The 57,671-nt window shown below is 43.8% G+C and carries 37 protein-coding genes; 16 read left to right on the top strand and 21 right to left on the bottom strand.

The genetic code is table 11. The features are described 5' to 3' along the window. Positions 1 to 279: 279 nt before the first annotated feature. Positions 280 to 645 carry a winged helix-turn-helix transcriptional regulator gene (locus QM629_RS21035; protein WP_415161882.1) on the bottom strand — a complete coding sequence of 122 codons (366 nt, stop codon included), beginning with the start codon at positions 643 to 645 and terminating at the stop codon, positions 280 to 282. A gap of 96 nt (positions 646 to 741) precedes the next feature. On the opposite strand from QM629_RS21035, the gene QM629_RS21030 reads away from it, so the two are divergent. Together QM629_RS21030 and QM629_RS21025 are read left to right on the top strand one after the other, a co-directional pair. Then, positions 742 to 1,491, top strand: a complete 750-nt coding sequence (locus QM629_RS21030) for an SDR family oxidoreductase (RefSeq protein WP_415161881.1) — start codon at positions 742 to 744, stop codon at positions 1,489 to 1,491. A 23-nt stretch (positions 1,492 to 1,514) separates the two neighbouring features. Beyond that, positions 1,515 to 2,051, top strand: coding sequence for a dihydrofolate reductase family protein (locus QM629_RS21025; protein ID WP_415161880.1), 537 nt, complete (start codon positions 1,515 to 1,517; stop codon positions 2,049 to 2,051). A gap of 672 nt (positions 2,052 to 2,723) precedes the next feature. Here the strand turns inward: QM629_RS21025 and QM629_RS21020 are convergent. Then, the gene (locus tag QM629_RS21020; protein WP_415161879.1) at positions 2,724 to 3,956 is read right to left on the bottom strand and encodes an ROK family protein; all 1,233 of its coding nucleotides are present in this window, start codon (positions 3,954 to 3,956) and stop codon (positions 2,724 to 2,726) included. Between the two features lie 547 nt (positions 3,957 to 4,503). On the opposite strand from QM629_RS21020, the gene QM629_RS21015 reads away from it, so the two are divergent. Genes QM629_RS21015 through QM629_RS20990 form a run of 6 tightly spaced genes read left to right on the top strand, consistent with a single transcriptional unit; the run spans position 4,504 to position 18,697 of the window. After that, positions 4,504 to 7,686: a SusC/RagA family TonB-linked outer membrane protein gene (locus QM629_RS21015; protein WP_415161878.1), complete on the top strand. Its 3,183-nt coding sequence runs from the start codon at positions 4,504 to 4,506 to the stop codon at positions 7,684 to 7,686. 10 nt (positions 7,687 to 7,696) lie between these two features. Beyond that, a complete protein-coding gene (locus QM629_RS21010) occupies positions 7,697 to 9,187 on the top strand; it encodes a RagB/SusD family nutrient uptake outer membrane protein (RefSeq protein WP_415161877.1) in 1,491 nt (496 codons plus the stop codon). A 58-nt stretch (positions 9,188 to 9,245) separates the two neighbouring features. After that, the gene (locus tag QM629_RS21005) at positions 9,246 to 11,441 is read left to right on the top strand and encodes an alpha-N-acetylglucosaminidase (protein WP_415161876.1); all 2,196 of its coding nucleotides are present in this window, start codon (positions 9,246 to 9,248) and stop codon (positions 11,439 to 11,441) included. Positions 11,442 to 11,445: 4 nt separating this feature from the next. Beyond that, a complete protein-coding gene (locus QM629_RS21000; RefSeq protein WP_415161875.1) occupies positions 11,446 to 14,355 on the top strand; it encodes a beta-galactosidase in 2,910 nt (969 codons plus the stop codon). Positions 14,356 to 14,375: 20 nt separating this feature from the next. Continuing rightward, the gene (locus QM629_RS20995; RefSeq protein ID WP_415161874.1) at positions 14,376 to 15,506 is read left to right on the top strand and encodes an acyltransferase family protein; all 1,131 of its coding nucleotides are present in this window, start codon (positions 14,376 to 14,378) and stop codon (positions 15,504 to 15,506) included. Between the two features lie 8 nt (positions 15,507 to 15,514). Continuing rightward, entirely contained in the window at positions 15,515 to 18,697 is a 3,183-nt protein-coding gene (locus QM629_RS20990) for a GH92 family glycosyl hydrolase (protein ID WP_415161873.1), read from the top strand. Between the two features lie 382 nt (positions 18,698 to 19,079). Here the strand turns inward: QM629_RS20990 and QM629_RS20985 are convergent, their stop codons facing one another. The 6 genes from QM629_RS20985 to QM629_RS20960 all read right to left on the bottom strand — a co-directional run bounded on the left by QM629_RS20985 (position 19,080) and on the right by QM629_RS20960 (position 27,806). Further along, positions 19,080 to 19,721 (bottom strand): gluconate 2-dehydrogenase subunit 3 family protein, encoded by a 642-nt coding sequence (locus QM629_RS20985; RefSeq protein ID WP_415161872.1) that lies wholly within the window; start codon positions 19,719 to 19,721, stop codon positions 19,080 to 19,082. Positions 19,722 to 19,853: 132 nt separating this feature from the next. After that, positions 19,854 to 21,305, bottom strand: coding sequence for a GMC family oxidoreductase (locus QM629_RS20980; protein ID WP_415161871.1), 1,452 nt, complete (start codon positions 21,303 to 21,305; stop codon positions 19,854 to 19,856). A gap of 383 nt (positions 21,306 to 21,688) precedes the next feature. Further along, the gene (locus QM629_RS20975) at positions 21,689 to 23,422 is read right to left on the bottom strand and encodes a GMC oxidoreductase (RefSeq protein WP_415161870.1); all 1,734 of its coding nucleotides are present in this window, start codon (positions 23,420 to 23,422) and stop codon (positions 21,689 to 21,691) included. A gap of 181 nt (positions 23,423 to 23,603) precedes the next feature. Further along, on the bottom strand, positions 23,604 to 25,280 hold the full coding sequence (locus QM629_RS20970) for a GMC oxidoreductase (RefSeq protein WP_415161869.1): 1,677 nt from the start codon (positions 25,278 to 25,280) through the stop codon (positions 23,604 to 23,606). 319 nt (positions 25,281 to 25,599) lie between these two features. Next, complete coding sequence (locus tag QM629_RS20965) at positions 25,600 to 26,481, bottom strand: hydroxypyruvate isomerase family protein (protein WP_415161868.1); 882 nt, start codon at positions 26,479 to 26,481, stop codon at positions 25,600 to 25,602. Then, positions 26,481 to 27,806, bottom strand: a complete 1,326-nt coding sequence (locus QM629_RS20960; protein ID WP_415161867.1) for an MFS transporter — start codon at positions 27,804 to 27,806, stop codon at positions 26,481 to 26,483. The genes QM629_RS20965 and QM629_RS20960 overlap by 1 nt, the downstream gene beginning before the upstream one ends. Before the next feature lie 397 nt (positions 27,807 to 28,203). Here QM629_RS20960 and QM629_RS20955 point away from each other — a divergent pair, with 397 nt between their 5' ends. Both QM629_RS20955 and QM629_RS20950 read left to right on the top strand, forming a co-directional pair. After that, entirely contained in the window at positions 28,204 to 29,364 is a 1,161-nt protein-coding gene (locus QM629_RS20955; protein WP_415161866.1) for a Gfo/Idh/MocA family protein, read from the top strand. 213 nt (positions 29,365 to 29,577) lie between these two features. Beyond that, entirely contained in the window at positions 29,578 to 29,859 is a 282-nt protein-coding gene (locus tag QM629_RS20950) for a hypothetical protein (protein WP_415161865.1), read from the top strand. A 76-nt stretch (positions 29,860 to 29,935) separates the two neighbouring features. Here the strand turns inward: QM629_RS20950 and QM629_RS20945 are convergent, their stop codons facing one another. Next, positions 29,936 to 30,535 (bottom strand): DUF1080 domain-containing protein, encoded by a 600-nt coding sequence (locus tag QM629_RS20945; protein ID WP_415161864.1) that lies wholly within the window; start codon positions 30,533 to 30,535, stop codon positions 29,936 to 29,938. An 84-nt stretch (positions 30,536 to 30,619) separates the two neighbouring features. After that, complete coding sequence (locus tag QM629_RS20940; protein ID WP_415161863.1) at positions 30,620 to 31,441, bottom strand: universal stress protein; 822 nt, start codon at positions 31,439 to 31,441, stop codon at positions 30,620 to 30,622. A 453-nt stretch (positions 31,442 to 31,894) separates the two neighbouring features. Here QM629_RS20940 and QM629_RS20935 point away from each other — a divergent pair, with 453 nt between their 5' ends. After that, entirely contained in the window at positions 31,895 to 34,462 is a 2,568-nt protein-coding gene (locus tag QM629_RS20935; RefSeq protein ID WP_415161862.1) for a phosphocholine-specific phospholipase C, read from the top strand. Between the two features lie 241 nt (positions 34,463 to 34,703). Here QM629_RS20935 and QM629_RS20930 read toward each other — a convergent pair whose 3' ends face one another. The 7 genes from QM629_RS20930 to QM629_RS20900 all read right to left on the bottom strand — a co-directional run bounded on the left by QM629_RS20930 (position 34,704) and on the right by QM629_RS20900 (position 46,766). Further along, complete coding sequence (locus QM629_RS20930) at positions 34,704 to 36,353, bottom strand: FAD-dependent oxidoreductase (RefSeq protein ID WP_415161861.1); 1,650 nt, start codon at positions 36,351 to 36,353, stop codon at positions 34,704 to 34,706. A gap of 108 nt (positions 36,354 to 36,461) precedes the next feature. Continuing rightward, positions 36,462 to 38,339, bottom strand: coding sequence for a beta-L-arabinofuranosidase domain-containing protein (locus tag QM629_RS20925; protein ID WP_415161860.1), 1,878 nt, complete (start codon positions 38,337 to 38,339; stop codon positions 36,462 to 36,464). A gap of 11 nt (positions 38,340 to 38,350) precedes the next feature. Next, positions 38,351 to 40,012, bottom strand: a complete 1,662-nt coding sequence (locus QM629_RS20920; RefSeq protein WP_415161859.1) for an FAD-dependent oxidoreductase — start codon at positions 40,010 to 40,012, stop codon at positions 38,351 to 38,353. A gap of 1 nt (position 40,013) precedes the next feature. Further along, positions 40,014 to 41,495, bottom strand: coding sequence for a RagB/SusD family nutrient uptake outer membrane protein (locus tag QM629_RS20915; RefSeq protein ID WP_415161858.1), 1,482 nt, complete (start codon positions 41,493 to 41,495; stop codon positions 40,014 to 40,016). Between the two features lie 18 nt (positions 41,496 to 41,513). After that, the gene (locus QM629_RS20910) at positions 41,514 to 44,822 is read right to left on the bottom strand and encodes a TonB-dependent receptor (protein ID WP_415161857.1); all 3,309 of its coding nucleotides are present in this window, start codon (positions 44,820 to 44,822) and stop codon (positions 41,514 to 41,516) included. A gap of 287 nt (positions 44,823 to 45,109) precedes the next feature. Continuing rightward, on the bottom strand, positions 45,110 to 46,096 hold the full coding sequence (locus QM629_RS20905; protein WP_415161856.1) for a FecR family protein: 987 nt from the start codon (positions 46,094 to 46,096) through the stop codon (positions 45,110 to 45,112). An 88-nt stretch (positions 46,097 to 46,184) separates the two neighbouring features. After that, positions 46,185 to 46,766, bottom strand: a complete 582-nt coding sequence (locus QM629_RS20900) for an RNA polymerase sigma factor (protein WP_415161855.1) — start codon at positions 46,764 to 46,766, stop codon at positions 46,185 to 46,187. Positions 46,767 to 47,020: 254 nt separating this feature from the next. Here QM629_RS20900 and QM629_RS20895 point away from each other — a divergent pair, with 254 nt between their 5' ends. The 4 genes from QM629_RS20895 (at position 47,021) to QM629_RS20880 (ending at position 49,847) form a co-directional block, all read left to right on the top strand. Continuing rightward, positions 47,021 to 48,073 carry a sugar phosphate isomerase/epimerase family protein gene (locus tag QM629_RS20895; RefSeq protein ID WP_415161854.1) on the top strand — a complete coding sequence of 351 codons (1,053 nt, stop codon included), beginning with the start codon at positions 47,021 to 47,023 and terminating at the stop codon, positions 48,071 to 48,073. A gap of 27 nt (positions 48,074 to 48,100) precedes the next feature. Then, entirely contained in the window at positions 48,101 to 48,520 is a 420-nt protein-coding gene (locus QM629_RS20890; RefSeq protein ID WP_415161853.1) for a c-type cytochrome, read from the top strand. 178 nt (positions 48,521 to 48,698) lie between these two features. Next, positions 48,699 to 49,097, top strand: a complete 399-nt coding sequence (locus tag QM629_RS20885) for a c-type cytochrome (RefSeq protein WP_415161852.1) — start codon at positions 48,699 to 48,701, stop codon at positions 49,095 to 49,097. A 6-nt stretch (positions 49,098 to 49,103) separates the two neighbouring features. Then, positions 49,104 to 49,847, top strand: coding sequence for a DUF1080 domain-containing protein (locus tag QM629_RS20880; protein WP_415161851.1), 744 nt, complete (start codon positions 49,104 to 49,106; stop codon positions 49,845 to 49,847). Between the two features lie 98 nt (positions 49,848 to 49,945). Here QM629_RS20880 and QM629_RS20875 read toward each other — a convergent pair whose 3' ends face one another. The 3 genes from QM629_RS20875 to QM629_RS20865 all read right to left on the bottom strand — a co-directional run bounded on the left by QM629_RS20875 (position 49,946) and on the right by QM629_RS20865 (position 53,582). Further along, positions 49,946 to 50,656 carry a hypothetical protein gene (locus QM629_RS20875; RefSeq protein WP_415161850.1) on the bottom strand — a complete coding sequence of 237 codons (711 nt, stop codon included), beginning with the start codon at positions 50,654 to 50,656 and terminating at the stop codon, positions 49,946 to 49,948. 15 nt (positions 50,657 to 50,671) lie between these two features. Then, on the bottom strand, positions 50,672 to 51,415 hold the full coding sequence (locus QM629_RS20870; protein WP_415161849.1) for an intradiol ring-cleavage dioxygenase: 744 nt from the start codon (positions 51,413 to 51,415) through the stop codon (positions 50,672 to 50,674). Positions 51,416 to 51,734: 319 nt separating this feature from the next. Further along, positions 51,735 to 53,582 carry a 2-oxoacid:acceptor oxidoreductase subunit alpha gene (locus QM629_RS20865; RefSeq protein WP_415161848.1) on the bottom strand — a complete coding sequence of 616 codons (1,848 nt, stop codon included), beginning with the start codon at positions 53,580 to 53,582 and terminating at the stop codon, positions 51,735 to 51,737. Between the two features lie 317 nt (positions 53,583 to 53,899). On the opposite strand from QM629_RS20865, the gene QM629_RS20860 reads away from it, so the two are divergent. After that, on the top strand, positions 53,900 to 55,117 hold the full coding sequence (locus QM629_RS20860) for a glycoside hydrolase family 27 protein (RefSeq protein ID WP_415161847.1): 1,218 nt from the start codon (positions 53,900 to 53,902) through the stop codon (positions 55,115 to 55,117). A 57-nt stretch (positions 55,118 to 55,174) separates the two neighbouring features. On the opposite strand, the gene QM629_RS20855 is transcribed toward QM629_RS20860, so the two are convergent. Next, entirely contained in the window at positions 55,175 to 57,457 is a 2,283-nt protein-coding gene (locus QM629_RS20855) for a cation:proton antiporter (RefSeq protein WP_415161846.1), read from the bottom strand. Positions 57,458 to 57,671 lie beyond the last annotated feature (214 nt).

Here is a 57,671-nt window from a genome sequence, read left to right as displayed (position 1 = left end):
TGCCTGTAAGCTGATGTTTATGGATAAGGGGCTTTTTTGTGCTATAAATAACCTTATACCTTTATAACCGTTATAACAACAGCCTGCATGCAGCAGTTATAATGTAACCATCCTTACCTGTTTTAAAATCTTCTATAGTATAACAACAACCCCATAAGGCAAGACCGGCAACCGCAGGTTTTCCCAATTTTTTCGGGACAAGCTGTTCAACAACGCTTTCATTGCCCGTACTTCGTACGCATCGAAAGCTTAGTTATTACCAGCCGTTTTTCTGTCGCTCTATTTTTGCTTTATCAGTTTTCTGTGGTTAAGTCCCCAATTTTGCAGTTCTCTTGCTATCGGAATAAGTGTCTGTCCGTATTTTGTCAAAGCATAAGTTACGGTAATTGGTCGTGTGTTTTGGATTGTCCGTGTTACGATTTTGTTTTCTTCAAGTGTTTTCAACTCTTTGGAAAGCATTTTTGCAGAAATACCTGTAATTGCTTTTTCTATCTTTTTGAAGTGTTGTAGTTCGTCAGTATTTTTACCAATATACAACACTATCAAAAGTTTCCATTTTCCACCCAATAATTCAAGGCTGTCCCGCAATGCTAATAGATTGTTTGTGCATTCTTGACTTGTCGTTTCTTGTTTTTTTGTTGCCATAGTTACTTTGATGTAATTGGTTACCTTCGGTAAACTGATAACAAAAGTAAACTATCTTATACAAAGCTTTGCTGCTCACAGTAAAAAATTAGAAAAATGAGATTTGAGAACAAACAAGTTTTGATTACAGGCGGTAGCACAGGTATGGGATTTGCTACCGCAAAAGCATTCATACATGAAGGTGCAGGTGTGATAATAACAGGAAAAAATCCCGACAATTTAAGAAAGGCAACAGAGGAAATAAATAGCCCGAAACTAAAAGCGGTCGTTTCTGATATTGCCGATTTGTCGGACATAGCAAACTTGGAAAAAGTCGTAGTTCAATCGGGAAGAAAACTTGATGTTGTTTTTCTTAACGCAGGTATTTCAATATTTACGCCAATTGCCGCTACTACTGTTGAAGATTTTGATGCAATGTTCAATGTGAACGTAAGAGGATTGTTTTTTACGTTGCAAAAACTCATTCCTCACTTGGCAGAAAACGCTTCCATTTTGGTTACTTCATCAGGTTCGGCTACCACTTCCAGAGCCGGCACAAGCGTTTATTCCGCAACAAAAGCCGCAGTAAATGTAATTGCCCGCATTGCAGCCAATGAATTGTCAGACAAAAAAATCAGAGTGAATATTATCAGTCCGGGGCTAATTGACACGCCAATTTTAGCAAAGTCAATGCCTGTCGAAGCTGTTCAGGCACTTAAAGCCAATATTTCTACTCAAAATGCCGTCAAAAGAATTGGAAAACCCGAAGATATTGCCAACACGGCTCTTTTCTTAGCCTCCGATGAAGCGTCTTTTATCTCAGGTGTTGAATTGTTAATTGATGGTGGCTTCAGGATATTAAAGTAAATCAATAAAAGTATTTAAAAACAATGAGAGTAGTGTTATATGCAAATGTGTCAGCCAACGGAAAAATATTGTTGTCTGAAAACTTAAATCATCAGGCGCCGCAAGAAATAATCAATTTTTCTGTGCAGGATATTAAACAAGCGAAAAACCTTGTAATGGGAAGAAAGTCGTTTGAAGTTTTTGAAAAGGCTTTTGGTGGTGCAGCCGCAATCAAAGCCGCCTTTCCCGATGTGGAATTTGTTTGGCTTTCTACAACGGCACAAACAAACGATGAACGCAAGGTTGCAAAAACGCCCGAAGAAGCCGTGAAATACTTGTCAGGAAAAGGAATTGATAAAATTATTGTAGGTGGTGGAACAGAAACCTACAATGCGTTTTTGGAAACGGATTTGATAACCGATGTCCTTTTTAATGTTGTCCCGATTATTACAAACGGTGGCGATTTGGGAAACAGCGATAAACTGAATATCAAATTCAAGTTGGCTGGTCAAAAACTTTTGACTGATGATGTTATTCAACTTCGTTACAGCAGAATTGAAAGGAGGAAGTCTCAAAAGTAAATTGAAGGCTTTGAGAATCGCTTAAACGAAAACTTTCTCCATCAGGTATCCGAATAAAAAAGAGGTTGACTCGACTTTTGACAGCCTCTTTACTGGTGCGAATGTTGGTTATAATGGTTCCGGTTGGGGACATGGGCCAAGAACATTTTTATTAAATCAGTTTAGACTTGGACAAAATGCAAACAATTCATGGGAGCTAGGCTTACAGTCTATGCTTCAAAACAACCAGGTTAATTTAACAGGCAGCTTGTTGAATGGACGGCGTCACTATACACGTATGTGATTGTAAGTTTTCCGAAATTTCAGGTCAGGCTATTTTTTAGCTCCAAGGCTTAAGCAGCAGAAAAGGTTCTGTTTAGACTTTGCTCAACGGCATTTGCACATAATAGCTTGACATAAATTGAGCTGTTAATCTGAATTGGCAAAATTTATTTTGAAGAATTTTTTTGCGGTAATAATTTGATAGCATTGAGCATTATTGCCAGACGGTATTATATCTACTTCAGCCACGGAATAGCCTCTTTTTTATAGCTTCCTGCAACGATGCTATGCTATTTTCTATTAGGAATAGAATCAATCTCGCCACGGTAAAAGGCGGTAATTATTAAAGCAAAGCATTTTGGGTTACTGCAATGAAGATACCGGAATGTATATTAACAACCCTGTCTTCCTTTAGCACTCAGGCAGGAGTTTATTTATTCCTTCAATGGCGCACCCGATCAGGCTGGCGCTTTCGCCCAATTCGGATACGGCTATCTGGGTTTGTTCCCTTATTTGAGCCATACAATAAGTATTTATGGATTGCAGTACGGGTAAAGTAATATACTGCCCGGCCCCTGCAATTCTTCCCTCCAGGATAATCAGTTCCGGGTTAAATATTTGTATAAGGGTTGAAATTCCTTTGCCGAGAGCGCTTCCAACCTGTGACAATAATTGTATAGCAAAAAGGTCACCTTTTTTTGCTGCATCAATAATTATTGCAGGGTCTATATTATCCAGGTTCTGATTGCTTAGTTCGTATAAAATGGAGCTTTGGCCTGATTTAATTCCTTCTTTTGCCATTTTAACAAGTGCAATGCCCGATGCAATCGTTTCCAGGCAGCCTTGTTTACCACAATAACACAATTTACCGTTATAATCAAAAGGTATATGCCCTATTTCGCCAGAGAATCCCAATGCGCCTTTTCTTACGTCTCCATCCATTATAATTCCAAGCCCTATGCCCCAATCCATTAAAAGAACCAAAGCGTCTTTTTTCCCTTGCGCCTTGCCATATTTCAGTTCCCCAAGCGCCGCGGCATTTACATCATTTTGAAGAATGACAGGCAAACCAAATAATGCCTCAAAGTATTCAGACAGTGTAATCCTGTTTGCAGGTTCTGTAAGATAGAAGAAAGTTTCACCATTAACCGTATTTATTAAACCCGGAAGGCATATACTCACACCAATCAGCTGTTTTTTATCTATCTGGGCCTCAGTCAGCAGCTTTTCTGCTTCTGCCACAATCGTGCTGATGTCTTCCCTTGATTTAGATAAGATAAAAGGAAAAGTAATTTTTTTAAAACACAGAACCGTATTGTCAAATATGGCTATTTTAACTGCAAATAATTCAATATCAATGCATAATATATAAAATAGATTAGGAGCCAGGCTGATAATTGAAGGGCGCCTTCCATTTTTTGAAATACCATTGCCTTTTCTTTCAATCCAATTTGCACCAAACAACCCTGAAAGTATTTTATTAACACTGGGAATGCTTAAGTTCATATTATCACAAAGGTTGGCAATAGAGGCTTCCTTTAATTCAAAAAGGGATTTTAATATTTTTATTTTCAGATGCCCTTCTTTGCCTTCATTTTCAGCAATGCTTTCCAAGACATCCCTGATACTTGTGTTATTGTTCATATTTAAAATAAGAAATGACGCAATAATAATATTATTAAACTATTAAATTCACCGCAATGATTCTGTAACATTTTTTTAACAAAAAAATGTTACATACTATATTTATTTAAATATTTTTTTTAATTAATAAAAAAAATAGATGTTTTTTTTATGTTTATTAATTATATTTAAGAATATTTGTATTAATTTATTGCTTTATATAATATAGAATAAGAGAAAGAAGTTTTTCGATTTTGTGTGTATAGAGATTTATAAAGTTAAATCAAATAGAATTGCTTATTTATAAGCGATATCCTGCATGAGATCGAATTGAGTTTTTATTCTATATAAGCTGGTAAAAAACGAGTAAGGATTCAATCAAGCCAAAGCAAATTAAAATCGCTTAAAACCAATTACTTATTAAAATTCCTCTGATAGACTTGATTGGCTGGGCGATGTTTTAATTGGGAGAATATTGGGTTAATATCAAGAACAAGGGATGGTTTTATAGCCGGCCCCCATCTGCTGTAGTTACTATATAAAATAGTTAATAAGAAAATCAATTGTTATGAAATTAAAAGTAAAGGCTTTGTTTTCAATGGCTTGTTTTGCGCATTCCGGCTGCGGAAAAGCATGCCTTTTCCTGTTCTCTTTTGGATTGTTAAGCAATGGCTTGCAGGCAAAAGATATAAAAAATCCATTCCGGAACAGAAGTGAATATGCCGCTGTCCCACCTTCGGTAAAATACACCGGCAAGCAAACTTTTGCAGTTGATATAACCGGAAAGGTTGTGGACAACAATGGCAACGCAGTGGCTGGCGCGACAATAAAGGTAAAGGGAAAAAACATTGGCACACAGGCAGATGAAAATGGAACGTTTAAACTAAATATTGCTGAAGAAAATGCAGTGCTTATAGTTTCCTCCATAGGTTATGAAACCAAAGAATTTACTGTTAGCGGCACATCTCCTTTAACAATAGTTCTAACTTCTAAAGATACTTCATTGAATGATGTGGTGGTTATTGGTTATGGAACGCAGAAAAAAGCTGATTTAACAGGCGCCGTTTCTACCGTATCGGCAACTGACTTAAATGAAGGTATTAACCAGTCTGTTTCGCATGCATTACAGGGCAGGGCGTCGGGCGTTACTGTAATTCAAAATTCCGGTGAGCCCGGGGGCAGTGTAGAAATAAGAATTCGCGGCGCCGGTACGCTCAACGATAATACCCCCCTGTACGTTGTTGATGGCATTATTACTTCAGGTATTTCCGATATTAATCCGGCGGATATAGAAAGCATGTCTATATTAAAAGATGCTGCTTCGGCCGCCATTTATGGATCAAGAGGCGCCAATGGCGTTGTGATCGTAACAACTAAAAAAGGCAGCAAGGGCCAAAAAACAACGTTTTCGTTAAATACAAGCCAGGGCCTGCAGCAGGTATGGCGCATGCCTACTTCCTTAACTGCAGCAGAAAGGAATACAATTCATACCGAAGCCCTTACAAATGATGGTACAGATACAAGCTCAACCTCATGGGATTATTATACCGATGCCGACAATGCTATAACCCGTACCGACTGGTTTAAGGAAATACTCCGTACGGCTTATACTTCAACGCAGGACCTTGCAATCAGGGGAGGCTCAGATAAGTCGAACTATTCTTTAAGTTTTGGGTTCCTCGATAACAATGGTACTTTGCTGAATACTTATTTCAAGCGGTATAACCTCAGGTTTAACAGCCAGCACCAAATTACCAAAAACCTGGAGTTTGGTGAAAATGCCTATCTGGTGTCTTCTGATACAAGGCAGGGTGACACCAGAAGCGACTATAGCGGCATACTTTCCGATGCTTTGTTCATGTTCAGGAATATACCGGTTTGGGAAGATAAGGCCAACGGGGTATATGGCGCTCCTGTGGCAGACATAAATAATCCTGTGGCAGCTATTCAGCTTATTAATAATCGCACTTATGGTACCACAGCAGGCGGAAATGCGTATCTGCAGTACAAGCTATGGGATATTTTTACAATTAAATCTGATTTTGCCTATTGGTGGAGTCATTCCAAATACAAATCGTTTACTGACTCGTCTTCCAGCGGCGGCAGGAGCTTTGGGCAAAATGAATTATATGAGAATTACGCTACAGGGCGAAACTGGATATGGAATAATACCATAACGGCTGATAAAACTTTGGGCAAGCACCATATCTCCGGTTTGATAGGCATGTCTTCGGAATCTGATTACAGCGAGGGTATTTCCGCAACCGCTACAGACTTCACGAACCAGGATGAATCGCTCTGGTATTTCAGCAATGCAAGTACTTTTTCAGACCATATAACCGGTTCGGCCAGCGATTATACCTTGATAGGTTACTTTGCCCGCGCTGCTTATGAGTATGATAATAAATATCTTATAGCCGCAAACGTGCGCCGGGACGGGTCTTCAAAATTTGGCCCCAACCACCGTTGGGGAACCTTTCCCTCGGTTTCCGGCGGCTGGAGAATTTCAAAAGAAAATTTTTTCAAAAGGCTTACGCCTGTCGTTTCTGATTTAAAAATACGCGCCAGCTGGGGCCAGCTTGGAAACGATAAAATCAGCAACTATCAATACTATAGCACATTAAGCTCGGTAGAATCTCCAACGCTGGGAGGCGCTGCATATACTGCCCTTGCATCCACCAGCATTGCCAACGAAGATATTAAGTGGGAAGTGACCACTCAAACGGATGTAGGTATTGATTTGGGCTTATTGAAAAACAGCCTGATAATTACCGCCGACTATTACAATAAAAAAACAACTGATATTCTTGTGCAGGTTCCATTGGTTTCATCATTCGGTATAAATACTGCTCCCTACAAAAATGCAGGTTCGGTTTCCAATAAAGGGTTTGAAATAGGAGCGTCTTACAGGGGCAATGCGGGAAATTTTAATTATGAAATAGGTGGCAATATAGCGCATGTAACAAATAAGCTCTTAACATTTGGCATATCAGGCTCAGAAGACATTTATGTGTCTGATTATAAAAACACGTATGTAGGCCGTATATCAGAAGGCTTGCCGTTAGGCCATTTTTATGTGTTGAGGGCTTTAGGCTTATTCCAGTCACAGGAAGAAATTAATAATTATGTAAATGCAGATGGCGATCTGATCCAGCCCGATGCAGAGCCTGGGGACGTAAAATTTGAGGATGTAGACGGCGATGGCACAATAAGCTCTAGTGATAAGATAAACGGAGGCAACAGTTTTCCCAATTTTACCTATAGTTTTAATTTTTCAGCCAGCTATAAAGGCTTCGACTTTTCTATGATGTGGCTGGGTAGTTCAGGGAACAAAATATTCAATGGCCTGAAGCTTGGAGGCATATTTATGGAGGGCACTACCTATAATAACAGCAAAGAAATACTTAACCGGTGGACGCCCGAAAATACCAATACCATGGTGCCCAGAGTAACCATAACTGACCCCAATAATAACAGGGCATACAGTACACTGTATCTTGAAGACGGCAGTTTTGCACGCATGAAATACCTTACCCTGGGATACACTTTTGATAAAAAGCTTCTCGGCGACAGGATTTCAAAGCTGAGGTTATACCTCACTGCACAAAACCTGATAACCATTACCAACTATTCAGGTTTTGACCCGGAAGTAGGGGCGGATGTTAACAGCAGCAGTAACATATACGGGATAGACAGAGGATTCTATCCGCAATCCAAATCTTTCATTTTCGGTATAAACTTTAATTTTTAATAATCAGGCTATGAAAAAATTATTGTATCTTATAAGCACAATAGCAATTTTATTAAGCTCCTGCTCGAAAGACTTTTTAAAAACGGATCCGCATACCTATACCGAAGCTGTTTATTGGAAATCTGCCACCGATGCAGAAGAAGGCCTGGCTGGCGCCTATTCGCCCCTGCAGGGGGAAGAAGCCCTGGGCGGGGAAGAATGGTGCGGCATGGAAGCTTTCAGTGATATTGGTTACCTGAATGACAATAGCTACACAGATTTTTTATCTATGGCCGAGTTCAGGGCTACACAGAATAATGAAGGAGACCTCAGCCTGAATGCATACAAGGAATATTACCAGACTATAAAAAGGGCAAACGATGTTTTGGTGAACGTGCCAGACATAAGCATGGATGAAGATGAAAAGCAAAGGATATTGGGAGAAGCCAATTTTCTGATCGGGTATTGTTATTTTACCCTTGTAAGGCGTTATGGCGGCGTGCCGCTTTACGACCCTGAAAATGTGGATGCATCCGTATCCGTGCGCGCCACCGAAGATGAAACCTGGGCTGCTATAGAAACGGCACTTACGGCTGCAACGGAACAGCTTTCTTATACGCACGACCAGGGCCGTCCCGGTTTAGGCGCTGCGTATGGCCTGCTGGCTAAAGTTTATGCCTACGAAGAAAAGTGGGACGAAGCTAAAACCGCCGCTGAAGTGGTTATAAATTCAGGAGAACATGACCTGTATGCGGTTTATTCAGATTTGTTTTCGCTTGACCACGAAAATACCACAGAGCACCTGTGGTCATTGGGAGCCCGGTACGGAACCTATCCCATTACTCCCATACTGTACCTGCCTAATAATGTATGGAATGGCAATCATTCAGAAAGCCTGGGCGCCGGGTGGAGGCTTGTTAGCGCTACAAATTTGTTTTATGATAGCTATGAGGATGGTGATGTGCGTAAAAAAGCAACTGTTGCAAAAAGAGACGTAGATACGGTTACTTATAATGGATATACAGATATTCTGCAGGCGCCAAACAATTTATCTGATGTGGTTTGCGTAAAGTTCATGCAACCGTATGAAGACGGTTATACGGATTGGACTGCCGGTCTGGATGTTCCGGCACTGCGGTATGCTGATGTATTGCTGATAGACGCAGAGGCCATCATGAACCTGAATGGCGGCGGCCCGGACAACCGTACCGTAGGAGTGCCTGCAGCAGCAGAATCTTTCAATAAAGTGAGGGAACGTGCAGGGCTGTCTGCCATTGCTTCTCCTACATTTAATGACCTGATGTATGAACGTGAAATGGAACTGGCTTTTGAAGGAGGCGACAGGCATTTTGACCTGGTGCGCTGGGGCCTGGCTGCAGAAATATACAATAGCATATCTGCTGAAGGCACTTATAAACCCGCACGCACGTTTGTATCTCCTAAAAATGACCTGCTTCCTTATCCTCAAAATGAAATTGATGTAAGCGGTGGTACCATAACCCAAAACCCGGGGTATAATTAAGGGGTTCCTGCACAATTATTTTTTAAAATAAGACGAGGCATTAGCCGGCATTTAGTAAATGAAACAATTCCCGCTTTTTCTTTTTGTATGCATCATTCTGTGCAATCAGGTTCTTTCGCAGGTCAGCCAAACCGCTATCCGGGGCCTGCTCCAGCGTACCGTTCCGTCAAAAGCTGCTTTTTTTTCTGTGGAAGAAATAGCGCCGGAAAATGGAAAAGATGTTTTTGAACTGGAGAGCCGGGGCAACAAAATTATATTGCGCGGCAGTAATGGTGTAAGTGTTGCTTCGGCGCTTAATTATTATCTGCGCAATTATTGCAACTGCCTCATAACATGGAATGGCAGCAACCTTAAATTACCGGAGAAACTGCCGGTTGTTGCAACCAAAGTGCATAAGGTAACACCTTACATGTACAGGTATTATTTAAACTATTGCACGTTCAACTATACCATGTCCTGGTGGGATTGGGAACGCTGGCAAAAAGAAATAGACTGGATGGCATTGAACGGCATCAATACGCCATTGTCAATTACAGGCGAAGAAGCTATATGGCGGGAAGTATATACCGCCATGGGTTTTACCCGGGCAGATATTGACAGGTTTTTTACGGGCCCCGCTTATTTCGCCTGGGGCTGGATGGGAAATATAGATGGATGGGGTGGGCCGCTGCCCCGGCACTGGATTGACACGCATAAGGAACTTCAGAAAAAAATAGTGAAGGCAGAAAGGGAATTGGGCATGAAACCTGTTTTGCCGGCATTTACAGGCCATGTGCCACCGGCATTTACAGAAAAGTTTCCACAGGCCCATGTAAAGAAAACAAACTGGGGCGCGGGCTTTGATGATGTATATATCCTTGATGCAAATGACAGTTTATTCGAAGAGATCGGAGCTGCCTTTCTTAAGGCACAAACCAAAGAATATGGAACAGACCATTTGTATTCAGCAGACACGTTTAATGAAAACCTGCCGCCCAGCAACGATTCCGCCTATTTGAACGATATCAGCAAAAAAGTTTTTGCATCTATGGCTGCTTACGATCCCAAAGCGGTTTGGGTAATGCAGGGATGGATGTTTCATTATCAGTCAACATTCTGGCAGCCCACGCAAATAAAGGCACTCCTGAATGCCATACCCAACGATCATATGATTATGCTGGATTTGTATAGTGAAGCCCATCCTTTATGGCAACAAACGGCAGCCTATTACGGCAAGCCCTGGATATGGAACCAACTGCACAATTTTGGCGGCAATATTTCTTTGTGGGGAAGAATGAGCCATGTTGCCAACGATCCTTCCGCTGCACTTAATGATAATGGTTCCGGGAAGATGGCTGGCATCGGCCTCGCTCCGGAAGGCATTGAACAAAACCCGGCTTTATACCAGCTTATGATTGATAATGTGTGGCGCAGCGATGCTATAGATATTAATACATGGCTGCAGCAATATGTTCAGCAACGCTATGGAACAATGGATGAAACGCTGTACACCGCCTGGCAAATACTGGAAAAAACAGTATATAATGGAGGTTTGGGCGAAGGTGGCCCGGAATCAATACTGGTTGCAAGGCCTACGCTCGAAAAACAAGGGCACCGGGTATTAACGAAGCTTGACTATGATCCGATGGAGCTGGTTAAAGCCTGGGAGTTATTTGTAAAATCTGCTGATAATTATGCCGGCAATGATGGCTTCCATTACGATCTTACTGATATTACCCGTCAGGTACTTGCCAATTATGCCAATGTATTGCAGCAAAAATTTGCAGATGCCTATAACGCACATAACCGCAAGGATTTTGAGCTGTACAGTAATTCTTTTTTAACGCTGCTCGATGACCTCGACAATCTTTTAAATACAAGAACAGATTTCCTGCTTGGCAGGTGGATACGGGCTGCAAGGTCAAATGGAATAACAACGGAAGAGCAAAACCTGTATGAAAAAAATGCCCGCGACCAGGTTACGCTTTGGGGCGATAAAGAAAGTGAACTGCATGAATATGCCAATAAACAGTGGGCCGGGCTTGTAAAAGATTTTTATAAACCGCGCTGGCAATTGTTTTTTAAATATATGGGACAGGGTTTGTCCGGCAAGGATACCTTGAATACAAAAGCATTTGAAGAAGAAGTAAAGAATCGGGAGTGGAAATGGGTGAACAGTACAAATGAAAAATATGCATACAAAGCATCCGGGAACAGCATACAGGTTGTAAAAGATTTATATAGCAAATACATAAGTCTCGTTAAGCAACCATAGAAGCATGCGCATACTATTTTATCTATCCATCTTAACTGGTATATGTATGCAGGCATATAGCCAGTCAAACGATCATATTTTTCCGGCTGCCGAAACAGCAAAAAAATATATTGATTTTGATCAAAAAGGCTTTATTATTTATGGCAGGCGAACTTTTATAGTATCGGCTGGTCTGGAATATGCACGGGTGCCGCGTGGTTTATGGAAAGACAGGTTGCTGCGTCTAAAAATGGCTGGTTTCAATTGTGTCGAGATTTATACTTTCTGGAATTATCACGAACCCCGGGAAGGTAAATTCGATTTTTCCGGCGATCATGATTTGAATGCATTCCTGCAGCTTGTGCATAGCCTGGGCATGTACTGTATTGCCCGTATTGGCCCGTATTATTGTGCCGAATGGAATTTTGGTGGCTATCCCATCTGGCTGCGGTTCAAAGAGAACCTTAAAGTACGTGAGCCCAATGCGGTTTTTGAAAAATGTGTTGACCATTTTTTTGATACGCTTATGCACATTGTTTTTCGTAACCAGGTTAACCATGGCGGCCCGGTTATTATGGTGCAGTTGGAAAATGAACATCCTCTCGGCTGGGGAACGGCTATACCGAATGTTTATTTTGAGCACCTGAAATTCTATGCGCTGGATAAAGGCCTTGAGGTACCTTATTTTTTCAGTGGCTTGCATCACGATTCAGATCCCGCGGGGGAAAATTACAAGCTGGATGATGCGGCACGCCCCAATCCCTGGTTTTCAACAGAGTTCTGGAGCGGATGGTTTAACCGTTATGGCAGTAACGAAGATGATGCAAAACTGTATGCAAGAAGAACCTGGAAAATAATAGCTGGCGGTGGCGGCGGTTACAATTATTATATGGCTTATGGCGGCAGTAATTTTGAATATGATAACAACGATGAAGATGCTGCCAGTTATGATAACGCCACTGGCATAGGGCAGGCCGGCGATTTGCGGCCTATGTATTTCGCCATGAAAAGAGCGGCTTTGTTTGCCCGCAGTTTCGAACAGGTATTAGCTGATGCTGTTGACGCCACGGGCCAATATGCTGCCCTGTTGAATGACACATCTGTTGTTATAAAAGCCCGCTCATCTGCGAAAGGCGATATTGTTTTTCTGGATAACAGGGCAGCAGCCGGCAGGCAGGTAAACATATCAGGCAAGACAATCTGGCTGGAGGGAAATGAAATTTATCCGCTGATACACCGGTTTGCACTTTCAAAAAATGTAATGATTGACTGGGCTTTTTCAAGAGTTTATGCGGTATATAATCAGGGCAATACGACCAACATTATCCTTAGTGGCAAGGGTGGAGAAGAAGCTGCAATCAATTTTTCTGTCAATAAAAAAATTGAATCAATTCCTAAAGAAAAATCCATCAAGGTTATTGATGGTAAAGTCTGTTTCTCAGGTCTGTTTCCATTAGGCGAAGTGCCGGTTTCTTACAGCTTTAATTGTGATGGACAAACAATCCGTATCATTTGTATTTCCGGGAAGCTGGCAGACCACACATGGTTTTTAAATAATGAACAGGGCAATCATATAGTTATTGGCCCTTCTTATGCTTCAGGCATAAAAGCTGATAAAGACAGCTCAATCATTTTTACTGAACAACCCTGGGATAGCAAAAGGTCAACAGCCTGGTTGCTTACAGAAAAAAATATAACCAGGATGCAGCCCCGCTATATCATGAGGCCCCATCCGGCTGCTACTGCATTATCATGGCAATACAAGCCGGCATTCCAGGCTTCGGAAAAAGATTTTATGGATGGCAATTGGCTGAAAGCAGATAACCCATTGCAAATGGGTGCAGATGGCGATATTACGGCCAGCGCCTGGTACAGGGCAAATATTGTTGTTCCCGAAGACACTATATATACTTTGCAGGTTGATGGCAATGGCAGGGCAACCGCCTATATTGATGGCAGGGTTGCAAGCGCATGGCTTGTGCAGGACGGTTTTACAACTATGCATATACCTAAAGGAAATCACAGTTTATCTGTTTTTGTGGCGCATAATGGCAGGGATAAATTAGCAGCTTATATCGGCCCCGTTGATTCTACCGACAGTAAAGGGTTATTTGGCGAAGCAAGGCTAATACAGGGTGTACATTCTTTTCTTACCTTACAGAACTGGCAATACAGGCTGGCCACAGCGAAAACAGACGTTGACTCAATGCCCATTGACGTTGATGGCTGGTTACCCTATACTATCGGGCAGGATGTGTTTAACAAGAAAAAGGGTTTCGCCTGGTTCAGAACGTTGCTGCCTGCGGGTGAAATAAGCAAAGGCAGCGGCATGCTTTTCTTCAGAAGTGTTGATGAAAATGCAACCGTATTTATTAATCATCAGCCTGTGGCACATCACGAAGGCTGGAACCAAAAGTTTTATGTTACGCTTAATAAACTTGATACAATAAGAGGATCTGTTTATTTGAATGTATTTATTGAAAATTATGATAATGAAGGCGGTATAGACCAGCCCGTTCTTATCAAACCTATCCCCGCTGGTGCAATACCACTTACCGGATGGAAAATGAAAGGCGGGACCGGCGATGAATGGTCGCAGGAATGGGCAGCGCTTAACGATACACTCCGGCAAAAAGGCCCTTGTTTTTACAAAGCACATTTTACCATTGATGCAAATGAGAATGATGGCATTATCCGCAGGGTTTCAACAACCGGACTGGGACATGGCTCAGTATGGATAAACGGGCATAACATAGGCCGTTACCCTGAAAAAATACCGGCGCCGGGAATGTATATCCCTGAATGCTGGCTGAAGGAAGGCGATAATACCCTCGCCATTTATGATGAAGATGGCAGGGCGCCTGTACAGGTACAGGTTATAACAGAAGCCCTGGCAAGCCGTGATTTTATTCAATATACAGCACATAATCACTAAATAATTAATTGAAACATGCTATGACAACTGCAGATGAACGTTTTCTTTCCCTTGATGTTTTCAGGGGGCTTACCATCTGTTTTATGATTATTGTAAATGCCCCGGGATGGGGTGCCAATCCTTATGTTCCATTGGATCATGCTGCCTGGTTTGGCTTCACTCCAACTGACCTTGTATTTCCCACTTTTCTTTTTGTGGTGGGCAATGCATTGAGTTTTTCTGCAAAGAAATATCAATCTGAAAAAGCCTTCTTTACAAAGCTTATACGGCGCGCCCTGCTTTTGTTTCTGCTTGGTTACCTCATGTATTGGTTTCCTTTCTTTCATAGGGCAGAAGAAGGTGGCTGGGCGTTCAACGACATGGCGCATACGCGTATAATGGGAGTATTGCAACGCATAGCCCTTTGCTATTTTGCAGGCGCCTTGCTGGTGCATTTTTTTCCGGCCCGCACCGTTGTAATTATCTCCTGTTGTTTGTTGTTAGGTTACTGGCTCATTCTGTATGCTTTTGGCGAACCCGGCCAGCAGCTTTCAATGTTGGGGAATGCGGGCACAAAATTGGATAAACTGCTGCTCGGCGATAATCATTTATACCACGATAAAGGCGGCCCCATAGCTTTTGATCCCGAAGGTTTGCTAAGCACTTTGCCTGCTATCGTAAATGTTACGGCAGGTTACCTGGCTGGTATATTTATTCAGCGGAAAGGTAAAAATTATGAAAGCGTTGCCAAATTGCTTATCGCTGGCATGCTGCTGATAATGGTGGCCTTGTTTTGGTCGCAGTTTTTTCCATTGGCTAAAAAACTTTGGACGAGTCCTTTCACCTTGCTTACAATTGGAATTGACTTATCTATAGCAGGGCTATTGATTTATTTAATAGAATTAAAAGCCTGTAAAAAAGGCATGGATTTCTTTCTCATTTTTGGGAAAAACCCTTTAGCCATTTACCTGTTGTCTGAGCTGTTGTTAACCGCCCTGCAGGTAATTTGGGTAGCGCCGGGCATTAGTTTTTACAGGTGGGTAAATGAAGTTTTTTTCCAGGTAATATTGCCTGGCCCTGCAGGCACTTTATTATTCGCTATATGTTATATGCTTCTTTGCTGGCTGGCAGCTTATGCATTGCACAAAAAGAATATTTATATAAAACTGTAGAACCAGGAATGAATATTAAGACAATACGCTTAATTGCCCGCTTCTTCTTTTTTGTGGCTATGCCCTGCCTTAAACTTGCTGCCCAGGAAAATATTTTGCAATATGTAAATCCATTTATTGGCACTGCTAAAAGCAATGTTTATACAAAATGGGGCAATGAAGGGGGTACTTATCCGGGTGCGGCGGCGCCTTGGGGGTTTATGCAATTATCTCCCGAAACGCGTAACAGCGGTTATGATTACACCGACAGTGCTATACATTTTTTTACCTGCATACAACACCACAGCGGTTTTCCCGGCGGTTCGGCAGGGCGTTTGCGCATAATGCCTGCCCCTGCTGCATACAGAAAAGCGCAAAGCCTGCATTTTTCCCATGCTGATGAAGCAGCGTCGCCGGGTTATTATAAAGTTTTTTTCCGAAAGGAGCATATTTTGGCTGAAGCCACAGCTACTGTGCATGGCGGCATGTTTCGCATAAGTTTTCCTGCAAATACACAGCCCGTTATTTTCATAAGCGATGCAGGCGAATGGCCAGGTACAGAAAGCGGAGACAGGCATGGTTTAAATACCGTATTCCGTTTTAGCCTTCAGCCAAAAGATACGGTTAAATGGCAGGATGGTTACCTGCTTCGTTTCAATAAGCCTTCAGGCAAAAGTAAAACGGTGCTTACTATACGGCTAAGTGTTTCTGAGGTAAGCATTTCCGGCGCAGAAGATAACCTTGCGCAGGAACTTTCCGGCGATTTTGAGAAAACACTGGTCATAACACAAACTGCATGGAAGAAACAGTTAGCTGTGGTGGAAGTGGGCGATGCTTCATTTGCAGATAAAGAGGTTTTTTATACGGCATTGTATCATTCATTGCTGCTGCCCTGGATTATATCTGATGCCAACGGTTTATATCGCGGGGTTGACGGCAAAATATACAAAACCACGGGGCGTAACGCTTACGGCGGTTTTTCCCCGTGGGATACATTCCGCTCGCTGCACCCGCTTCTTAGTTTTTTATATCCTGACGTACAGCGCGACATGCTATTATCCATGCTGGCAATATATCAGCAGGGCGGCTACCTGCCAGTAGAATCTATGACGGGCAATCATGCTATACCTATAATTGTTGACAGTTATCTTAAAGGCATACATCCTGCAGATAGTTTGTTATTATATAAGGCTATGAAAAAAAGCATTGTTGACGGCCCGTACCTTCAAAAAGATTTTGCTTTATATGCTGATGGTTTTATTCCCTATCCTTATACAGAATCTGTAACAAAAACGGTTGAATATACTTATGATGACTGGGCATTGGCGCAATATGCAGACAAGGTAATGCGCGATGACAGCCTGAGCAGTTTTTTAATGAAAAGGAGCCGTAATTACCTGCAGCTTTTTAACCAGGAGGAGTTATGCCTGTTGCCTAAAAAGGACAGCACTTCCTATCCAAATATGGCAAATGCAGGATATAAGGAAGGCGATCAATGGGTTTATACGCTTTTTCTGCCTCATTACCAGCGCAGCCTCATTAATCTTAAAGGCGGTGATGATAATTTTATAAAACAGGCAGATGAAGCGCTGCAAGACAAGCGACTGGTTTTTGATAATGAAACAATGTTTCATGTGCCTTATCTTTTTAATAGCACGTTATACCCGTACAAAACACAGGCGTGGGTGCAGGCTATACGTTCGCGGTTTAGCAGTACGCCGGGGGGCTTGCCTGGTAACGACGACCTGGGTTCAACCTCAGCCTGGTATGTCTGGAGCGCCTTAGGCATATTCCCCGTTTGCCCCGGCAGCACAGAGTATGCTGTGGGAACGCCCTTATTTAAAAACGTTGTCCTGCACCTGCCTTCCGGCAAAGAGCTTACTATTACCGCTTCCAATTTATCTGCCAACAGTTTTTTTGTGCGCTCCGTTTCTTTAAATGGCCAGGCATATAAAAGCAAATGGATTGAGCACAATATATTAAACAATGGTGGCGCATTGCAATTTGAAATGGACAGTTCGCCGGTGCTGCAGCAGCAACCCGGCTACATGAAAGGTGATACAGATGGCGATCTTAACTGGACGGCAACCAGTGTTGCTGCAACCAAAAGTAACGTGCTGGCCGGCGAAGGGTTTTGGGTAAGATATACATTACAAAATGGCAAGGCAATGGGAACGGCCATCGTTAAACTGTATATTGATGACAGCATTGAGCTTGGCAAAAACTGCCTGCTTAAACCGGGCGAGATAAAAGCAGATTCCATCTTTTGCAGATTGTATGCTTATGGAAAGCATAGTGTGCGGCTCTTGCAACAACCTGTTATGCATATAACCATAACAGGCGATATGCCAAATGCTGACGCATTCAACATCTCAGCCTTACACGCAAGCCCGCTCGTAAAAAAAGGTGGCTATGTGCAGTTGAGCTATCAGGTGCAGAATATTAGCAGCGCAAACAAAAAGCTGGTTTTACCAGTAAAAGAAAACAGCAAAGTTCTCTTATCCGATACTATACAGCTTGCCCCGGGCAATAAAACTACAGTTTACCATAGCTTTCCGGCCAAAGTGACCGGGTGGCGTGACTTTGCCGTTATGAATGAAACCGTAAAATCAAAAGTGTATGAACGGGCGGAGGATGCACTGGTTTTGCTTTTTGATACGGTTAATACCAGCAAGGGCACGCTGTATGATAATTCAGGATTTGGATATAACGGCTATACCGCATCCTTTGAAAATTATATTCAGTTGCCGCATTGCCCCGGTCTTGACAGCAACGGCACAGCGTTAACCATAATGGCCTGGGTGTATGATACGATTACAATGCAATCCTCGATTGACCTGATAGCAAAGGGGGATAATCATGTACTACAGCTTTCTAACCACAAACAACTTGGTTTTTTTGCCGGCGGGTGGGGCAGGGGCGATTGTACGGTACCGTTGCCTGAAAATTGGGTGGAGCACTGGCATCATATAGCGGGCGTTTGCACAGGCAGGGAGCTGCAAGTGTATATTGACGGACGTTTAACCGGAACCACCCACCTTGAGGAGGTTATAAACTTAAATGTACCAGCCCGATGGACGATTGGCAGCAATGAGGAATTCCCGTTGGACAGAACATTTAAAGGCCGCATGCGGGATGTGAGAATTTACATGCAGGCGCTTGATGCGGTAAGCATTCAGCATATTTATGAATCAGGAAAATTAACGCGGTAGTTACGTTATTGTGCGGCAAAAATGTTGGTGAGGCACTTAAAAATTCATGCATGCAGCCAACACGAAGAAGCATTTGAAATGACGTTTTTAATGGGACGGAAATTAATGTATATGTCATTATCTGTGCCAGACCCCTCCAAAGGGAGGGTTTTCCCTTGGAGCTGCTTTATCCCGTTCGCTTTTTCCAAAAGCATTTACCGTATCGAATGAAATTGTATTCATAATACTTACTGCCTTGGGCATTAAAAGAATAATCAATATGCAACATTCAATGCCCAATCAATGTCGTTTAGTTTGACCTCACCCTAAATCCCACTCCAAAAGAGAGGGAGCTTACAGAATGCCTAATATTCAATTTAATATATACTGCAGGGATTGGCCGCTATGTTGCCCAGGCTTTATCACCTTTTTTATAGGGTATGCAGCCTTCATATTTTCCCGGTACAGCAATATAACGCAGGGCCTGCGTGGCGCCGGGTTTTGAAGTGAAATATCCGGTAAGCGTTAACTGCTTTATCATGGTGAAATAATGCGGGTCATCCTGCGGGTCGCGTTTGAATGTACCCAGGTTTTTATCAAGCGCTATCTGGTGCCTTTGTTCGTCGGTTAATTTAGCTGCACGGGCGCCAATTTCCTGGCTGCGCGCTTTGGCTTCCTTATCCAGTTCAACCAAAAATTCGGTGCGCTGTTCCGGCGACATCTCCATAAACGATTTGCTGTACTTCTTTTTAGCGGCATCCTGCAATTTGGTAATGCCATCCGTAAAGATTTTCTGGTCGTCTTCAGCATAACAATCGGCGACCATTGTTTTCATGAATTCGCCAATCTGCGCAGCTTTGGCGCCGGGCGATGATGTTGCGGGCAAAATGGTGTCGCCTACTTCATCCAGCAAAGCAATATCATCTGCTGAAAACAATCCTTCTTTTGCCGGCGTGGTTTTACAGCCGGAAAGAAAGGCTTCAGCGCCGATAACTGCGCCGCCCATAATAAGCGCCACACGTTGTAAGGCTTCTCTTCTATCCATAATAATTGTATTTAAGCCCCAACCCTAAAGGGCGGTTGGGCCTGATTTAAAATGTATGTTTTAATTTAATAAGAACTTTGAGTAATCCAAAGCCCGGTTCCTGCAAAACCACAAATCCACCCAAATCCCGGTTCAGACATTTCCTTTTTTCAATTCCTCCACTGCGTAATTCGCTGCCCGCGCTGTTAATGCCATAAATGTAAGCGATGGGTTTTGCGTACTTGTTGAAGTCATGCAGGCGCCATCGGTTACAAACACGTTTTTACAATTATGAAATTGATTATACGCATTCAGCATAGATGTGTTTGGGTCTTTGCCCATTCTCACGCCGCCCATTTCATGAATGTCTAAGCCCGGAGCCTGTTTGCTGTCGTGCTGCTGAATGTTTTTACAGCCCGCCTTATCCAGCATGTCAGATGCCTGCGTTAAAAAATCATTCATCAGTTTTATATCGTTATCATCATAATCCACATCAAAAACCAGTTGCGGAATGTCCCATTCGTCTTTCTTATCCTTACTTAAATCAACATGGTTTGTTTCTTTCGGAATGGTTTCACCCTGCATCATCATTGATACATGCCAGTTGCCGGCTTCGGTTAATGCATCTTTATAAGCGCCACCAATTTCTTCATTCAGGCCAGCCCCATAAAAACACATATAGCCGCGCAGAAAATCCATTTCCTGTTTATACACATTCCTGAAGTTGGGCATCATGGGTTGCGTGGGCCTTCTGCCATAATAATATTTATCCATCGGGCCATCATAGCTCGCCGAAACAGTGCCGCGATAATTATGAAAGGCCACATATTTTCCCAGCAGGCCATTATCATTTCCAAAACCATTTGGAAAACGGTTGGATACAGAATTCAGTAAGATGAGGTTTGTATTGAAACAGGCCGCGTTTACAAAAATTATTTTTGCAAAATATTCAGTTGCCTGTTTGCCTGCCCGACCGTCAGGCGGGGTATTTGTATTGATAACACGCACGCCAACAGCCTTATTCAACTTATCATCATAAATAACAGAATGCACTGTTGATTCAGGCTGAACAGTAAGATTACCTGTTTTTAATGCCCACGGAATAGTGGATGCATTGGAGCTGAAATAACCGCCAAACGGGCAACCGCGTTCGCATAAGCTCCTCGCCTGGCACTGATTTCTGCCTTGCTGAATGTGAATGGGATTTGGTTTGGTGAGATGTGCGCAACGGCCCTGCACCACATTCCTGTCTTTATAAGCCGCATTTATTTTTTGCGCTATATCTTTTTCCACACAATTCATTTCCCAGGCCGGAAGAAACTCACTGTCCGGCAAAGTTTCGAGGCCATCATAATTACCGCTGATGCCCGCAAATTTTTCCACATGCGAATACCAGGGCGCAAGATCGCTGTAACGAATGGGCCAGTCAACCGCATAGCCATCACGTGCCGGGCCTTCAAAATCAAATTTGCTCCAGCGTTGCGTTTGCCTTGCCCAAAGCAAAGACTTGCCGCCGCTGATGCCACTGCCGATAACAATAGCATCATACGTGTTTTGCTGAACACCGCCGGAATTAATATTTATTTTATTACTGTCTTGCGGCATTAAATTTATTTTTTAAAGTCAGAGACTTTACGCATAAATCCTGCGAAGTCCGGAGACCACAAGTGTTCGAAACCATTTTCTTAAAGCCTCATAGAGGCTTAACGTGTGTACAATGCTGCCCGTAATGTTTCTTTACCGTTCCATTGGAACGGAACGTTTACGCGTACTACACCTACGGTGTGGAAATCCCCCCTGGCACAATTATTTCTACACACGTGGGCGATCATACGGATCGCGGATCACTAATGCAGGTTTCGAACACTTCAGGTCCGGAGACTTCGCAGAGCGGCGATAAACCAGCGAAGCCTGAAGATTCGCAGCGCAACATTTTTATAACCAAAATTCTGATTCCTGCAAATCCTGAAATCCACCCAAATCCAGGTTCAGACATTTCCCTTCTTTAATTCTTCCACCGCATAATTCGCCGCTCTTGCCGTTAACGTCATGTATAAAATGCTCGGGCTTTGATTGCCGGTGCTGGTCATGCAGGCACCATCGGTAACAAATACATTTTTACAATGATGCAAAGCATTCCATTTATCCAGCATGGATGTTTTGGGATCGCTGCCCATCCTGCAACCGCCCATTTCATGAATATCCAGGCCAGGCGCCTGTTTGCTGTCTGAATGTTCTATATTCTTTACACCTGCCTTTGAAAACATTTCTTCGGTCTGCACAAAAAAATCATTTAATAATTTTTCATCATTATCATCATATTCAACAGAGGTAATCAATAAAGGAATACCCCATTGATCTTTTTTATCCGCACTTAAACGTACATGGTTTTTTTCTTTGGGAATGGTTTCTCCCTGCAGGTAGGCATACACGTTCCAGCCGCCGGGCTCCGTCATACTTTCTTTATATTCCGCACCTATCTGTTGCGGGCAATTGTCGCCATTATTCCGGTCGCGATGAGCGCCGCAATACGTTGTATAACCGCCCACAAAATCCGTATCTATTGTATGCAGGTTCCTGTAGTTGGCAATGATGGCGTCTGTCGGGTTGCGGCCGTAATAATAGGTGTCCGTAAAGCCATCAATTTCTCCATTCATCCAGCCACGATAATTATGATGGCAGATATATTTCCCCAGCAAACCACCGTCGTTACCCAAACCATTTTGAAAACGGTTGGATGTAGAATTTAATAAGATAAGATTGCTGTTTAAAGCAGAGCCGTTCACAAAGATTATCCTCGCAAAAAATTCTGTCGCTTGTTTTGTATTGGTATCAATGACACGTACGCCGCCTGCTTTTTGTTTTTGTTCATCATACATAATGGAATGAACAACGGAGAAGGGCCTTATGGTCAGGTTACCCGTTTTCTCAGCCCAGGGCAGAGTAGATGAATTGGAGCTGAAATAACCGCCAAACGGACAGCCGCGCATGCATAAATTTCTTGCCTGGCATTGCCCGCGCCCCTGGTCAATGTGTATTTGATTGGGGTGCGTCAGATGCGCCCAGCGGGCATGCACGAGGTAGCGGTTGCCATAATTTTTTAAGATGCTTTCTTTTAAATGCTGCTCAACACAATTCAATTCAAATGGCGGAAGGAATTCACCATCCGGCATAGCTTCCAAACCATCTTTATTGCCGCAAACGCCAATAAATTTTTCAACGTGGCTATACCAGGGCGCAACATCCGCATAACGAATCGGCCAGTCCCATCCATAGCCGAAACGCTGCGGGCCGGTGAATTCAAAATCACTCCAGCGCTGTGTGCACCTTCCCCAGGTTAAGCTTTTACCGCCTACCTGGTAACCACGAATCCAGTCGAAAGGTTTTTCCTGTATGTAAGGATGATCATCATCGTTCACAAAAAAATGCTGGTCGTCTTCACCATAACCTGCGGCCTTTGATATAAGCGGGTTGCGCAACTGCGTTTCCCTTGTAATGGCGCCGCGGTGCTTTAATTCCCACGGCGCAAGATTGGCTGTTGGATAATCTTTGATATGCTTTACATCGCGGCCACGTTCCAGCACCAAAGTTTTCAGGCCGTGTTCACATAATTCTTTTGCTGCCCAGCCGCCGCTGATGCCACTGCCGATAACAATAGCATCATACGTGTTTTGCTGAACACCACCGGAGTTGATATGTATATTACTGCTGTCTTGCGGCACTTTATTTATTTTTTCAAGTCAGAGACTTGTCGCATAAACCTGCGAAGTCCGGAGACTTCGCAGAGCTGTAAATCATGCATTGGAATTTGAAAATTTGAAAATGAACAATTGTAATATATGAAGAACGCATTTTCCCTGTCAACCGACAGGAAATTAGCACATCTTCAAATTTTCAAATTGATCAGATATTTTGTTTCTTCAACTCACTAACAGCATGGTCTGCTGCGCGGGCTGTGAATGCCATATAAGTAAGCGATGGGTTAACGCAATTGGCGCTTACCATGAATGCACCATCGGTTACAAATACATTCTGTGCATCCCAAACCTGGTTCCATTTATTCAACACAGAAGTTTTTGGATCGGCGCCCATACGTGCTGTGCCCATTTCATGAATGCCGCGGCCCGGTGTGCCATCGCCATCCCAACCGGAAACGTTTTTAACGCCGGCAACAGTGAGCATTTCAATAGCGTCATCTCTCATATCCTTACGCATTTTCAGCTCATTTTCTTTCAACTCCACATCAAATGAAAGAATGTTCATGCCCCATTTATCTTTTTTAGTTTTATCAAGCGTAATCTTATTGCTGTGATCAGGCAGCATTTCACCAAAACCGCCCATGCCCATCGTCCAGTTGCCCGGCTCTGTCAACGCATCTTTATATGCAGCGCCTATATTCAATTCAGCAATTTCACGGCTCCAGCCCTGGCGGCTGCCGCCACCCTGGTAACCAAAGCCACGCAGGTAATCGCGTTTATCACCAAAATAATTCCTGTAACGCGGTATGTAAATACCATTCGGCCTGCGGCCATAATAATATTTATCTTCATAACCTTCCACCAAACCTGAGGCGCCTACGCCAAGGTGATGGTCCATTACATTATGGCCAAGCTCGCCGCTGGCGCTGCCTAAACCATCAGGCCAAACATCGGTGGCTGAATTCATCAATATCCACGCACTATTCAAAGCAGAGGCATTCAGGAAAACGATTTTTGCTTTGTATTCATACGTTTTATTGTCCTGCGCGTCGAGTATCTCAACGCCGGTTGCTTTTTTGGTATCCTTATCATATAAAATTCTTGTTACAATAGACCATGGGCGAACTGTGAGGTTGCCGGTTTTCATAGCCGCAGGCAAAGTAGAAGACTGCGTACTGAAGTAACCGCCAAACGGGCAACCCAGCCAGCATTTATTCCTGTACTGGCAGTTGGTCCTGGCCTGTATAGGCCTGGTGATATTGGCGGTGCGGCCAATGATCATATCTCGGGTTTTATAATGCGCTTTTATACGGGCCGCCACATCTTTTTCAACACAGGTCATTTCCATCGGCGGCATAAACTTTCCGTCGGGCAGTTGTGGAAGGCCATCGTTGTTGCCGCTGATGCCGGCAAACTCTTCTACATAATCATACCAGGGGGCTATTTCTTTATAACGAACCGGCCAGTCTATAGCGATGCCTTCTTTGGCATTGGCTTCAAAATCCCAATCGCTCCAGCGCCAGCTTTGACGGCCCCACATTAAAGAGCGGCCACCTACATGATAACCGCGAAACCAGTCGAAACGCTTGATCTCCGTATAGGGGCTTTCTATATCACTTGCCCACCAGTCGAGGTTCATTTCATTAAGCGGGTAATCTCTGCGCAAAGCAGGATAATCTTTTATCATCTGCTGCGTCCGGCCGCCGCGATGAGGAAATTCCCAGGGGTCTTTATTCGTGCTTTTATAGTCGGTAATGTGTTTGATATCCATACCGCGTTCCAGCATGATAACTTTTAAACCTTTTTCAGAAAGTTCTTTAGCAGCCCAGCCACCGCTGATGCCGGAGCCGATTACAATTGCGTCATAAACATTGTCAGCCATTCTTGTGCCCTCCCATCCTCCCCAAAGGGAGGTGTTTTAATCCGTTTAGTAATTATATTTATTTTAATAAGAAAATCATCATTTAAAAAGTTCAAATGTTCACGGGTTCACAAGTTCACGGGTTATTTAAAGCCACAGCAACCTGTGAACACTGGAACTTGTGAACTTTGTAAACTTTCAAATCATACATCACATATTTCAATTGCTTCTTTTAAGAAGTTCAAATGTTCACGGGTTCACAAGTTCACGAGTTAGTAAAGCTCTTAAAAATTATAATCAACGCGTGAACACTGGAACTTGTGAACTTGTAAACTAATAATCATACATCACATATTTCAATTGCTTCTTTTAATGAATCCAACTTATTTGGATAGGTTGGAATGAACTCCTGCGCCACGTAACCTTTATAACCTGTAGCTACTATAGCCTTCATTACAGCGGGGTAATATAATTCCTGCGTATTATTTATTTCATGCCGGCCGGGAATGCCGCCGGTATGATAATGGGCTATATATTGATGATAATCTTTTATATTTCTTATGATGTCTCCTTCCTGTATCTGCATGTGATAAATATCAAAAAGCAGCTTGAAATTTTCTGAACCCACATGCTTACACAATTCAGCACCCCATTCCACGTGATCACACATATAATCTTTATGATCAATCTTGCTGTTCAGCAATTCCATCACCATGATAACATTATTTTTTTCTGCTGTCGGCAATATTTTTTCCAAAGCCGCCCGGCAGTTTTTCATGCCCGTTTCATCATCCATGCCGCGGCGGGCGCCGGAAAAGCAGATAAGGTTTTTATAACCGGCTTTTGCCATAAGAGGAATCGTTTCCAGGTATTCTTTTATTAACTGTTCATGATTGGCGGGGTCGTTCAATCCGTTATACAAATCGTTTTTACCTGCGGTATAGCACATTGAGCTGTAAATGCCATGCTTCTGAAGCGTGGGCCAGTCTTTCGGACCAACCAGGTCAATAGCATTGAAGCCCAATTTTTTTACCGCCAGGCACAGGTCGTCCAAAGAAAGATAACTAAACGTCCATTGTGAAACCGAATGATTGATGTTGCCTTTTAATTTAGATGATTTGTTGTTGGATGGTTCGTTCATTTCGCCTGCAAAAATTTTAGATGCGGGTATCGCAACTGAACCCGCAGCCAGGGTTTTTAATACTGTTCTTCTGTTTGTCATTATTGATCTTCGTATGGATTTGCAATAGCAGCATTGGCAAACGGTGGTAATGGTTTTGTTTTTCTTGAACGCATATACACAAAAAGAAGCGCAAATGCTGCAATTAATATGATTGGAATAATTAAAGTTGCATTAATGATGTGCGGGCCGGCCAGCGATTTGGCACTGTTTAATGCATTCGCCATATCAGAACCTGCCGGTGCAGCATTGTATGCGGCAAGGTCTGCATCTGATGGTAATTGCTGCGCCACCAGCTTATCATAATACCCACCCATAAAAAACATATATACCGAAACGGCAAACATACCTGCGCCGCCCATAAAGTTTAAACCAACAGCGCCGGTTTCAGGCAGGCTTTCCGCAACAAAGCCAATCATGGTGGGCCAGAAATAACAAACACCCATGCCAAAAACAATAGCGCCAACAAAAAGCATATTACCGGTTGAATGGCCTAATAAATACAAACCAATGGCTGCGAGAACAGATGACATTAGCAGCACACCCTGCGGGGATAATCTATGTACAACGGGTTCTGCCAGGCCGCGGCCAAGCACCATTACACCGGTTTCTAATGTGAGCAATAAAATCGCATTGTCTGTAACATTTTTCAGCAATACATCAATCCATTGCCCTGTGAATAATTCGGTGATGGCTGTGCCCAGCATCAGAACGATCATCACCAGGAACAATGGCTTTAACAGCGATCTGTACATTTGCGTTGTACTAACGCCGCTTGCCACACGTTCTGTAACGGGAAAGCTTAGCCTGAAAAATATGATGCCATACAATATGGTGGGTATAAACATAATGCCCACCAATGTTCTCCAGTTGGATAAATAAATAGAGTCAGGAACATACTGGCCACAAAACCTCACAATCAGTGTTCCTATTACAATACCCCCGGGAAACCACAAATGAAAATAGTTAAGCCTGGTTGTTTTGTTATCGGGATATAAGCTTGCCACCAGTGGATTACATGCCGCTTCAACCGTGCCGTTGCCAAGGCCTATTAACAAGGTTGAAATAAATAAAGGCCAGAAGCCGGAAGCAATAATTGTAAGAAAAATGCCCAACGCATGAAATACAAATGCGGCGATAAGCAGTTTTTTCATACCAATAATATCAACCACCATTCCGCCAACAACAATGGCCAGCGGAAAACCCCAGAAAGCAGTACCGGTAATAATACCAATTTCTTCCTGCGTTAATGCAAATTCATGCGCCCAGGTATTTAAAAGCCCGGCGCGGATGCCAAATGAAAGTGAAGTAACCAATAAGGCAAGGCAGCTTGCAACAAATAATTGATTGCGTTTAATTGTTGACATGGTCCGTTAGAAGATTTTAAGTAGTTGAATTCTTATCTGATGAAAAACAATCGGCGGGCTAAATGTAACAATAATTATTTTTCAAAATAAAAAACGGAATTTTTTTTATCGAATTCGGTAAATGTTTTCACAACCTGTTATTTTGCATGGCTTGCATAAAAAAAACTTGTTTATATTTTTTATAAACCACACAGATGCGTAGGAATTACATAGAATTAAGCATTAAAACTGGTATTACCCGTTTAGGGGATCATAGCATTTTCATCTTCGGTGAAAATCTGTTTGCTTCTTTTCTAACATCCATGTAAAACCACGTACCTGTATGGTTCGCAATAAAGCCTAAGCAGGTTCAATATTAAAAAAATACGCTTATTTGCTTACCTAAAAATTTATTATAATGGCACATCGTAAATTAAGAATGGGCATGATCGGCGGCGGCAAAGGTGCATTTATAGGCGCCGTGCACCGCATTGCAGCAAACATGGACGGGTTGATTGAATTAAGCTGTGGGGCTTTTAGCCATACTGCAAAAACAGCGCAGGAATCAGGCGAAATGTTGTTTCTTCCGCAGGACAGGGTTTATACCAGCTATGATGAACTGTTTGAAAAAGAAAGCCGGTTGCCGGAAGACAGGCGCATTGATTTTGTATCTATTGTAACGCCTAACCATGTTCATTTTGACCCTGCCATAAAAGCACTGGAACATGGCTTTCATGTGGTGATTGAAAAGCCCATGACTTTTACGCTGGATGAAGCAAAACAATTACAAAAGAAAGCGGAAGAAACGGGCTTATCGCTTTGCTTAACGCATACGTATTCGGGCTATCCCATGGTGAAGCAGGCAAGACAAATGTTTGCTGAAGGCAGGTATGGAAAGATTAAAAAGATACTGGTTGAATATCCGCAGGGCTGGCTAAGCAAATTAAGCGAACGCGAGGGCAATGCGCAGGCAGCTTGGCGCACAGACCCCAAGCGAAGCGGCAAAGCCGGCGCTATGGGCGATATAGGCACGCATGCAGCACATCTGGCTGAATACATTTCAGGCTTACAAATTACAAAGGTTTGCGCCGACCTGAATATCATGGTCGAAGGAAGGGCGCTGGATGATGATGGCAATGTTTTATTAAAATTTGATAACGGCGCAGCAGGCTGCCTGGTTGCCAGCCAGATAGCAGCCGGCGAAGAGAATGCATTAAAGATCCGCATTTATGGTGAAGAAGGCGGCATTGAATGGGCGCAGATGGAACCTAATACTTTAATTGTGAAATGGCTTGACAAACCAACTGAAATATACCGTGCAGGACAAGGTTATCTTACTGATATTGCCAAACACAACACCCGCACGCCGGGCGGCCATCCCGAAGGTTATCTTGAAGCATTTGCGAATATCTACCGCAACTTCGCTTTAAGCTTAATGGCAAAGATGAATGGTGAAGAACCGACCAAAGCAATGCTCGATTACCCGAGAGTGGAAGAAGGCGTAAGAGGCATGGCATTTATTGATACCGTTGTGGCTTCATCACAAAGCGACAGGAAGTGGACAGATTTTGTGGTGTGACCAATAACCCTTTTAAATTATTTTCAAACAGTATATCGCTGCCAAAAGAATATTCCGGCAGCGATTTTTTTATAACATAACCGCAGGCTATGCATATAATCACATAGCCATGGATTTTGCTGATTAACATTTCCCTAAGATTCTTTCCATTTTCAAAACCAGTTAATATTAATAATTTGTGCAGTAATCATCATTACATTATTTGATAATGCAATGATGATAAGCCGGTTTGGTTTACTGGTAGGAACAGACAGCAATATTTTTTATAAAAATGGCGTAATGTCTGCAAATGTTGGATTGAACAATAGCGTGAAAGATTATGTATTGAAATACCCTGATAATTTTAGTGTTCCGGATACAATGTTTATTGATTATTCATCACCATCCCTTTCAACTAATTGCCAATATAAATTAAATGAGATTACATTCAATGGAAACATTCCTCCATCTGGTACGGTATATGATCAAACAGTTTATATTTTTAATAAACAATAAAAAAATGTTGTTACAACGGCTGGTTTGCTTTTAGCAATTTGGAGTGCTTGCCATATCCGAATGGCCGGCCATACCCTTACTTCAATTCTTCTATCTCTATATTTCTCCAGCGCACTTTAATGCCGCCGCCCTCATGTATCTGTAAAGCAATAAAGCCATCGCCTTCACCGATCTTTGCATCTTTTATATAACACATCTGGTGGCCGTTTAGCCAGGTGGTTACCTCATCGCCATCTACTTTTATTTTGTAAGTGTTCCATTCGCCCTGTTTTAAATATTGCTCATCTTCCGGCTTTGGCTGCACCAGCCAGCCGCGGCCATACGATTCATAAATGCCGCCGGTATGCAGGCCTGCGGGCGCTACTTCGGCCTGCCAGCCGCTTATCTTAACACCTTCAGGGATGCGGGAACGGAAGAATACGCCACTGTTGCCATTGGCTTCCTGCTTAAATGCAAGCGTGAGTATAAAATTTTTATAGTCTTTATTGGTTGATAGGTAGCCATATTGCTTGTCAGGCCCGCTTTCGCAGATCAGCTCGCCATCGGAGGCATACCATTTTTCAGTGCCGTGAATGGTCCAGCCGGTAAGGTCTTTGCCGTTGAATAATTTTTCCTTCTGCTGCGCAGTTGCAATTAAGCAAAAGAGCAGGCATGTACATGCAAGAAATGATCTCATTGTAGTTTTTATGAACGAAGATAAGCGAACAATGGCTGCCTGCCTATCACTGGCGCGATAAAATAAACAGCCCACAAACATGGCTTATGCCTGCGTAGGCACATCATCTTCATGCAGCGCCATTACGGGCACATCCGCATAAAAGATAAAATCTTTTGACCGGGATTTATAAAACAGCCCGTGCTTTCTCGGAACAATCATCAGCAAATCGGTATTATGCAATTTCGCCAGCCTTTTGATACCCGCTAAAATATCAGGGCTCTCTTCAATATGAAATGCATGCTCCAGGTTTATGAGCCGGTTGTCAAGCAGCATCTTTGATAAGGTGCGGCTGCTTATCTGCCTGTGGTCTTTGCCAATATAAAATACATCAAGCCCGGCGTTAAAGATGTTAACGATCGTTTCTATTTCCTGTACGGGCAATTCATAAATATTTTTCAGGTCGGCTGCCAATGCTATTTTTTTAATGGGCTTATATGTTACATCAGAAGGTATAACCAGCACCGGGCAGCGCACATTCTTAACCGTATGCAGTGTGGTACTGCCAATAAAGAACCGGTCGAGCATATCGTAGCTGTGCGTGCCCATCACAACCGCAAAAGGTTGTTCTTCATTACACAGTTCCTTTATTTCATTATCAACAAACCCTAAAATATTTTTTGGCTCAATGTGTATTGAATTATTTGTTGCAGCGCGTAAATTATTTTCCAGGCCTTCCAGCTCTTTTTGCATGGCCAGCCCGGCGTACACATCATTGGATACCGGGTATTCAGCCACAGCTACGGGCAATTCCATTACATGCATCAGTATCAGTTCAGCCTTCAGGTCTTCAGCCATTTTTGCAGCATAGAGACAGGCATTATATGATGCAGAAGAAAAATCGGTGGGTGCAATAATCTTTTTCATACAACCTTTTTTTAGATGCATGAAATTATAAACCGGGCCGTGCGTTGTCCGTGATGTTGGTCAGGCATAAAGCTGAGTGTAATCATGCAGGCAATAGTTAAAACTGTCTCTCTCCGGGGCTTCAGCAACCGGGTTTATTTGCCATCAAACAGAAAGCCGGTCATAAATATATAATATAGAAGATGGGGCATATTTAAACATCAAAACTTATCTTGTCTCCGGAATAATGGTGGAAATTTTCAGTGAACTTGTTTAGATTTTGAAATAAACTACACAGTTATACATAGTTTTTTAGCATAGACAGGGATAAAAGCGAAACAAAGATTTTTCATCGAAGATGAAAATACTATGATCTTTTATACTTCTCTTAATTACTGAATACATTTCCCCAAGTAATTACTATGGGTTAAAATAAGTCTGAACAACTTCAGTTAAAGGCACAAATTATAGTATATGAATACGAGAAGAGAATTTCTCAGGAATGCAATCCTGCTGTCTGGCGCTGCGGGCCTCTCCGGTAAACTGCAGGCGTCTATCACAAAAGCTGTTGCCATAGACCCGCAGCCGGGCAGCAGTTTCCTCGATGCGGAGCACGTAGTGATTCTGATGCAGGAAAACCGCTCTTTCGACCATTGCTTTGGCGCATTGCGCGGCGTTCGCGGGTTTAACGATCCAAGGGCTGTAACGCTGCCTGATAAAAACCTGGTGTGGCTGCAAACCAATAAAGCCGGCGAAACCTATCTGCCATTCCGTTTTGATATACGCGATACAAAGATCACCTGGATGGGCTCTGTGCCGCATTCCCGCTCCAGCCAGGTGGATGCAGATAACCGGGGCCGGTATGACCAGTGGCTGGATGCAAAAAGATCGGGCAATCAAAAATATGCGGATATGCCGCTCACGCTGGGGCATTATACCCGCGAAGACCTTCCTTTCAACTATGCCATGGCCGACGCTTTTACCGTATGCGATCAGAATTTCTCATCAGCCATGACCAGCACCTGGCCCAACCGCTTATTTCTTTGGGGCGGCACGATACGTGAGGAGAAAAACGATAGTTCAAAAGCCTATATCAGAAACGATATACCTTACGGCGAAGCACGCTGGAAAACTTTTCCTGAGAGGCTGGAAGAAAACGGGATAGCGTGGAAAGTATATCAGAACGATATTTCAGCCGGCGGCGGCTTTGAAGGCGATGAACGGGCATGGCTCTCCAATTTCGGCTGCAACCCGCTTGAATTTTTATCGCAATACAATGTGCGCTTTTACAGCCGTTATGTACAGAGCCTGCAAAAGCAAACGGAAACGCTTCCAAATGAAATAACAGAACTGGAAGGCAGGCTGGCGGCAACGCCGGCAACCGATAAAAGTTATGATAAGCTGCAAAAAGATATTGCAAAGAAGAAAGAAGTTTTAAACGATGCAAAAGGGCAGTTGCAACAGTGGAGCGCCGAAAATTTTGAGAACCTGTCTTCTTTTCAAAAAAATATTTATCAAAAGGCATTCACCATAAACGATGCCGATCCCGAGTACCGTACGCTTACGGCTTTAAAATATGACGATAATGGCGTGGAGCGTGCGCTCTCCGTTCCAAAAAGTGATGTACTTTACCAGTTCAGGCAGGATGTGGATTCCGGAAAACTGCCCACGGTTTCCTGGCTGGTGCCTTCGCAGAATATTTCCGATCACCCGAGCGCTCCCTGGTATGGCGCCTGGCTGGTGTCTGAAATTCTTGACATACTTACCAACAATCCTGACGTGTGGAAGAAAACCATTTTCATTCTTACCTATGATGAGAATGACGGCTATTTCGACCATATTCCTCCCTTCGTGGCGCCGGATCACAAAGAGACTTTAACCGGCAAATGCTCACCCGGCATACCCATTAACGGAGAAGAATATGTGCGGCTTGAAAACGAACTGCGCGATGGCATAGCAAAAAAAGAAGCCCGTGGCGGCCCGGTGGGCCTCGGGTTCAGGGTGCCGATGATCGTTGCTTCACCATGGAGCCGCGGCGGCAAAGTATGCTCACAGGTATTTGACCACACTTCTTCCTTACAATTCCTCGAAGAATTCCTGAATAAGAAATTTAAAAAGAATATAAGGGAAACCAATATCAGCGAGTGGCGCCGCGCCGTTTGCGGAAACCTTACATCGGCCTTTACTGTTTTTGATGAAAAAGAACAGGAAAGATTGCCCTTCCTGAAAAGAGACCTTTTTGTTGAAACCATTTATAATGCAAAATTTAAAGAGGAGCCATCCAATTTTAAAAAAGTAAGCCCGGAAGAAATACAGCAGATCAATCGCGATCCTGCCGCTTCATCGCTTATGCCGCAGCAGGAACCGGGAACAAAACCGGCAAACCCATTGCCTTACGAATTGTATGCGGGCGGCATATTAAGCAGGGATAAAAAAAGCTTTGAAATAAAAATGGAGGCCCGGAAAAACGTGTTTGGCGAAAAGGCGGCAGGCTCCCCGTTTAGTGTGTATGCGCCGGGCGAATATGTTTCGCTGGAAGCAGAAAAGGCCAGCCAAAAAACTTTTGAGCCACTGCGGCCCTGGCATTTTGCAGTAAAGGCCGGTGAAGCCGTTATAGAAAAATGGCCGCTGGGTAATTTTAAAGACGATCAGTATCATCTTCGCTTGTACGGGCCCAATGGTTTCTTCCGTGAATTTGCGGGCAATGCGCAGGACCCGGATATTCATGTGGATTGCGCATACCAAACCGATGTGGCCAATAAAAACCAGCTTACCGGCAATCTGATTGTAAGTATCGTTAATCTCAGCAAGATCAGTGCTTATGATATTGAGATTGAAGACAACGCTTACAAAGCGCCGCCCGTCTCAAAAAAGATCGGCCCCTCCAAAACAGAGGTTATCGCGCTGAACCTCTCGAAGAGCTTTGGCTGGTACGATTTTTCTGTTGGCCTGCCAAACAAACCGGGTTTTATAAAACGGTTTGCGGGGCGGGTTGAGACCGGTAAAGAAACATATACTGATCCTTTTATGGGAAGGGGATAAACAGGTTGCTGTTAATGATGAATTGCCGCATTTAAAAGGTTTAGTGAAGAAATTTGCAGGTAGGAAAATCCCGAAGGGGATTAAATTTTAATAGCCCCGAATTTTATTCGGGGGGAAATGAGGCAGGGTTGTTATTGAACCCCGGCGGGGTTCAATAAACTGGTGCCGATTCACCGCCGGTGAAACCGGCGGCTATTTATAGTAAAGCCCTTCGGGCTTATATAGACTCACGTTAAATTAATTACTGCAAACGCTGTTTTTGTTCCAGCAGCTTTGCCTTTAACTGTGCATAATCCACATCCTGCACGGCAACATGATTGTTGATAGCGATAACTGCGGCCGTGGCTGCAGATTCTCCCAGGATCATAAATACAGGCTCCATTCTTATGGAACCGAAGGCGGTATGGGAACCGGATACACATACCGGCACCAGCAGGTTATTGCATTGCCCTTTTTTTGGTATGATGGAACCGTAAGCAATGCTATATGGTTTGGGCGCAGCCACGCCAATATCACCTTCGTTCTGAACATAACCCTCATCCGTTACATAACGCTGTGTGTTATGCGAATCAAGGCTGTAAGACCCCATTCCCACAGGCTGGGGAACAGGCGATTTGCCCATCACTTCATTCTCCGTCATTACAAAAGCGCCGGTCATTCTTCTTGCCTCACGTATATAAAGCTGGTGAGGCCAGTTACCGTTATCTGTAAACTCATCTTTTGCAAGCCCCCATGTATTAAACTCCGCCTGCACATCTTTTGGAATGCGCGGATCGGTGGCAATAAAATAGAGCAAGCCTTTTTGATAGGTTTCGTGCTCTTTAATAATCTCCTTTCTCCTTGTATATGAAGCGTCAGGGTAATCATAGTTCATGCCTATATCGTCTGTGCTGAAAGGGCCATGATTATTGGTATCCGTTTTTTTATTGGGTATGGGGTCAAACTTATTAAACAGTTCACGCCAGCCTGCATTAAATACACGTACCAGCAATTCATATTGGGAAGGATCGTATCCCTGCGGTTTTGCAAAAGGCACCCTGTTTGCAGGCACATTGCTTAAACACATCCTGTAACAATACGCCTGGATTTTATCATCGCCCTCACCGTTTATGCCTGGCTTGTTTTCAGAAATCCGCGGCAATAAACCACTGGCGGGATCACCGGGCGTTTTATACGCCGATATAGGGGTTGAAAAATGATGCCCGTGCTGAAACACGCCTGTTTGCACCCCATTCCATTGTTCGTTGTATTTACTGTTGGCTTCCCTGCCCACGGTATATGACACGCCGGCAGCAGCCATCAGATCGCCTTCATAGGTGGCGTCAATAAACATCTTCCCGCTAAAGGTTTTACCGCTTAGCGTGGTAAAGGAAATGATGCTGCCGTTATGCTTTTTAACGCCCGTTTCCCTGTTCAGCCATTCGTTTCGCAGCACCGTGATACCGTATTCTTTAATCCAGTTTTCAAAAATATCCTCGGCTACATGCGGCTCAAATATCCACATGGTTCTTTCATTCCCGTCAATGGCCGGCGTGCCCTGTCCTTTATTTCCATACTGTGCTTTGCTTTGCCATTTCCAGGAAGAATCGGTTTGATAATGCAAATACACATAATGGTAAAATTCGCGCGCCAGCCCGCCAATAACCGATTTATCGCCGGTATCGGTAAACCCAAGGCCATTTGAGCTAAGGCCGCCCAGATGTGTATCAGGCGAAACAACAATCACAGTTTTACCTGCCTTTCTAACTTCTGCCGCCGCCGTTATGGCTGCACTGGTTCCCCCATAAATAATTACATCGGCTGTATAAACTTTGTTACCGGCAGTGAAACCGGCACAGGCAATATATATGATAAAAAGAATAGCCGGGAGATAAGCAAATTTTCTATGCATGATGAAGTATTAACAGAACAACTATGGTTATATAACGGAGCACACTGGTTAGGAAACGGCGCAATCTTCACAATCCCGCGATTCAATTAGCGGTGCCCGGCAAGATAATTATTGTGTTTTAATGTTTTCCTTAGACACATTTCTTACTTCCTGCAGCCAAACCTTATAGGCGGAAGCGGCGCTCCAGGTATTGCCTGCAGTGGCAAAATCGGTAAAGCATATCTCCTCGTTTTGCTGAACCAGCCCATCTGCCTCTTTGCGCAGCGGCACCCATATATCCAACAGCCCGCCATACTTACTGCCAGACACTCTGCAAGCTATTTTTCCATGCTCATCGAACCGTTCATACGCCTGGTAGAACGGACTTTCGTTATACCTCTTGTCCACCGCCAAAACCAACGGGCCATAGAGGAGTGCAACATGATACGGATCGTTTTCTAACCTGAAAGGGCGCACTTCCATTTCAAAACTAATCTCCACTACATCGCCCTTTGACCAATTCCGGTCAACCCTGGCATAATGATCTTTTATATCCGCTGCAACCTTTTCTCCATTTACCGTAATTGTAAACTGATGCGCCCATTCCGGCACCCGCAACAGTAGGGCAAACGCGGACATTTCACCTGGTATAACTTTTATCTGCACCCTGTTTGAAGCAGGATATCCAGTAGCCATTTCAATTTCTACAGGTTTCTTTTGGTCATTATTGAGTAGCAGACCGGCCTTTAGCGGTGTATAAAAATTTACAGCTACCATGTTCCTGCCTGCCAGTAAAGCTGCTTTGGCAGCTACCATAATACCTCGTGGCCCATTTGCAATGCAACAGTTCGTATGCATCCCGCACTGATCTTCACCCAGCACTTTTACACCTTCCATACCTATGTACTTGCTCCACGTAGATCCATCCGGCTTCATTGCTCCCAGCAGTGCATTATAATAGCCCTTCTCTATTTCGTTTGCCCATTTCCCGTCGCCTGTAACCTGCAATAATTGAAAACAAAGCTTTAACCACGTTACGGTAACGCAGGTTTCCATAGTATGTTTTGTGGGAACCGACTGCATGAACGCACCGCCAAACCAGCATTCCATACTTGCCCCGGACCCGGTAATCATTATTTCCGATTCGCATATATCATTTGCAGCAGCCAGCACTGCATTCAGGTAATCCTTTTCGCCTGTAACCCGATAGAGCTCCAATAAACCTTCATAACAAGACATCATTTCATAGGCTTTTTGCCCGTTATCCGGGCCGTACCATGATGAAGGTACCGGAAATCTTTTACCAACCGGAATATGATTCAGTGCTTTAATTATAAGTTGTGCAGACTGTGGGTCTTTCCATGAATCAACTATATATTTGGCAAAGTCAAGGTAAGGCTCGTTTTTCGTTACGCCATACAACCGGACAATGGGTTCTAATATAGATGCCGCAGCCATGCCCTTGTAGTTTCCTAAACGATAAAAAGGAATATCTGACTTTTTAACTGAAGTAATCACATAATCCGCCAGCTTTTTCATTGCGATCAGGGTGGCCCCGTCCCTCGTAAGGTCATAATAGTCCAGCAATCCCAACAGGCAATATTTCATTCCCCATATATCCCATTCTTTAAGACGATAAGCCGGCGCGTAATTTCCAATATACCCATCGGGCATTTGCGTAGCCAGTAGCCCATTAACCGCATTCTTTAATTTTTCCAACAGGCGCTTATCTTTTGTATAACGATAAGCATCTGCCGCAGAAGTAAGCCATTTACCCCAGAACTCCGATTGCCACTGCCTTTCCTCCTCTTTATGCCGAAAGGGCTCTACAAGATAATTCTCATCGGTTTTTAAAATACCGTTGTTGATGCACAGGTTTATTTTATTGCCAACGTACCCACTCATTACAAAAGCCTTATATTCCGGGATGTGTAAAACGTCGCCACTTTGCGCATACGAAAAACTCCTTGTTAAAATAAATAAACTAAAAACAATCAATCGGTTCATGTTATTATAAATTAGTTAACTACTGAAAACTTTGCGCCTTCTGCTTTTAATTGCTGCACCAGCCCGGAATATTTAATGTCCTGAACATTCTTGTTTTCATCTATTGCCAAACATGCGGCTACAGCGCTTGCTTGGCCCAGCTCCATAAAAGTAAACTCTATTCTGATTGATCCATACGCCACATGGCTTGCTGAAGGGCAGGCTGGCGCCAAAAGATTGGCACATTCTTCTTTTTTAGGAACAATGGCGTCGTAAGGAATGCCAAAAGGCTTCCACCAGTCGCCGCCGAATATAGCCCCTTCGTTATAGGCGTACCCGTTTTTTACAATTCTTCGCACACTATGCAGATCAGGGGGCCAAAAGGCAACGGCTACCGGATGTGGCAACGCCAAACGGGAATCTTTCCTGATATAGTTCTCCGTTATAACAAAGTCTGAAACAAGCCTCCGGCCATCTCTTACATAGAACATCCTGGGCCACCCGTTATTATCCGGGAACTCATCAGCGGCCAATCCCCATTGCTTCCATTCCTGTTGTAAAGCAGCATCCAACCTGCCTACTTCCTCATCATTTGAAAGAAAGTAAAATAACCCCTGTGTAAACCGGCGATGTTCTTGTAATATTTCACCCCTGCGTTTATAAGACGCAACAGGATATTCTTTATTCATTCCATAAAGATTGTGAGAAAGGTCGTGCCAGGCGCCCAGGTCTGTTTTTCCGTTAGGAATAGATACTACAGGAACATATAACTTTCCCCCTTTCCTTAAATAGCGCAAATAAATTTCATAATCGCTGCGCTTATACCCTTGCGGCATAGAAAAAGGAATTTTTTTGGAAGTGTCTCTGCTCAGGCACATCCTGAAACAGTATGCCTGAATGTTTTCATCGCCTGTTCCGGGCGTTCCCAAAGAATCCGGCTGAACAGTAACAATTAACCCGCTTTGCGGATCGCCGGGAATTACGTAAGGATCCACCTGTACTGCAAATTGTGCATGCCGGGTACCGTTCTGTATCCCGTTTTTTGTTTCATTATATTTTGCATTTGACTCACGCCCAAAAGTGGTGCTAACGCCGGCTGCAGCCATAAGATCACCTTCCGGCGTAGCATCAATAAATATATGCGCCCCCAATATAACATTGTTCTCCAGACAAATCTTCCGTATCCTGTTGCGAACTTTTACTACTCCGCCCTTTTCTTTTAACCGGGCATTTTTATACAGATGAACCGGGTACTCCTGCAACCATTTAGTGATCACTGCTTCCGCTATATGTGGCTCGAAACGCCAAAGCTCCGGTCGTTTTGCTTTAAGCTTTATCATTTCCTCAAACTCAGCCTGGCGGTGGTAACAGGCTGCAATGCGGCGATAAAATTCCAATGCCAATCCGCCAACGGCAGTACTATTCTGAAACTCGGCGTGATTATCAATATCTGTTCCGCCCAGGCCTTCTACATTCATGCCTCCAACATGCGCGGAAGGCTCCGCCAGGGCTACCTTTTTTCCCAGTTTAGCAGCCTGGATTGCAGCAATAAAGCCCGCAGAGCCGCCGCCATACACCACCACATCAAATTCTTCCACCTGCGCATTCTGGCCAAAAGAAGCAACACTAATCCATATAAAAAACAAACAGAGCAGCCGGACGCCAAAACATTTACAGGCATTATCTCTTCGCATATTAATATCCATCATTTTGAACTAAGGCAGGGTTAATGTCCATTTCGGTTTGCGGAATGGGAAACAGTTTATTAAAATCCTGTATGGCCGCATTCCTTGAAAAACTGTTTTCCTGCTGTACGGCATCTACAAGCGTGCCCGTTCTTACAAGGTCGAACCAGCGGTTGGCCTCAAAACAAAATTCTTTTCTTCTTTCCAATAACACCGAATCTTTAAATGCCTGTTTGCTCATAGTAGCCAGATCGCTCAGGCCGGCCCTTTCACGCACCTGGTTAACCGCCTGTAATGCTTCCGTACTGGGACCATTATTTACCTCATTGAGCGCTTCTGCATAAATCAGTAAAATATCGGAATAGCGCAGAATAGGAAAGCTGGTACCTCCCATGCCGCCAACTGTAGAAGTGAGGTCTGCAAGTTTCCAGAAAGAAACCGCATAAGCAGGATCTGTATTATCGGTGGATAGCTGCACAGTGGCGCCACTGGTGGGGTTTACATAAGAAGTTAAAAAAGTAACAGCTTTTCGTTTGTCCGCGTCCTGAAACAAATTAAACAAACCTGAGGTTACCCTGAATATGCCGCTTCCAGTGCCCGGCACAATGGGAGCGCCCCTGGGGGCATATCCTGTAGTAAAGTTATTGCCGTCTAAATCGGTAATATACTCTGCTTCAAAAAGCGATTCCTTTCCACCCCTGTTTGCCAGCGCATATACAGCCGCATAATCGTCCCAAAGCCCGTAAACGCCCATATCCATCACCTGCTTTGCATAGGTTGCCGCCTGCTGCCAGTATTCAGAACTTTGGTCAGTTCCGGCCCTTGTAAGGAATACTTTGGACAATAGCCCCAGCGAAGCTCCTTTGGTAGCTCTCCCCACATCTTCGCCGGTATAGGATACTGGTAAATAACCTGCTGCCGTCGTGAGATCTGATATGATCAGTTCATAAACATCATCCACCGTTCCCCTCGCAACATTTATATTGGTGAGGTCTGTAACTTCATTTTCTACTATAGGTACCCCGCCATAGAAACGCACCAGGTTAAAATAATGCAGGGCTCTTAAAAACAGCGCTTCTCCCAGGTATTGTTTTTTCAGGGTTTCATCCATTGTTATACCGGGTATGTGCGCTAATACAATGTTGCTCCGCTGTATGCCGGTGTAAGAAGCGCCCCATATACTTCCGGTAAAAGAATTTGTGGAAATAATATTGTAGTTCCAAAGAGCAACCCGGTCTGCATTACCGGTGAGAAAGGGCACCCCTTCGTCTGTAGCTACTGAATTGGGCGTTACAAATACTTCATCGCGGTACATACTTCGTAGCTGGCCGTACATGGCAATAGTGGCCGCATTAGCATCACTGGCTGTTTTATAATAAGTGCCGACAGACTGCGTATCGAGACGGCTTAAATCGAGTTTCGTGCAACCATTTATAACCACGCAGCATGCTATAATACTGATGACTGTATTTTTATTAATCATTCTTTCCATTGCAAAAATTTTAAATAATTAAAGGCCTATGTTCAATCCCAGAATAACGGTTTTGTTGGCCGGGTAGCTGCCATAATCCATGCCCTGACTGGTAGCAGAAGATCCTGAAAAATTCACTTCGGGGTCATATCCTTTGTATTTAGTGATCGTCCATAAATTTTGGGCCGACACATATACTTTTAGAAACCGGCCCTTTATTTTTTGAATGAACGATTGAGGAAGGGAATAAGAAAGGGCAATATTTTTCATTCTTATATATGACCCGTCCTCTATATGAAAGCTGGACAATATCCGCTGCCCTCCCAAAGAATTAGCCCGTGGTATGATATTGGAAGGATTGGTGGGCGTCCACCTGTTCACCACTGCCTTTGCCTGGTTATTATTTCCATTCAGATTATACAGATCAAACCGCTGAAAATTCAGGATATCGTTTCCAAAACTTCCCTGGAAGAAAACAGTCAGCTGAAACCCTTTATAGGATAACGTATTATTGAATCCGGATATATACTTTGGATAACCATTTCCTATTATAGTACGGTCATCATCATTAATCGTTCCGTTCCCGTCTAAATCTTTATACCGGATATCGCCCGGTGCTGCACCAGGCTGTGCAGACTGATCAATTTCATCCTGGCTCTGGAAAATACCGTCAAATACCCGCCCATAAAAATTCCCCAACGGGTTCCCTACTTTTAGCTGAACAGTGTTGTAAACCTGCAAATGCCCCGATCCGGTACCTGTTAAATAAGATTCGCTTCCATCTAATTTTATCACCTTGTTTTTATTGAATGACAGGTTGAAATTGGCGTCCCAGGCAAAAGCACGTTCGTTGCCAAGCGAGGTGGCAAGCGCCAGTTCAAGCCCCTGGTTACGCACTTGGCCAATATTGGAAAGAGACGAGCTATATCCCGTAGTTTGCGGAATGCTAACAGAGAACAGAAGGTTGTAAGTGTTTTTAATATAGTAGTCTGCGGTAAACCGGATCTTATCGTTTAAAAAGCCAAGGTCAAGCCCCGCATCTAATTGTTTGTTGCTTTCCCAACCCAGTTTATAATTGCTGATGATATTAGGTACACCGCCAATGCGAATCGCCGGGCTGGCGCCGCCCAATATAGCCGTGCTGCCAACAATAGTGGCCATGTAGGCATAATCGCCTATGGCCTGGTTACCGGTAAGGCCATAGCTCGCCCTCAGTTTGGCGTCACTGATCCATGAAAGTCGTTTAAAAAATTTTTCATCGGATATTCTCCAGGCAAATGCCCCGGAAGGGAAAAAGCCGTATTTGTTACCCGGGCCAAAACGGGAAGAACCATCTGTTCTGGCAGTTAAGGTCAGTAAATAACGATTATCATACCCATAATTTACCCTTGCCAGGTAGGAAGTCAATGCCCATTCAGCCACGCCCGAGCTGGGAGCCGCCAGGGTAGCGCCTAACCCAAGATTATTATACAAAGCAAAATCATTATTAAAATTAGAAGCAGAAGCGCCAAGCGTTTCATTATGATAAGCCTGTGCCGTATAGCCTATTACTGCGTTTATATTATGTTTATCAAAAACATGTTTATAATTCAATGTATTTTCATTGAGCCAGTTAATATTTTGAGCGGTGGCAATGCTGGCTTGGCCATTTACACTGGAGCCAAGCCCTATTAACCGTGTTGCATAATAATTCTCCTTGCTGTTAAATAAGTCGGCCCCAAAAGTTGTTCTAAAACTAAGGTCTTCGTTGAATTTTATTTCTGCATACGCATTGGCCAGCAAACGGATTACCTTGTATTGATCTGTAACCTCCTTAGCAAGGCCCAAAGGGTTATCAACAAGATTACCGTTCAGGGCGCTCAAATCCCTGTAATAAACGCCCGTACTATCATAAACCGGCCATATCGGGGCAAAATTAAGAGCGGCATTGGTTACGCCTCCGGCGGCTCCGCCGTCCGTTTCTGTACGAGAATTGTTGGAAACGGAATGCGTGCCCAACATGGATGCTCCCATTTTAAACCAGGGTTTTACCTGCCTGTCCAGATTGGCTCTTAATGAATACCGTTTAAAATAGGAACCAACGATAATGCCTTCCTGCTCAAAATAACTGCCTGAAATTGCATATTGCGTTTTAATGTCGCCACCGTTTGAGCTAAGTTGATAACTCTGGATGGGAGCCTGCTGAAAAACCACATCCTGCCAGTCGGTGCCCTTACCCAGGGCAGAAGGCAAAGGCCTGTCTGCTGAAGACCCATCGAAATAAGCTGTTCCGCCGCCATTTATCCTTGCCTCATTAATAAACTCAGCATATTCCTGCGCGTTTAGCAGCCCTATTTTTTTTCGCAATTTCTGAATGCCATAATATCCATCAAAATTTAGATTAGATTGCCCGTTTTTACCTCTTTTTGTAGTTATAATCACCACGCCATTACTGCCCCTGGATCCATAAATAGCTGTGGCCGATGCATCTTTAAGCACGTCTATAGATTCAATATCCTGCGGATTTATGGAGTTCAGATCTCCCACAGGATACCCATCTATAACGTATAAAGGATCGTTACCGGCGTTTACAGAACCGGTGCCTCTGATGCGTACCGTGGTTCCACCGCCCGGTTTATTTGAATTGGCTGTAACCTGCACCCCTGATACCCGCCCCTGGAGCGCTCTGTCTAAAGACACCATCGGAGTTGATTTAATATCATCCTCACCAATAGTTGAAACAGCGCCCGTTAAATCTTTTTTCTTTACAGTGCCATAGCCCACCACAACTACCTGGTCTAACGATGTTATATTCAGGTCTAAAACAACATTTATAATACCTTGATTGCCTACCACAATTTGCCTGGTATTATACCCCACATAAGAAAAAACAAGCGTATCGCCGGCAGAAGCATTGATGGTATAATTGCCGCTTTCATCAGAATACACCCCTCCGGTTTCATTCTTAACGGTTATACTAACGCTTGACAAAGGCTCGCCAGAGGCATTTGTGATCTTTCCTTTTATAATTGGCTTCGTTGCGCTATTATCATAAACAATCAGAATCTGATTGTTTACCTGCTTATAGGTAAATACTGTGTTGGCAAGTATTTTTTGAAGCGCTTCGGCTACAGTTAATTTTTTGGCGGAAAGGTTTATATTCTTAATATTTTTAACCTCATCGTACCGGTACATAAAATGAAAGGGGCTGGCTGCTTCAATTTTCTTTAGCGCATCCGGCAGGTCTTCATTATGAAGGTTAAAAGAGATGGTAAATTCATCTATGCTTTGGCTTCTTGAAGGCGTTGCAAACAGCAACTGAAAGGAAGTGGCAAGCAAAAACGTAAATGCAATAGATCCGGTGCGCATGAGCAATTTTATTCCTGGTTTTTTATAGAATAACCGTAGTTTTTTTAAACATACGGGCACAGAACTTTCTCCTGCAGTTAAGGAAAGAATCATAACTTCGATTGGTTTTAATGTAATGAGAAGCCTGATAACACAGGCAATATGTTAAAACATGGCTGTGCACCGATGGCGGTCGGGGCAACAGCAAAAAATCTACCTCTGAATTTTTTTCAGGGGTATTTTTATGGGCTTTTGCATCCTGGTATCATGGCAAACGAATTTTATGCGGTTTAAAAATAATTGCGCTGTTATTTATATATTTCAATTACAGAGCCGCCATTGGCATACCTGTAGTTGATCCCGTTAAAAACACAAATGCTGTTAAGCGCTTTATCTATATCATCATCAGCCGAAAAAGTAGCCGTGAAGCGTAATGCTTCAATCTCCCTGTCCTTGATCTGAATAACCGTATGGTATTTATCTTCCAGTATTTTTGAGGCTTCTGCTATGGTAAGGTTATCAATAAACAACGCTTTACCCTGCCAGCCCAGGTAATCTTCATTTGCCACAGTTTGCGTTTGCGCTGTTATGCTTTCTTTATTATACACTATTTGCTGGCTGGGCATTATTTCACCAATCACTTTACGGTCATCGCTCACTCTTACCCGGCCTCTTCTTACTGTAACGGTTATGTTCTTTTCACCATTAATGGCCTTTACGTTAAACGCCGTTCCAAGCACGGTTACCTGCACTTTGCCTGTATGCACAACAAACGGTTTTGAAGCATTATGCTGAACGTCAAAAAAGGCCTCGCCATTTAAAAAAACGTCCCGTGTTTTTATATTGAAATTCTTTGAATAATCCAGTGCGCTCCCTGCACTTAGTATAACAGCGCTTCCATCAGGAAGCGCAATCACACGGTTTTGCCCGTGTTCTTTATCTGCCTTGGCCACTATATGTGCAAAAACCCCATTGCGCTTATTTTCTGCAAACGGCTGTTGCCTGGCAGCGGGATGGTATAAAATAAAAACACCGGAGAAAATAATTATAACAGCAGCGGCGGCAATTATTTCTTTCTTGTATAAGGCATACCAGGGCGCAACCGCATTACCAGCGCCCATACCGGCTCTGATATCATCCCTCAGCCTGGATTTTTCTTCTTTGCTAAATGTTTTAAGCACATCATCTGTATTTTCAAAAAGCTCGTAATAGCTTTCCAGAAAGCGGATTTCTTCTGCCGAAGCTTCACCCTGCATGTATTTGGCAAGCAACTTTGAAAAGTATTTTTTATCCATAAAAAGTATATATGGCAATGATGGATGAAGTAATGATCCGGAAACCTGAAAAAGTCCTACGCGCGTGAAAAATTTTTTTTGAAAAGATTTACAGCTTAAGAATGATGCACATGATAACTGTAGCCACAAGTATTTTCGACAGCGATAGTTTAAGAAAATGAACAGCTTTGCCTAACTGGTTTTGCACGGTTTTTCTTTTTATATCAAGCCGGAGCGCAATTTCTTTTGTGGGAAGCTGCTCATGAAAACGCATCTGAAAAATGGCGCGCCTTTGCGGAGGCAGCGTAGCAAGAAGGTTTGCATAGGCTTCCATAAATTCTTCAACAGCAATCCTGGAATCGGGCAGGGCACTGGTTTCCCGCAGCGTGTCGGCTATATTGAAAAAAGAGTGGTGCGCCTGTTGCTTTAATAATATTTTAAGCGTATTATTTCGAATGGCTGCATGCAGATAGGCTTCAAAATTAACAGCACAAAAAGATGCCCTTTTCAACCATATTGTTGCAAAAATTTCCTGCACCACATCTTTTGCGTCTTCCTTATTTTTTAAACGCTTATACGCCTGGGAATAACACTTCTCCCAATATTTATTAAATAACAAATCAAACGCTTTTTGATTACCTGTTTTAATCCCGGCAAGCAGCAAGCTATCGTCCAGACTGTTTAATTTCATATATGTTGCATCTAATCAATTGGCATTGCAATGTAAAATTATTCATTAAAAAGCAGGTATAAACCATAGAAAATTCAAATTTGCCAGGCACTATAATTTAAAATGGCTGTTGCCATACAGGCTGATTGCTCTAAACATGAGCCGGCTGTTCAAAAAATCAAATTAATACAACCCTGTTTTAAAAAGAGCTTTTATATTAGCCGAAATATATTCCTTTGTAATACATCTAATGATCGCTAAAAATTCTCAGCATTATGACAACACTTAAAGGCCCCGGCATTTTTCTTGCCCAGTTTTTAGGCGATGAAGCGCCGTTCAACAGCCTAAAGTCTATTTGCGAATGGGCAAAGGACTTAGGCTTTACCGGTGTGCAGATACCCACATGGGATGCACGCTGCATTGACCTGCAAAAAGCAGCCGAAAGCAAAACCTACGCAGACGAACTGAAGGGAACAATCAATGAACTGGGATTGGAAATAACGGAGCTATCCACGCATTTACAGGGGCAACTGGTTGCCGTGCACCCGGCTTATGATGTTTTGTTTGACGGCTTTGCACCGGAACAATACCGCAACAATCCAAAGGCCAGGACCGAATGGGCAGTACAGCAATTAAAGTGGGCGGCAAAAGCATCCCAAAATTTAGGATTGAATGCACATGCCACATTCAGCGGCGCTTTGTTGTGGCAAACCCTTTATCCCTGGCCGCAACGGCCGGCAGGCCTCGTTGAAACAGGCTTTACAGAACTGGCCAGCCGATGGCTGCCCATCTTAAATACATTTGATGAATATGGCGTGGATTTGTGTTATGAAATCCACCCGGGCGAAGATTTGCACGATGGCGTTTCGTATGAAATGTTCCTGGAAAAGGTAAATAACCATGCACGCGCCTGCCTGCTGTACGATCCTTCCCATTTTGTGTTGCAATGCCTCAATTACCTGGAATATATAGACAACTACCATGAGCGCATCCGCATGTTTCATGTAAAAGATGCGGAGTTTAACCCCACAGGTAAACAGGGCGTTTATGGCGGCTATCAAAGCTGGATCAACAGGGCAGGAAGATTCCGTTCATTGGGCGACGGTCAGGTTGATTTTAAATCTGTATTCAGCAAACTGGCGCAATACGATTTTAAAGGATGGGCCGTAATGGAATGGGAATGCTGTTTGAAACATCCGGTTGACGGCGCCACAGAAGGCGCTAAATTCATAAAAGACCATATTATTCATGTAACGGAGAAAGCCTTTGATGATTTTGCATCCGCAGGCGCCGATGAAAATTTAAACAGGCTGGTACTGGGATTGTAGAGATATAAGTTCAATAAAACTTATATCATGAAATATATCCCGGTTATTGCAGGTTTGGCAATGTTGGCATCATGCGGGGGAGGAACGGGGCAAACAGCTGCGAGTGACAGTGCCAATGCTACGCAGCATTTGATTAACACCGGCAGTGTACCGCACACAGATTCAGCAGATATTAATTTGGGTGCAAGGTTAATTGCAACAAATGATTGCCTTACCTGCCATAAAATAGAAGAGAAAAGCACAGGGCCTGCTTATAAACAGATTGCGGATAAATACGATTTTAACCAGGGCAATATTGAAAACCTTGCTACAGCAGTTATTAAAGGCAGCAGGGGGTTATGGGGCCAGGCGGTAATGACGCCGCATCCTAATGTTACGTACAGTGAGGCAGAAGCCATGTGCCGTTACATATTATCGTTAAAGAATTCTGCAGATAGCTTAAAATAATTTGCCATTCATTAATCAGCATCAATAAATTTGTGACATTATTTTGACAATAAACTTGTTTATGCTTTTTTAAACCAATCACACAGATGCGTAGAATCAAGCATTAAAACGGTGTTAGTGGTTCACCAAGGCCTGAACAAGCTGAGTCTATTATCTCATTTCTAAAAATCAGAACCAATTGAAAAAGTATTTTGTAACTGTTGCAATACTTGCTGTAATTGCAGCCTGCAACGACAGCGGATCTAAAAGTGAAAGTTCAGATTCTTCAGAATCTTCATCTGCCGCACCCGCCAACGATCCGTCTTCCAATCCCGATTATCAGAAAGGTTTGGCGCTGGTGGCTTCAAATGACTGCCTTACCTGTCACAAAGTAGATGAAAAAGTTACAGGGCCTGCATACAGGGATGTTGCCAACAAGTTTGAAAACACGCCTGAAAATGTAAGCATGCTTGCTCAGAAAGTTATTAACGGCAGCGTAGGCGACTGGGGCCAGGTGGCCATGACGCCCCACCCTGCATTGTCACAGGCAGACGCAGAGCAAATGGTTAAGTACATTTTACTATTAAGAAATAAATAAAACCTCATGAAACTATTCAACGCAATTGCTGCCGCAGCCATACTTTTTGCAGCATGTAATTCTTCGTCTTCCAATACTGCGGAAGCAACAGACACAACAGCTACGGCAGATGCAACCACAGAAACTTCATCGAATGATACAGGATGGGTTTCTTTGTTTGATGGATCAACCTTGAATGGCTGGCATGCGTTTGGGCAAACCGAAGCCGGCAAATGGTCGGCTGACAGCGGCGCCATTCAACTTCATTCAGCTTCAAAAGCAGAAGGCGGCGACCTTGTAAGCAATGACAGCTTCGGCAATTTTGATTTAAAGCTTGATTGGAAAATATCCAAAGACGGCAACAGCGGTATTTTATTTTATGTACAGGATGACAAGGCGAAATACGAAAACACTTACAAAACCGGCCCTGAAATGCAGGTGCTGGATGATGAAAGAAATGAAGACAATAAGACGCCCACACACCGCGCAGGAAGTTTGTATGATATGATACAGGCAACCCCCGGCGCAGTAAAACCTGCGGAGGAATGGAATACTGCGGAAATAGTAAGCAATAATGGCAAGCTTGATTTCTATTTAAACGGCGTGCACGTTGTGAACACTACTATTTTCGATGATAACTGGAAGAAGATGATTGCCGGCAGCAAGTTTAAACAATGGCCTGCCTTTGGCACTTTTCAAGAAGGGCATATTGCGCTGCAGGATCACGGACATGATGTTTGGTACAGGAATATTATGATAAAGAAATTATAGAAAACTCATCCTTCAGATAAAACGGGCTGTTCTTTTTTTTAGAACAGCCCGTTTTTATTTTTGGGAATGGCGTGTTGTAAAAACCTTAATGGGAACTGTTAATTGCCGCTTGTTTCTATTAACAGCAGCATTGCATCCTGGCTCAGCGCATCAAAATCAAATTCAGCGCTTACACCTTCAAACCGTAAACTGTCTTTTTCCTGTATCAGCCTGTCCTGAAATTCAAAAGCGCCTTCAATCACATATACAAAAAGATTGGGGATTTGCCTGCTGTATGGAAATATGCCTTTAGAACGAAGATCGTATTTAGCGATATAGGCTTTTGTAGCGCCGGTGGAAGATGCAAATAAAGGCAGGATCGCATTCCTGGTATTTATATTGAAAGGATTGATTGAATAACCCGCATGCGCAGGTATGGGTGTGTTTTTACCAGGCTTTAACCAAACCTGGATAAAATCTACAGCCTGCGATGGATAGGGGTTGGTTATTTTAACCGTATCACCGGCCCGCAACTGCAGCCTGCCACATTCACCCGCGGAAACATAGATATTTTCTTCTTCATTCCGCCTCACTTCTAAGCCACCTGCTATGGGTATTAAAAAAATTTCCTGCAGCAAAGCAATATGGATCAGGGTGCTGCATTCGGCAGCCAGCATATCTTCATTAAACGCGATCAGCTCCCCAAACGGCTCCCTGCCTTCCAGCTTAAAATTTCCAAAGTTGAATATATGGTAACTGCACAGCCCTTTATGCTCTGTTTTACCACGCCTCCCGGCTAAAAGTATCCTTGCTTTTATTGTATTATCCATTCGCATGAGAAAAACTTAATAAGCTATGCTGTGCGTTAACGTATAGCCGCTTGATACGCTTCCCGTTACCGTAGCCAGGGCAATGTCCAGAAGTGTTCCCGACTCATACGTTGCACTGAAAATATTATCATCAGCATTTGCTATTCCCTTCTGGCCATGGGAGGCATACGCTCCTTGTGCATACACAGTGCTGGTAATATCTTCAGGAAATGCAATCTGGGCCACTACCAGGCTGTTGCCGCTTGAATCGTAAGCATGAATATGTATATGCGTAGTGCGCCCTTCGTACCAGCCGGGATAAATACTGGTAAATTCCACAATGCCGGAACTATCAGTGGTTTGCCTGCCGCGTAAAAAGTTTACAGACTGGTAATTTGTTGTTTGGGTGGAGCCGCTGCCGCCATATTGTGAATAATTGCCCTCGGCATCGCAGTGCCATATATCCACAATCACATCTGCCGCCACAGAACAATTGTCTGAATAATCCTGTATGGTTATAGCAATGGAAAGCGCCGTGCCTTCCCTGTCTGAAGTAATATCAGACATTACCAGCTCTTCCGGGTTTTTGGTGGGATAAGGCCCTTCGGTAACTGTGGGATATTGAGAGCATGTTCCAGAACTGCTATCATCATCATCGTCGTCGTCATCGCTTCCGCTGTCATCCGTACCGGATTCTTTCGTGCAGGAATTAAAAAAATACACAACAGCCACAGACCCTAAAGCCTTAAAGCCCTGCTTTAAAAATTCTTTTCTTTCCATAAAAGGTCATTAAATGTTATCCAAATATTTCTGATAAAGATATAACGCAGCAATTTTCTGACAATTGTTTGACAATTTATGTTACCCCTGCCATGAGGTGAAATGCACAATATCTGCGGTGAAAGGGTGAAAACGCGTACTCTGCAAGGTGTAAAAAAGTGATTTTGTATTGTTCGGTTTTAGCTCCCCTCTCCTTTGGAGAACTTGTCCCGACCATTCGGGAGAGGTTAGGGGGTGAGGTCTGACAATGAAATATTATTCACTAATTCATCCCTTGCACATTATAATAGTAAGTAAATGTAAAGCAGAAGCTTGCAGATCAAAGGTATCTTCTTATCTCTTCTGCCAGTTCGCCTTTCGTAATGGGCACGCCCATTACCTTATTGTAAGCTTTGGCATCAACCAGGAATTTATCACGGATAATTTTAATCAGTTGACCGTTATTGATTTCAGGAATTAATACGGTATCAAAGCTGTGCAATATCTCGCCCAGGTTTTTGGGAAAAGGCCGCAGGTAGCGTAAATGCGCATGGCTTACCGCATGGCCTTCGGCCTGCAACTGCCTGGCAGCGCTTTCAATGGCGCCATACGTGCTGCCCCATCCTAATACGAGCACTTTTCCTTTTTCGGGCCCACTGTCTAAGGTTTGCAGGGGAATATAATCCGCTATATTTTCCACTTTTTTCTCGCGTATGTTCACCATTAACTGGTGATTTTCGGGATCATAGCTTACATTGCCCGTAATATTTTGTTTTTCAATACCGCCAATACGGTGCTCCAGGCCGGGTGTGCCCGGTATAGCCCAGGGGCGCACCAGTTTTTCATCTCTTTTATAAGGCAGGAATTTGTGCTCGTCTTCTTCCAGGTCTGTCTTGAATTTTACGTGTATCGGCTGCAGGTCTTCACTCTTTGGAAAGCGCCAGGGCTCGGCGCCGTTGGCGATATAACCGTCGCTCAACAATATAACCGGTGTCATGTGCCGGAGCGAAATCTTCACCGCTTCAAATACCGCATCAAAACAATCGCTGGGCGTACGGGCAGCAATTACCGGCATAGGGCACTCGCCGTTCCTGCCGTAATAAGCCTGCAGCAGATCGCTCTGCTCTGTTTTAGTAGGAAGCCCGGTGGAAGGGCCGCCGCGCTGCACATCTATTATCAATAATGGAATTTCGAGCATCACGGCCAGACCCATCGCTTCTGCCTTCAAAGCCATGCCCGGCCCGGAAGTGGTGGTTACGCCAATACTGCCGCCATAGCTGGCGCCGACAGCAGATGTGATGGCTGCAATTTCATCTTCGGCCTGGAAAGTTTTTACGCCAAATGCTTTATGACGGCTTAATTCGTGCAGAATATCGGAGGCGGGGGTAATGGGATAACTTCCCAAAAACAAAGGCAGGCCGCTCTTTTCGCTGGCGGCAATTAAGCCGTAGGCCAGCGCCTGGTTGCCCATAATGCTGCGGTAAGTGCCGGGCGGCATCTTAGCCTTTTCAACTTTATAACGCGCCGTAAAAGTTTCGGTGGTATCGCCGTAATTATAACCGGCCTGCAATACCTTTATATTGCTAGCAAGAATGTTTTCCTTCTTTCCAAACTTTTCTTCCAGGTAACTGATGGTGCTATCAAGGCGGCGGTTATACATCCAGTACAAGAAGCCCAGCACAAACATATTTTTGGCACGGTCTTTTTCCTTCATGCCCAGCTCCGGAAAATCCTTCAGCGTTTCGCGGGTAAGTTTGGTCACATCAATTTTAAGTACATCGTAAGCATCAAGGCTGCCGTTTTCCAGGGGGTTAATACCATCAATATAATTGGCGAGGCGAAGGTTTTTGGCATCAAAGCCGTCAATATTCGCAATAATTTTCCCGCCTTTTTTCAAAAAGGGCAGGTTCGCTTTCAATGCTGCGGCGTTCATTGCCACCAGCACATCGCACATATCGCCCGGCGTAAACACCCGGTCGGAAGAAAAGTGTAACTGGAAGCCGCTCACGCCCGGTAAAGTGCCTTGCGGCGCACGAATTTCTGCGGGAAAATCGGGGAAAGTGGCCAGGTCGAGGCCAAGCAGGGCGGTATTATTGGTAAACTGGGTTCCGGTAAGCTGCATCCCATCGCCGCTGTCGCCGGCAAATTTAATCACTACGTCACTCAGCAAAACATCTTGTCTTTCCATATCTCTTAAAAAAATGGGTGCAAAGTTAGTTATATAAAAATTCAGCGCCGGCAATTTTGGCAATTCGTGCAGAATTGCTTTTACGGTAAACCCGTTCATTGCCTTTACAAAATTCGCACAAACCAGCCGCAGGGTATTAACGATTTGCGAAATAAGTTGGAGATATATAAGACTTCCGGCATAATTGATCGCCTGGTGTAACAACCGCGCCTGCGGAAAATATTTACCAGGTTCTTGCCTGGATTATCCCGGATAGCCGGAGAACAGGAACATTTTTCAATTTTAATACAGGCCACCATCCCCTATCTTTATGCAGTATGAAAAAAATCATCACTACCGCACTTTTATTTTGTTTTTCTTTCAGTCTCATTGCACAAAAAACTGTCGCTGTAAAAAGGCAAACGCCTTTAATGGGCTGGTCGAGCTGGAATAATTTTCATGTAAACATCAGTGAGCAGCTTATTAAAGCCCAGGCAGATGCCATGGTTGCATCAGGCATGAAGGATGCCGGCTACAGTTTCATTAATATAGATGATGGCTTTTGGGGCGGCAGGGATGAAAAAGGTTATATCAAGCCCCATCCCACACGCTTTCCCGGCGGCATGAAGCAACTAGCGGCTTATATTCATTCAAAAGGTTTAAAAGCGGGCATTTATTCTGATGCAGGCCTGAACACCTGCGCCTCCATGTGGGATAAAGATACCATTGGCAGCGGCATGGGTTTATACGGGCATGAATACCAGGACCTGCATCAAATGCTGGTTGACTGGGATTATGATTTCATAAAAGTTGACTGGTGCGGCGGGCAGGCTATGGGCCTTGATGAAGAAGTGAGCTATACCAGGATCAGTAAGATTATTAAACAACTACGGCCCGGCGCCATCTTCAATGTTTGCCGCTGGCAGTTTCCGGGCAAATGGGTTTGCGGTGTGGCTGATTCCTGGCGCATATCGGGCGATATTGATAACACGTTTGAAAGCATCCTGAAAATAATAGACTTAAATGCCGGCCTGTGGCGCTATGCGGGCCCCGGCCATGTGAATGATATGGATATGCTGCAGGTGGGCAGGGGCATGACGTATGAGGAAGATAAAACACATTTCTCCATGTGGTGCATGCTGGCTTCGCCTTTGCTGGCCGGCAATGATCTGACCACCATGTCGAAAGAAACAATTTCCATTCTTACCAATAAAGAAATGATTGCCATTAACCAGGACCCGCTGGTTTACCAGGCCAGAAAAATAATGGGCTATGGCGAGCAGGAAGTATGGGCAAGGCCATTAATGCATACCATGAGCGGGAAAGTGGCGGTAGCCTTATTAAACCGGTCGGCCGCAGCAGCCAATATTCCGTTTAATGTTGACTCGGTTGGTTTAAAAGCAGCAAAGGGCTATACAATACATGATGTATGGGCCCATACATCATCCGGGCGGCAAACGCAACCGCAGCAAAACTTTAAAGTGCCGCCGCATGGCATTGTGGTACTGGTGATAACAGGCGAGTCATCACCTTTTAATATTTTTCAGAAGGAATAAAACAAACAGACTGGCTCAGTCTAAAAGACTGAGCCAGTCTTATCAGGGGGAACATCATCATTCAGGCTTTTCCAGGCTTTCCTGCCAGCTTTTAAATTTATTCCTGTCCACCACAAGCCATACCACATCATCCCATTCAAATACGGTGGAAGAATCAGGGTTGAGAATGCGTTCATTGCCTCTTTCAATGCCTATTACCAGCCCTGCGGTTTTTTCGCGAATGCGGGAGGCGCGAATGCTGAGCCCTTTCAGCCGGTTATATTCATCCACCACAATTTTCTGAAGCACAATATTGGCTATCTCGGCATTTTCCGATTCCGTTACATCTGTATTTTCAAACACGGGTTTAAAAACCTGCATCTGCTCATCCGTGGCAATAATGCCTGCATGGTCAAACGGCAGCAGCTTATCATAACGGTTAGGGGCATGCATGAGCTTATTTCCGCGCTTTATATACGCTATATTGATGCCGTACTTTTCACGCCAGGCAAGCTCCAGCAGCGTTTTGCCGGTATAATCGGCATTCGGGTTTACTTCCATATCAATAATGCCGGCAGACCAGGGCAGCAACTGAGACTGCAGGCTGGCATTTTTCTTAAACAGTTCTTCCGGTGCATTATCTTTTAATGCGGCTGTTTCCCTCGCATTCAGGTTACTCAAAAAGCTGCGCTCGATACGATGGTAAAACTGTTGTATCTTTTTGGAGAAGAGATATAAAAACCCAATGGCGACGGGCATTATCAGCACTACAGACGCTTTTGCCGATATTAATCTGTCCACCCAGAAACCGATCAGCCCAATCCCTATCAAAATTCTTATAATCTCAATAATGAGCAGGGGCCCTTTGCTGTATTTTTCATCAAGCCAGAGCTCCCGGTAAGCCAGGCTGTCGGGTTTCCTCGTTATAAGCGCCCATAAAAAAGGAGCGCCTGATGCAAGCAGGATAATAAGCGAAACAATGCCGGGCCAGGTGCGGCCTGCCATATTCTCTTCAAAAAAAGGCAGCAGTACATTCAATGCCAGCAGGCTGAGCGTCAGCAGTATAAAAGCATTGGTAAACACAATTTTCACGTAAGAGCGCAGCACTTTTTTCCAGGCGCTTTCCGCCTGTATTTTTTGTGTGCCCGACGAATAATTTTCAATAGCCGTTACAAATTTTTTTGGCAGGATACGCAGTAAAAAATTGTAAAACGGTTCTGAATATTTAATAAGATAAGGCGTGGTAAATGTGGTGATGGCCGATGCGCCCACCGCCACCGGGAAAAGAAAGTTGCTGATAACGCCCAGGTTAAGCCCCAGCGTAGCCACGATAAAGGCAAACTCCCCTATCTGCGCCATGCTCATGCCCACCTGCACTGATTGCTTTAACGGCTGCCCGGACAGGATGGCGCCCAGCGTGGTGCTAAACATCTTGCCCGCTACCGTAAGCAGCGTAACGATAAGTACCGGCCATTTGTACGCTATCATGGCGGCAGGGTCTATCAGCATGCCCACCGATATAAAAAATACAGCGCCGAACAGGTCTTTCACCGGTTTAATGATATGTTCCACCCTTTCGGCTGAAGTTGTTTCCGCAAAAATGGAACCCATGATGAAAGCGCCCAGTTCAGCCGAAAAACCAACTTTGGTGGCCAGTATTACCATGCCGAGGCAGAGGCCTGTGGAAAGAATAAGCAGCGTTTCATCATTAATGAATTTTTTCGCCTTCTTTAAAAAAGTAGGCAGCAGGAATATACCCATAATAAACCACAGCGCCAGGAAGAACAACAGCTTTAAAACGGTTTGCAACAGCTCGCCGCCTTTAAACTGCTGCTGTACAGCCATGGTGGAGAGCAATACCATCAGCAATATCACCACGATGTCTTCTACCACCAGCACGCCAAATACCACGTTGGCATACCGTTTTGTTTTTACGCCCAGCTCTTCAAAAGCACGAATGATAATGGTGGTGGATGAACTGGCCAGCATGCCGCCCAGGAAAATACTGTCCATTCTCGACCAGCCCATCCAGGTGCCGGTTAAATAGCCGCCAATTACAATGAATATGATCTCTGTAAATGCAGTAATGGTAGAAGCGCCGCCCACACGCACCAGCTTTTTGAAACTGAACTCAAGGCCCAGGCTGAATAAAAGGAAGATCACGCCTATTTCGGCCAGTGTTTCAATATTGTCGTGGCCGGCCACGGTAGGCGTAAGGGAAAAATGCGGCCCCACCAGAAAACCGGCAATAATATAACCCAGCACCAGCGGCTGTTTTATCTTCTTGAAGATTAATGTGGTGATGGCGCCCGTTACAAGAATAAGCGCTAAATCTTCTATTAATTTCGGCAAATGGCCCATACCGGTTCATCATTGATTTTTTGCAGGCATGCGCCCTGCCTGCGGAAGATACAAAAACAATAACTGAAGTGGCAAAAGAAAGCTGCGTTATAGTAAACACAGGATGAATTTGTGCATTGGCTGTTTGCACCTGCTTTATAGGATTGTAAGATGATCTCACATTCCTGCACGTCATTCCCCCGACGCGTTGGGGGAATGACGTGCCAGTGGTTAT

Source organism: Parafilimonas sp., from assembly GCF_047606085.1.
GTDB lineage: Bacteria > Bacteroidota > Bacteroidia > Chitinophagales > Chitinophagaceae > Parafilimonas.
This window is presented reverse-complemented; position numbering and strand designations above follow the sequence as displayed.

Bases quoted from the DNA above. Each gene is read 5' to 3' on its own strand.
- QM629_RS20855 (WP_415161846.1), bottom strand. From the start codon at position 57,457: ATGGGCCATTTGCCGAAATTAATAGAAGATTTAGCGCTTATTCTTGTA.
- QM629_RS20865 (WP_415161848.1), bottom strand. From the start codon at position 53,582: ATGGAAAGACAAGATGTTTTGCTGAGTGACGTAGTGATTAAATTTGCC.
- QM629_RS20860 (WP_415161847.1), top strand. From the start codon at position 53,900: ATGAAAAAAATCATCACTACCGCACTTTTATTTTGTTTTTCTTTCAGT.
- QM629_RS20880 (WP_415161851.1), top strand. From the start codon at position 49,104: ATGAAACTATTCAACGCAATTGCTGCCGCAGCCATACTTTTTGCAGCA.
- QM629_RS20990 (WP_415161873.1), top strand. From the start codon at position 15,515: ATGAATATTAAGACAATACGCTTAATTGCCCGCTTCTTCTTTTTTGTG.
- QM629_RS20970 (WP_415161869.1), bottom strand. From the start codon at position 25,280: ATGGCTGACAATGTTTATGACGCAATTGTAATCGGCTCCGGCATCAGC.
- QM629_RS20905 (WP_415161856.1), bottom strand. From the start codon at position 46,096: ATGGATAAAAAATACTTTTCAAAGTTGCTTGCCAAATACATGCAGGGT.
- QM629_RS21020 (WP_415161879.1), bottom strand. From the start codon at position 3,956: ATGAACAATAACACAAGTATCAGGGATGTCTTGGAAAGCATTGCTGAA.
- QM629_RS20925 (WP_415161860.1), bottom strand. From the start codon at position 38,339: ATGAACCGATTGATTGTTTTTAGTTTATTTATTTTAACAAGGAGTTTT.
- QM629_RS21035 (WP_415161882.1), bottom strand. From the start codon at position 645: ATGGCAACAAAAAAACAAGAAACGACAAGTCAAGAATGCACAAACAAT.
- QM629_RS21030 (WP_415161881.1), top strand. From the start codon at position 742: ATGAGATTTGAGAACAAACAAGTTTTGATTACAGGCGGTAGCACAGGT.
- QM629_RS20985 (WP_415161872.1), bottom strand. From the start codon at position 19,721: ATGGATAGAAGAGAAGCCTTACAACGTGTGGCGCTTATTATGGGCGGC.
- QM629_RS20945 (WP_415161864.1), bottom strand. From the start codon at position 30,535: ATGAGATCATTTCTTGCATGTACATGCCTGCTCTTTTGCTTAATTGCA.
- QM629_RS21010 (WP_415161877.1), top strand. From the start codon at position 7,697: ATGAAAAAATTATTGTATCTTATAAGCACAATAGCAATTTTATTAAGC.
- QM629_RS20960 (WP_415161867.1), bottom strand. From the start codon at position 27,806: ATGTCAACAATTAAACGCAATCAATTATTTGTTGCAAGCTGCCTTGCC.
- QM629_RS20965 (WP_415161868.1), bottom strand. From the start codon at position 26,481: ATGACAAACAGAAGAACAGTATTAAAAACCCTGGCTGCGGGTTCAGTT.
- QM629_RS20875 (WP_415161850.1), bottom strand. From the start codon at position 50,656: ATGGATAATACAATAAAAGCAAGGATACTTTTAGCCGGGAGGCGTGGT.
- QM629_RS21015 (WP_415161878.1), top strand. From the start codon at position 4,504: ATGAAATTAAAAGTAAAGGCTTTGTTTTCAATGGCTTGTTTTGCGCAT.
- QM629_RS20895 (WP_415161854.1), top strand. From the start codon at position 47,021: ATGACAACACTTAAAGGCCCCGGCATTTTTCTTGCCCAGTTTTTAGGC.
- QM629_RS20955 (WP_415161866.1), top strand. From the start codon at position 28,204: ATGGCACATCGTAAATTAAGAATGGGCATGATCGGCGGCGGCAAAGGT.
- QM629_RS20910 (WP_415161857.1), bottom strand. From the start codon at position 44,822: ATGCGCACCGGATCTATTGCATTTACGTTTTTGCTTGCCACTTCCTTT.
- QM629_RS20940 (WP_415161863.1), bottom strand. From the start codon at position 31,441: ATGAAAAAGATTATTGCACCCACCGATTTTTCTTCTGCATCATATAAT.
- QM629_RS20995 (WP_415161874.1), top strand. From the start codon at position 14,376: ATGACAACTGCAGATGAACGTTTTCTTTCCCTTGATGTTTTCAGGGGG.
- QM629_RS20950 (WP_415161865.1), top strand. From the start codon at position 29,578: ATGATGATAAGCCGGTTTGGTTTACTGGTAGGAACAGACAGCAATATT.
- QM629_RS20900 (WP_415161855.1), bottom strand. From the start codon at position 46,766: ATGAAATTAAACAGTCTGGACGATAGCTTGCTGCTTGCCGGGATTAAA.
- QM629_RS20920 (WP_415161859.1), bottom strand. From the start codon at position 40,012: ATGCGAAGAGATAATGCCTGTAAATGTTTTGGCGTCCGGCTGCTCTGT.
- QM629_RS20890 (WP_415161853.1), top strand. From the start codon at position 48,101: ATGAAATATATCCCGGTTATTGCAGGTTTGGCAATGTTGGCATCATGC.
- QM629_RS21005 (WP_415161876.1), top strand. From the start codon at position 9,246: ATGAAACAATTCCCGCTTTTTCTTTTTGTATGCATCATTCTGTGCAAT.
- QM629_RS21025 (WP_415161880.1), top strand. From the start codon at position 1,515: ATGAGAGTAGTGTTATATGCAAATGTGTCAGCCAACGGAAAAATATTG.
- QM629_RS20915 (WP_415161858.1), bottom strand. From the start codon at position 41,495: ATGGAAAGAATGATTAATAAAAATACAGTCATCAGTATTATAGCATGC.
- QM629_RS20980 (WP_415161871.1), bottom strand. From the start codon at position 21,305: ATGCCGCAAGACAGTAATAAAATAAATATTAATTCCGGCGGTGTTCAG.
- QM629_RS20930 (WP_415161861.1), bottom strand. From the start codon at position 36,353: ATGCATAGAAAATTTGCTTATCTCCCGGCTATTCTTTTTATCATATAT.
- QM629_RS21000 (WP_415161875.1), top strand. From the start codon at position 11,446: ATGCGCATACTATTTTATCTATCCATCTTAACTGGTATATGTATGCAG.
- QM629_RS20935 (WP_415161862.1), top strand. From the start codon at position 31,895: ATGAATACGAGAAGAGAATTTCTCAGGAATGCAATCCTGCTGTCTGGC.
- QM629_RS20870 (WP_415161849.1), bottom strand. From the start codon at position 51,415: ATGGAAAGAAAAGAATTTTTAAAGCAGGGCTTTAAGGCTTTAGGGTCT.